The sequence below is a fragment of the Paracoccus sediminis genome, from assembly GCF_900188295.1.
Classification (GTDB): Bacteria; Pseudomonadota; Alphaproteobacteria; order Rhodobacterales; family Rhodobacteraceae; genus Paracoccus; species Paracoccus sediminis.
Genome location: NZ_FZNM01000014.1, coordinates 1 through 56395, shown reverse-complemented (window position 1 = coordinate 56395; position 56395 = coordinate 1). Strand labels below are relative to the sequence as shown.

Annotated in this window: 52 protein-coding genes, 1 tRNA gene and 1 other RNA gene (1 of these 54 cut by a window edge); 22 read left to right on the top strand and 32 right to left on the bottom strand. The window is 67.1% G+C overall.

Features of this window, described 5'->3' with window-relative positions; all coding sequences use genetic code 11:
- From CHB77_RS15375 to CHB77_RS15335, 9 genes are all read left to right on the top strand, one after another.
- On the top strand, window positions 1-722 hold the final stretch of the coding sequence (locus tag CHB77_RS15375) for a monovalent cation/H+ antiporter subunit A (protein ID WP_089389090.1). The gene continues 2170 nt to the left of window position 1, outside the view; only the last 722 of its 2892 coding nucleotides appear in the window; its start codon lies beyond the left edge, outside the window; it ends in the stop codon at window positions 720-722.
- Window positions 722-1066, top strand: coding sequence for a Na+/H+ antiporter subunit C (locus CHB77_RS15370; RefSeq protein ID WP_089389059.1), 345 nt, complete (start codon window positions 722-724; stop codon window positions 1064-1066). Before CHB77_RS15375 ends, CHB77_RS15370 begins: the two co-directional genes overlap by 1 nt.
- Window positions 1063-2706 carry a monovalent cation/H+ antiporter subunit D gene (locus tag CHB77_RS15365; RefSeq protein WP_089389058.1) on the top strand — a complete coding sequence of 548 codons (1644 nt, stop codon included), beginning with the start codon at window positions 1063-1065 and terminating at the stop codon, window positions 2704-2706. Before CHB77_RS15370 ends, CHB77_RS15365 begins: the two co-directional genes overlap by 4 nt.
- Entirely contained in the window at window positions 2703-3188 is a 486-nt protein-coding gene (locus tag CHB77_RS15360) for a Na+/H+ antiporter subunit E (protein WP_089389057.1), read from the top strand. The genes CHB77_RS15365 and CHB77_RS15360 overlap by 4 nt, the downstream gene beginning before the upstream one ends.
- On the top strand, window positions 3185-3466 hold the full coding sequence (locus CHB77_RS15355; protein WP_089389056.1) for a K+/H+ antiporter subunit F: 282 nt from the start codon (window positions 3185-3187) through the stop codon (window positions 3464-3466). Before CHB77_RS15360 ends, CHB77_RS15355 begins: the two co-directional genes overlap by 4 nt.
- Window positions 3463-3843 (top strand): monovalent cation/H(+) antiporter subunit G, encoded by a 381-nt coding sequence (gene mnhG / locus CHB77_RS15350; RefSeq protein ID WP_089389055.1) that lies wholly within the window; start codon window positions 3463-3465, stop codon window positions 3841-3843. The genes CHB77_RS15355 and mnhG overlap by 4 nt, the downstream gene beginning before the upstream one ends.
- Window positions 3844-3845: 2 nt before the next feature.
- Window positions 3846-4310: a hypothetical protein gene (locus CHB77_RS15345; protein WP_089389054.1), complete on the top strand. Its 465-nt coding sequence runs from the start codon at window positions 3846-3848 to the stop codon at window positions 4308-4310.
- A gap of 76 nt (window positions 4311-4386) precedes the next feature.
- Window positions 4387-5292, top strand: a complete 906-nt coding sequence (gene ppk2, locus CHB77_RS15340; RefSeq protein WP_089389053.1) for a polyphosphate kinase 2 — start codon at window positions 4387-4389, stop codon at window positions 5290-5292.
- Window positions 5293-5385: 93 nt separating this feature from the next.
- Window positions 5386-5841, top strand: coding sequence for a tellurite resistance TerB family protein (locus CHB77_RS15335; protein WP_341273565.1), 456 nt, complete (start codon window positions 5386-5388; stop codon window positions 5839-5841).
- Here CHB77_RS15335 and CHB77_RS15330 read toward each other — a convergent pair.
- From CHB77_RS15330 to CHB77_RS15320, 3 genes are read right to left on the bottom strand one after another with little or no spacing between them, the layout of a single operon-like run.
- The gene (locus CHB77_RS15330) at window positions 5838-7145 is read right to left on the bottom strand and encodes an NAD(P)/FAD-dependent oxidoreductase (protein WP_089389052.1); all 1308 of its coding nucleotides are present in this window, start codon (window positions 7143-7145) and stop codon (window positions 5838-5840) included. The genes CHB77_RS15335 and CHB77_RS15330 overlap by 4 nt on opposite strands.
- A complete protein-coding gene (locus tag CHB77_RS15325) occupies window positions 7142-8506 on the bottom strand; it encodes a glutamine synthetase family protein (RefSeq protein WP_089389051.1) in 1365 nt (454 codons plus the stop codon). Before CHB77_RS15325 ends, CHB77_RS15330 begins: the two co-directional genes overlap by 4 nt.
- The gene (locus tag CHB77_RS15320) at window positions 8506-9204 is read right to left on the bottom strand and encodes a type 1 glutamine amidotransferase (RefSeq protein WP_089389050.1); all 699 of its coding nucleotides are present in this window, start codon (window positions 9202-9204) and stop codon (window positions 8506-8508) included. The genes CHB77_RS15325 and CHB77_RS15320 overlap by 1 nt, the downstream gene beginning before the upstream one ends.
- A 145-nt stretch (window positions 9205-9349) precedes the next feature.
- Here CHB77_RS15320 and CHB77_RS15315 point away from each other — a divergent pair, with 145 nt between their 5' ends.
- Entirely contained in the window at window positions 9350-10480 is a 1131-nt protein-coding gene (locus CHB77_RS15315) for an aminotransferase class V-fold PLP-dependent enzyme (RefSeq protein WP_089389049.1), read from the top strand.
- 7 nt (window positions 10481-10487) lie between these two features.
- On the opposite strand, the gene recN is transcribed toward CHB77_RS15315, so the two are convergent.
- The 16 genes from recN to CHB77_RS15235 form a co-directional block, all read right to left on the bottom strand.
- On the bottom strand, window positions 10488-12134 hold the full coding sequence (gene recN, locus CHB77_RS15310) for a DNA repair protein RecN (RefSeq protein WP_089389048.1): 1647 nt from the start codon (window positions 12132-12134) through the stop codon (window positions 10488-10490).
- A 34-nt stretch (window positions 12135-12168) separates the two neighbouring features.
- On the bottom strand, window positions 12169-13017 hold the full coding sequence (locus CHB77_RS15305; RefSeq protein WP_089389047.1) for an outer membrane protein assembly factor BamD: 849 nt from the start codon (window positions 13015-13017) through the stop codon (window positions 12169-12171).
- A 154-nt stretch (window positions 13018-13171) separates the two neighbouring features.
- Complete coding sequence (gene lpxC / locus CHB77_RS15300; RefSeq protein ID WP_089389046.1) at window positions 13172-14101, bottom strand: UDP-3-O-acyl-N-acetylglucosamine deacetylase; 930 nt, start codon at window positions 14099-14101, stop codon at window positions 13172-13174.
- 211 nt (window positions 14102-14312) lie between these two features.
- The gene (gene ftsZ / locus CHB77_RS15295; RefSeq protein ID WP_089389045.1) at window positions 14313-15932 is read right to left on the bottom strand and encodes a cell division protein FtsZ; all 1620 of its coding nucleotides are present in this window, start codon (window positions 15930-15932) and stop codon (window positions 14313-14315) included.
- A gap of 224 nt (window positions 15933-16156) precedes the next feature.
- Window positions 16157-17515, bottom strand: a complete 1359-nt coding sequence (gene ftsA, locus CHB77_RS15290) for a cell division protein FtsA (RefSeq protein ID WP_089389044.1) — start codon at window positions 17513-17515, stop codon at window positions 16157-16159.
- A gap of 4 nt (window positions 17516-17519) precedes the next feature.
- Entirely contained in the window at window positions 17520-18467 is a 948-nt protein-coding gene (locus CHB77_RS15285) for a cell division protein FtsQ/DivIB (RefSeq protein WP_242626675.1), read from the bottom strand.
- Window positions 18455-19345 (bottom strand): D-alanine--D-alanine ligase, encoded by an 891-nt coding sequence (locus tag CHB77_RS15280; RefSeq protein ID WP_242626676.1) that lies wholly within the window; start codon window positions 19343-19345, stop codon window positions 18455-18457. The genes CHB77_RS15285 and CHB77_RS15280 overlap by 13 nt, the downstream gene beginning before the upstream one ends.
- Window positions 19346-19547: 202 nt before the next feature.
- A complete protein-coding gene (gene murB / locus CHB77_RS15275; protein WP_089389042.1) occupies window positions 19548-20489 on the bottom strand; it encodes a UDP-N-acetylmuramate dehydrogenase in 942 nt (313 codons plus the stop codon).
- Window positions 20490-20535: 46 nt separating this feature from the next.
- Window positions 20536-20904: a hypothetical protein gene (locus CHB77_RS15270; RefSeq protein WP_089389041.1), complete on the bottom strand. Its 369-nt coding sequence runs from the start codon at window positions 20902-20904 to the stop codon at window positions 20536-20538.
- A complete protein-coding gene (locus CHB77_RS15265; RefSeq protein ID WP_165456301.1) occupies window positions 20901-21146 on the bottom strand; it encodes a DUF2484 family protein in 246 nt (81 codons plus the stop codon). Before CHB77_RS15265 ends, CHB77_RS15270 begins: the two co-directional genes overlap by 4 nt.
- Window positions 21143-22570 carry a UDP-N-acetylmuramate--L-alanine ligase gene (gene murC, locus CHB77_RS15260; protein ID WP_089389040.1) on the bottom strand — a complete coding sequence of 476 codons (1428 nt, stop codon included), beginning with the start codon at window positions 22568-22570 and terminating at the stop codon, window positions 21143-21145. The genes CHB77_RS15265 and murC overlap by 4 nt, the downstream gene beginning before the upstream one ends.
- Window positions 22567-23652, bottom strand: a complete 1086-nt coding sequence (locus CHB77_RS15255; protein WP_089389039.1) for a UDP-N-acetylglucosamine--N-acetylmuramyl-(pentapeptide) pyrophosphoryl-undecaprenol N-acetylglucosamine transferase — start codon at window positions 23650-23652, stop codon at window positions 22567-22569. The genes murC and CHB77_RS15255 overlap by 4 nt, the downstream gene beginning before the upstream one ends.
- The gene (gene ftsW, locus CHB77_RS15250; protein ID WP_089389038.1) at window positions 23652-24815 is read right to left on the bottom strand and encodes a putative lipid II flippase FtsW; all 1164 of its coding nucleotides are present in this window, start codon (window positions 24813-24815) and stop codon (window positions 23652-23654) included. Before ftsW ends, CHB77_RS15255 begins: the two co-directional genes overlap by 1 nt.
- An 82-nt stretch (window positions 24816-24897) precedes the next feature.
- Complete coding sequence (locus CHB77_RS15245; protein ID WP_089389037.1) at window positions 24898-25773, bottom strand: urea carboxylase-associated family protein; 876 nt, start codon at window positions 25771-25773, stop codon at window positions 24898-24900.
- An 18-nt stretch (window positions 25774-25791) separates the two neighbouring features.
- Window positions 25792-26535, bottom strand: a complete 744-nt coding sequence (locus CHB77_RS15240; RefSeq protein WP_089389036.1) for a cytochrome c biogenesis CcdA family protein — start codon at window positions 26533-26535, stop codon at window positions 25792-25794.
- A gap of 96 nt (window positions 26536-26631) precedes the next feature.
- A complete protein-coding gene (locus CHB77_RS15235; RefSeq protein WP_089389035.1) occupies window positions 26632-29232 on the bottom strand; it encodes a ribonuclease E/G in 2601 nt (866 codons plus the stop codon).
- 545 nt (window positions 29233-29777) lie between these two features.
- Here CHB77_RS15235 and CHB77_RS15225 point away from each other — a divergent pair.
- Window positions 29778-30674: an alpha/beta hydrolase family protein gene (locus CHB77_RS15225; protein ID WP_089389033.1), complete on the top strand. Its 897-nt coding sequence runs from the start codon at window positions 29778-29780 to the stop codon at window positions 30672-30674.
- Window positions 30675-30676: 2 nt separating this feature from the next.
- Here CHB77_RS15225 and CHB77_RS15220 read toward each other — a convergent pair whose 3' ends face one another.
- Entirely contained in the window at window positions 30677-31285 is a 609-nt protein-coding gene (locus CHB77_RS15220; RefSeq protein WP_089389086.1) for an inner membrane-spanning protein YciB, read from the bottom strand.
- 75 nt (window positions 31286-31360) lie between these two features.
- Entirely contained in the window at window positions 31361-32341 is a 981-nt protein-coding gene (locus CHB77_RS15215) for a DUF1223 domain-containing protein (protein WP_089389032.1), read from the bottom strand.
- A 242-nt stretch (window positions 32342-32583) separates the two neighbouring features.
- Here CHB77_RS15215 and acnA point away from each other — a divergent pair, with 242 nt between their 5' ends.
- From acnA to rpmG, 3 genes are all read left to right on the top strand, one after another.
- Window positions 32584-35340, top strand: coding sequence for an aconitate hydratase AcnA (gene acnA, locus CHB77_RS15210; protein WP_089389031.1), 2757 nt, complete (start codon window positions 32584-32586; stop codon window positions 35338-35340).
- A gap of 89 nt (window positions 35341-35429) precedes the next feature.
- Window positions 35430-35805: RNase P RNA component class A (gene rnpB, locus CHB77_RS15205), an RNA gene on the top strand.
- 117 nt (window positions 35806-35922) lie between these two features.
- Entirely contained in the window at window positions 35923-36090 is a 168-nt protein-coding gene (gene rpmG, locus CHB77_RS15200; protein ID WP_089389030.1) for a 50S ribosomal protein L33, read from the top strand.
- Between the two features lie 221 nt (window positions 36091-36311).
- On the opposite strand, the gene CHB77_RS15195 is transcribed toward rpmG, so the two are convergent.
- The gene (locus CHB77_RS15195) at window positions 36312-37187 is read right to left on the bottom strand and encodes a hypothetical protein (protein ID WP_089389029.1); all 876 of its coding nucleotides are present in this window, start codon (window positions 37185-37187) and stop codon (window positions 36312-36314) included.
- Window positions 37188-37325: 138 nt separating this feature from the next.
- Here CHB77_RS15195 and CHB77_RS15190 point away from each other — a divergent pair.
- The 6 genes from CHB77_RS15190 (at window position 37326) to CHB77_RS15165 (ending at window position 41297) form a co-directional block, all read left to right on the top strand.
- Window positions 37326-37400, top strand: a tRNA-Thr gene (locus tag CHB77_RS15190).
- An 81-nt stretch (window positions 37401-37481) separates the two neighbouring features.
- Window positions 37482-38399 (top strand): manganese-dependent inorganic pyrophosphatase, encoded by a 918-nt coding sequence (locus CHB77_RS15185; protein WP_089389028.1) that lies wholly within the window; start codon window positions 37482-37484, stop codon window positions 38397-38399.
- Window positions 38399-39268, top strand: a complete 870-nt coding sequence (locus CHB77_RS15180) for a TIGR01459 family HAD-type hydrolase (RefSeq protein ID WP_089389027.1) — start codon at window positions 38399-38401, stop codon at window positions 39266-39268. Before CHB77_RS15185 ends, CHB77_RS15180 begins: the two co-directional genes overlap by 1 nt.
- A 181-nt stretch (window positions 39269-39449) precedes the next feature.
- The gene (locus CHB77_RS15175; RefSeq protein ID WP_089389085.1) at window positions 39450-39893 is read left to right on the top strand and encodes a MaoC family dehydratase; all 444 of its coding nucleotides are present in this window, start codon (window positions 39450-39452) and stop codon (window positions 39891-39893) included.
- 34 nt (window positions 39894-39927) lie between these two features.
- On the top strand, window positions 39928-40857 hold the full coding sequence (locus CHB77_RS15170; protein WP_089389026.1) for a bifunctional riboflavin kinase/FAD synthetase: 930 nt from the start codon (window positions 39928-39930) through the stop codon (window positions 40855-40857).
- A complete protein-coding gene (locus CHB77_RS15165) occupies window positions 40857-41297 on the top strand; it encodes a YcgN family cysteine cluster protein (RefSeq protein ID WP_089389025.1) in 441 nt (146 codons plus the stop codon). Before CHB77_RS15170 ends, CHB77_RS15165 begins: the two co-directional genes overlap by 1 nt.
- Window positions 41298-41330: 33 nt before the next feature.
- On the opposite strand, the gene uvrB is transcribed toward CHB77_RS15165, so the two are convergent.
- From uvrB to coaBC, 10 genes are all read right to left on the bottom strand, one after another.
- Window positions 41331-43517 carry an excinuclease ABC subunit UvrB gene (gene uvrB / locus CHB77_RS15160; protein WP_089389024.1) on the bottom strand — a complete coding sequence of 729 codons (2187 nt, stop codon included), beginning with the start codon at window positions 43515-43517 and terminating at the stop codon, window positions 41331-41333.
- An 81-nt stretch (window positions 43518-43598) separates the two neighbouring features.
- On the bottom strand, window positions 43599-44813 hold the full coding sequence (locus tag CHB77_RS15155) for an NAD(P)/FAD-dependent oxidoreductase (RefSeq protein WP_089389023.1): 1215 nt from the start codon (window positions 44811-44813) through the stop codon (window positions 43599-43601).
- 102 nt (window positions 44814-44915) lie between these two features.
- A complete protein-coding gene (locus tag CHB77_RS15150) occupies window positions 44916-46127 on the bottom strand; it encodes a cysteine desulfurase (RefSeq protein ID WP_089389022.1) in 1212 nt (403 codons plus the stop codon).
- Window positions 46124-46714: a YIP1 family protein gene (locus CHB77_RS15145; protein WP_165456300.1), complete on the bottom strand. Its 591-nt coding sequence runs from the start codon at window positions 46712-46714 to the stop codon at window positions 46124-46126. Before CHB77_RS15145 ends, CHB77_RS15150 begins: the two co-directional genes overlap by 4 nt.
- On the bottom strand, window positions 46711-47229 hold the full coding sequence (locus CHB77_RS15140) for a hypothetical protein (protein ID WP_242626674.1): 519 nt from the start codon (window positions 47227-47229) through the stop codon (window positions 46711-46713). Before CHB77_RS15140 ends, CHB77_RS15145 begins: the two co-directional genes overlap by 4 nt.
- Entirely contained in the window at window positions 47202-48533 is a 1332-nt protein-coding gene (locus CHB77_RS15135) for a SufB/SufD family protein (protein WP_089389020.1), read from the bottom strand. The genes CHB77_RS15140 and CHB77_RS15135 overlap by 28 nt, the downstream gene beginning before the upstream one ends.
- Window positions 48533-49288 carry a Fe-S cluster assembly ATPase SufC gene (gene sufC / locus CHB77_RS15130; protein ID WP_089389019.1) on the bottom strand — a complete coding sequence of 252 codons (756 nt, stop codon included), beginning with the start codon at window positions 49286-49288 and terminating at the stop codon, window positions 48533-48535. The genes CHB77_RS15135 and sufC overlap by 1 nt, the downstream gene beginning before the upstream one ends.
- A gap of 67 nt (window positions 49289-49355) precedes the next feature.
- A complete protein-coding gene (gene sufB / locus CHB77_RS15125) occupies window positions 49356-50876 on the bottom strand; it encodes a Fe-S cluster assembly protein SufB (protein WP_089389018.1) in 1521 nt (506 codons plus the stop codon).
- A 30-nt stretch (window positions 50877-50906) separates the two neighbouring features.
- Window positions 50907-51947, bottom strand: coding sequence for a cysteine desulfurase family protein (locus CHB77_RS15120; RefSeq protein WP_089389017.1), 1041 nt, complete (start codon window positions 51945-51947; stop codon window positions 50907-50909).
- Window positions 51944-53182: a bifunctional phosphopantothenoylcysteine decarboxylase/phosphopantothenate--cysteine ligase CoaBC gene (coaBC, locus tag CHB77_RS15115; RefSeq protein ID WP_089389083.1), complete on the bottom strand. Its 1239-nt coding sequence runs from the start codon at window positions 53180-53182 to the stop codon at window positions 51944-51946. The genes CHB77_RS15120 and coaBC overlap by 4 nt, the downstream gene beginning before the upstream one ends.
- Window positions 53183-53305: 123 nt before the next feature.
- On the opposite strand from coaBC, the gene CHB77_RS15110 reads away from it, so the two are divergent.
- Together CHB77_RS15110 and CHB77_RS15105 are read left to right on the top strand one after the other, a co-directional pair.
- Entirely contained in the window at window positions 53306-54820 is a 1515-nt protein-coding gene (locus CHB77_RS15110) for a YifB family Mg chelatase-like AAA ATPase (RefSeq protein WP_089389016.1), read from the top strand.
- Between the two features lie 61 nt (window positions 54821-54881).
- On the top strand, window positions 54882-56279 hold the full coding sequence (locus CHB77_RS15105; protein WP_089389015.1) for a hypothetical protein: 1398 nt from the start codon (window positions 54882-54884) through the stop codon (window positions 56277-56279).
- The last annotated feature ends 116 nt before the right edge of the window (window positions 56280-56395 follow it).

The following is a 56395-nucleotide window of genomic DNA, read 5'->3' as shown; positions in this document are numbered from 1 at the left end:
CCCGGCCGCTTATCAGCAATGTCGGCGACTGGTTTCTGGGCAACGCCTATTACGAAGGCGGCGGCACCAATGTCGTGAACGTGATCCTGGTCGATTTCCGCGCCTTCGACACCTTTGGCGAAATCGCCGTTCTGGCCATCGTCGGTCTGACCATCTTTGCCCTGCTGCGCCGGTTCCGCCCCGCCCCCGAAAGCATCGAGGCGCCCTATCAGCAGACCCAGGACAACTCGCCCACGCTGGACGATTACCTGTATGTGCCGTCGGTCATCATGGTGTGGATGTTCCCGCTGCTGATCGTGGTTTCGGGCTATTTCTTCTTTCGCGGCCACGATCTTCCGGGCGGTGGATTTGCGGCGGGCGTGACCCTGGCGATTGCCTTTCTGGTCCAGTATCTTGCCACGAACGTCCGCTGGGTCGAATCGCGCATCACCGTGCTGCCGATCCGCTGGATGGGGATCGGCCTGCTGATCGCGGCGGCGACCGGGATGGGGGCGTGGCTGTTCGGCTATCCTTTTCTCACGGCCTATGCCCGCTATGTCCGCATCCCCCTGGTCGGAGAGGTTCCGGCGGCCACCGCGATGCTGTTTGACGTGGGCGTCTTTGCCACGGTCATGGGTGCCGTCGTGCTGATGCTGGTCGCCATCGCGCACCAGTCGCTGCGCGCCAGCCGCCGCCGGGAAATGGACGGCATCGCCGCCGCCCGGACCGAGGAGCCAGCCTGATGGAAATCATCCTGTCTGCCGCCATCGGCATCCTGTCGGCATCCGGCATCTGGCTGGTGCTGCGTCCGCGCAGCTTTCAGGTCATCGTCGGGCTGTGCCTTCTGTCCTATGCGGTCAACCTGTTCATCTTTGCGATGGGGCGGCTGACGCCGGGCGCGCCCCCGATCATGCCCAAGGGCGGCTTTGTCGATCCGACGCTGTATGCCGACCCCTTGCCGCAGGCCCTGGTGCTGACCGCCATCGTCATCAGCTTTGCCACCACGGCGCTGTTCCTGGTCGTCATGATCGCGTCGCGCGGCCTGACCGGCACCGACCACGTCGACGGAAAGGAACGCAGCCAGTGATCGGTGAACACCTGATAATCGCCCCGATCCTGATCCCCTTCGTCACGGGCGCCCTGATGCTGCTGTATGATGACCGGCGGCGCGCAGCGAAATTCTGGCTGAGCATCGTTTCGGCCGCGGCGCAGTTGCTGATCGCCGTGCAGCTGGTGATCCGCGCCAAGACCGGCGGCGACGTCAGCGACTGGGAAGGCATCAGCTTTTACCTGCTGGGCGACTGGGCCGCGCCTTACGGCATCGTGCTGGTGCTGGACCGACTGGCCGCGATGATGCTGGTGCTGACCGGGCTGCTGGCGATTCCGTCGCTGGTCTATGCCCATGCGGGCTGGAACCGGCAGGGTCCGCATTACTATTCGCTGTTCCAATTCCTGCTGATGGGTCTGAACGGCGCGTTCCTGACCGGCGATCTGTTCAACCTGTTCGTGTTCTTCGAAATCCTGCTGGCCGCGTCCTATGGCCTGCTGCTGCACGGGTCGGGCCAGCTGCGGGTGCGCGCGGGAATGCACTATATCGCCATCAACCTGGCGGCGTCGCTGCTGTTCCTGATCGGGGTCAGCCTGATCTATGGCGTGACCGGCACGCTGAACATGGCGCATCTGGCCAACCTGATCGCGGCCATGCCGGGCGAAAACCGGCCTCTGCTGCACGCCGCCGTGGCCGTGCTGGCGGTGGCGTTCCTGGTCAAGGCCGGCAGCTGGCCGCTGTCCTTCTGGCTGCCCACCGCCTATATGGCCGCCGCGGCCCCTGTGGGCGCGATGTTCGCGATCATGACCAAGGTCGGCATCTATGCGATCGTGCGGCTGTCGATGCTGCTGTTCGGGGACACCGGCGGCGCCTCGGCCGGGTTCGGGGCCGGCATCCTCATCATCCTGGGGATGGCCACGGTGCTGTTCGGGCTGCTGGGCGTACTGTCGTCCCAGGGACTGGGGCGGATGGCCGCGCATTCGGTGCTGATCTCGTCGGGAACGGTGCTGGGCATCACCGGCTTTGCGCTGGCGGGCGGGGGGCCGGGAATGCTGGCGGGGGCGCTGTATTACCTGGTCGCCTCGACGCTTGCCACAAGCGCGCTGTTCCTGCTGATCGAGCCGATGAGCCGCGAGGACGGTGGCATCGCCGCGATGCTGGCGCTGACCGCCGATGCCTATGGCCTGGACGGTGCCGACCTGGACGAGGTGCCGGACGCGGGCCTTGCGATCCCGGCCACGATGACCGTGCTGGGCATCTGTTTCGCGCTGTGCGTGCTGATGCTGGCAGGGCTGCCGCCGCTGCCGGGCTTCATCGGCAAGATCGCGATGGTCCAGGCGCTGATGGCACAGACCGCCCTGCCCGCCGGGCTGGCCTGGTCGTTCATCGCGCTGCTGATCCTGTCGGGATTCGCGACGCTGATTGGCATGGCCCGGATCGGCATCCAGACCTTCTGGTCCGGCGATCTTGTCCTGCCGCGCGTGCTGGCGCTGGAAATCGCGCCGGTCATCGCGCTGCTGGCCGTGCTGGCCATGACCACCGTCAAGGCCGAGGCGATGCTGCGTTACACCGCGGGCACCGCCCAGGCGCTGCACGACACCGCCGCCTATGCCTTTGGCGTCTTTGCCACGCCGCGCGCCGCCGACCGCGCCCCCGACGACCAGGGTGACGATCCATGACCCGACTTGTTCCCTATCCCTTCCTGTCGCTGTCGCTGATTGTGCTGTGGCTGATGCTGACCCGCTTTTCGCTGGGCTATCTGCTTCTGGGCACGGCCCTGTCGCTGGTCGCGGGCCAGGCCTATTCGGCGCTGCATCCCGCCAAGCCCCGCGTCAGGCGGTGGCGGGTCTTGCCGCGTCTGGTCGCCACGCTGTTCTGGGACATCATGCGGTCCAACATCGCCATCGCGCGCCTGCTGCTGACCGAGGGGCGGAACGGGCGCAGGTCCGCCCTGGCCCGGATCCCCCTGAGCATCCGGGACGAGAACGCCTTGGCGCTGCTGGCGATCATCCTGACCGCCACCCCCGGCACGGCCTGGCTGGAATACGAAACCGCTACGGGGGTTCTGACGCTGCACGTCTTCGACGCCTCCGAGGTCGATCATTATCACGACGTGATCGGCAAGACCTATGAACCGATGCTGATGGAGATCTTCGAATGAGCGAGACGATCCTGACGATCGCCCTGGGTTATGCGCAGATCGTCCTGGCGCTGGCCGGATGCCTTGCGGGGACGCGGATGCTGCGCGGGCCGCGCGCCCAGGACCGGGTGCTGGCGCTTGACGCGCTGTATGTGGCGATCATGCTGTTCCTGCTGGTCACGGGCATGCAGCTTGGCACGGCCTTTTTCTTCGAGGCGGCGACCGTGATCGCGATCATGGGGTTCGTCTCGACCGTCGCCCTGGCCAAGTTCCTGTTCCGGGGCGAGGTGATCGAATGACCCCCCTTCAGGCGATTCCCCTGGCCGTGGCCATTCCCGTCGCGATCCTGGTCGTCCTGGGATCGACCCTGACGCTGATCGGTGCGCTTGGCCTGGCGCGGCTGGCCACATTCTATGACCGGCTGCACGCGCCGACGCTGGCGACAAGCTGGGGGACGGGCGGAATCATCATCGCATCCGCCCTGATGTTCAGCTTTATCGACGGGCGGCCGGTGGTCCATGAATTCGTCATCGGCTTCTGCATCGTGCTGACCACGCCCGTCACGCTGATGATGCTGGGCCGCGCCGCGCTGCAACGCGACCGGGCCGAAGGGCGCGATCCCTTCCGTGACGGCCCGTCCGGCGACGCCGACGGCAATCCGTCCGCCGGATCCTGACGATGCGCATGTCCGTCCTTGCCGGGCTGGCGTGCTGCCTGGCGACCGCTGCGGCAGCCGACGCGCCGCTGATTGTCCTGGACCAGACGCGGCTGCCTTTTGACCTGGGGCCGGGGCATCCGGCGAACAATCCCGCCAGTCCCGCCAATTCGCCCAATGCCGCGTGGAATTCGTCGGGCAACACCGCCAACGCCGGCACGGCCTGGCCGAATCGGCCATCGAACCCCGCCAACGAACAACGCCTTATCATCACCGCCGACGGGGGCGTGCTGGGCTATTACGCGCCCAATCCCGGCGGCGTGCTGAACCTGTTCGACGTGACCGGCCGCCGCGTCGCCTATCGCCCTGCGCGCGGCACCCGCAGCCTGTTCACCGTCACCGGCCAGTGGTGCGGGACCGTGGACGGGACGCGCGGCCGTTTCGTTCTGGCCGTGACCCCCGCCTGCGCGGCGCGTTTCGGACGCTGATGGCCCGGAACGCCGGGCCACGGCAAAGTCGTTACATTGCGGCCCTATACCGACCGCCGCACTCCCGGAGAATCCCATGACCGACGCACCCAAGGACTGGCTGGAAGCCGAACTTCAGGAAACCCTGGACGAAGACTACGAGATGGAGCTGGAAGACGCGGTCCTGTCCGAGGAAATCCGCCGCATCTATCGTGACCAGCGGCCCGAACAGATGAACCGCACGCTGTATTTCCGCGAATTGCTGCGGTTGCAGACCGAGCTTATCAAGTTGCAGGACTGGGTCGGCCACCACAAGGAAAAGGTCGTTGTCATCTTCGAAGGCCGTGATTCCGCCGGAAAGGGCGGCGCGATCAAGCGCATCACCCAGCGTCTGAACCCGCGCGTGGTGCGCACCGTGGCCCTGCCCGCGCCGTCCGACCGCGAAAAGACCCAGTGGTATTTCCAGCGATACGTCCCGCATCTGCCCGCCGGGGGCGAGATCGTGCTGTTCGACCGCAGCTGGTACAACCGGGCGGGCGTCGAACGGGTGATGGGTTTCGCGACCGAGGATCAGGTGGAACAGTTCTTTCAGGACGTTCCCGAATTCGAACGGATGCTGGTCCGGTCGGGCATCCGGCTGGTGAAATACTGGTTCTCGATCACCGACGAGGAACAGCAGATGCGGTTCCTGATGCGGATCCACGATCCGCTGAAGCAATGGAAGCTGTCGCCCATGGACCTGGAATCCCGCATCCGTTGGGAAGCCTATACCAAGGCCAAGGAAGACATGCTGGAACGCACCAACATCCCCGAAGCGCCCTGGTACGTCGTGCCCGCGAACGACAAGAAGCGTGCCCGCCTGAACTGCATGAGCCACCTGCTGAGCCAGATCCCCTATGCCGAGGTGGATCACGAGGAGGTGTCGTTGCCGGAACGCGTCTTCAACCCCGACTACGAACGCGACGTTCTGCCGCGCGATCTGTACGTGCCGCAGGTATATTAGGATCCGGGGCAGTCTGGCTGGAATCGGCCGGTCCGTCTTAATAAAAGTATAAGCATTTGCTTGGTTCTTGAATGACCTCCGCAAAGGGCTAGTATGGCCACCATGTTCCGCAATCTTCTGAACCGCTTGTTCACGGAAGAACCCGCTCTGACGCCTTTGGCAACAGAGGATGCGGAAATTGCGATCGCCGCCCTGCTGGTCCGCCTTGCGCGCGCGGACGATCATTACAGTGCGGCGGAACGGCGGCGGATCGACCAGGTTCTGGCCCGGCTGCACGACCTGGATCCCGCCGAGGCGTCCGAACGCCGTTCCGTGGCCGAGATGATCGAGGCCGAGGCGCCCGACACGGTCCGCTTTACACGCCTGATAAAGGATCGTGTCCTGCTGGAAGACCGGGTCGCCATTATCCGCGCGCTGTGGGACATCGCCTATGCCGACGAACGGCGCAATGCCCATGAGGAGACGATGATCCGTCTCATGTCCGGGCTGCTGGGCGTGACCGACCGCGATTCCGCCTTCCAACGCCAGCGGGCGGCCGCCGCGCGCTAGATCCCCAGCCGGTCGCGCAGCCCGTACCACGCCATCCCCGCGACCAGCAGCGGACCGCGCAGCATCGAGCCGCCCGGAAAGGGCCGCTTGGGGATCGCCGCCATCGCGTCGAAGCCGTCGGACTGCCCCGCCACCGCGTCGGCCATCAGCCTGCCCGCAATCGCCGCCATCGCCACCCCGTGCCCGGAATAGCCGCCCGCCGACAGGCAGTTCGGTGCGGGCCGGGCGAAATGCGGCATCCGGTTCATGGTGATCGCCAGCGTGCCCCCCCAGGCATGGGTGATCGCCACGTCGCGCAGTTGCGGATAGACCGACAGCAGGTGCGGGCGCACCAGGGCCGCAATGTCCCGTGGGAACCGATAGCTGACGGTTTCGCCCCCGCCGAAGATCAGGCGGCGGTCGTCGTCCAGGCGCCAATAGTTCACCACGAACTTGGTATCCGCTGCCGCCGTGCGCTGCGGAAGGATTTCGGGAAAGCGGTCCCCCAGCGGTTCGGTCGCGACGATATAGTTGTTGATCGGCATGACCCGCGCCGCGACGCGCGCATCCAGCCGACCCTGATAGCCGTTCCCGGCCAGGATCGCATGATCGCAGACGATCCTGCCGGTATCGCACAGCACGCAGGTCTTGCCGGTGGCTGTGCCGTGTTCGATCCGGTGGACATGCGTGCCCTCGTGAATGCGCACCCCCGCCAGTATTGCCAGCCGCGCCATGCCGATCGCCAGGGCCAGCGGCTGCACATGCCCCGCCCCCCGGTCCACGTCGCCGCCCGCATAGGCGTCGCTGCCCAGAAGGCCGGCCATGGCCGCGCGGTCCAGGGGCTGCACCTTGTCGTAATCGTAATGCGCCGCCAGATGCGCGGCCATCGTTGCGCTGTGCCGGACCTCGGCGGAACTGCGCGCCGCATGGGCCACACCGTCGCGGATCGGCACCCCGGATTCGGCGGCAAGGGCGCGGACCAGGGCCTTGGCATCCTCGGCCAGATCCCACAGGCGGCGGGCGGTGCCGCGGCCATACTGGCGTTCCAGCCAGTCCACCTCTTGCCGCTGGCCCGATCCGATCTGCCCGCCGTTGCGTCCCGACGCGCCGAACCCCACCCGCTGCGCATCGACCAGCACCACGTCCCGCCCCGCCCGCGCCAGATGCAGCGCGGCGGACAGGCCGGTATAGCCCGCCCCCACCACCGCCACGTCGGCGCGCGTTTCCCCTTTCAGCGGCGGAAAGGGATCCAGGGTGGTGCAGGTGTCGGCATAGACGCTGGGCGGATATTCCCCGCGCTGGTCGTTGGCATACAGAAGCGTCATACGTTCAGCAGCAGGTGTTCGCGTTCCCAGGGGCTGATGACCTGCAAGAACTCCTTGTACTCGTTGCGCTTGACCGATTCATAGACGGCGGTGAAATCCTCGCCCAGCACGCCGCGCATGGGGGCGCTGTCGGCCATGATGTCCAGCGCGTCGCCCAGATTGTAGGGCAGTTCGTCCTCGCTCATATAGGCATCGCCCAGGCATTCCGCGCGAGGATTTTCCGCTTCGACCAGGCCCAGGTAGCCGCAGGCAAGGCTGGCCGCGATGCCCAGATAGGGGTTGCAGTCCATCCCCGCCAGCCGGTTTTCGACCCGCCGCGCATCGGGGCTGGAAATCGGCACCCGCAGGCCGGTCGTGCGGTTGTCGCGGCCCCATTCCAGGTTGATGGGCGCCGCGAAGTCCGGGACATAGCGGCGATAGCTGTTCACATAGGGCGCCAGCAGCGCCACGGCGGCGGGCAGGTGCTTCTGCATCCCGGCGATGAAATGCAGGAACTGGGGCGTCTCGGCCCCCTTGGCGTCGGAAAACAGGTTCTGCCCCGTCGCCACGTCGATGATCGAATGGTGCAGGTGCATGGCGCTGCCCGGCTCGCCCTCGATGGGCTTGGCCATGAAGGTCGCGAAACAGTCGTGGCGCAGTGCGGCCTCGCGGATCAGGCGCTTGAAATAGAAAATCTCGTCGGCCAAGGCCACGGGATCGCCGTGGTTCAGGTTGATTTCCACCTGTCCCGCGCCACCTTCTTGCAGGATGCCGTCGATCTCGAACCCCTGGGCCTCGGCGAAATCGTAGATGTCGTCGATGACCTTGCCGTATTCATCGACCGCCGACATGGAATAGGCCTGCTTGGCGGCGGCCCGCCGCCCGGTGCGGCCCATCGGCGGGATGATCGGCTGGTTCGGGTCGATGTTGCGCGCGACCAGAAAGAATTCCATCTCGGGCGCCACGACCGGCTTCCAGCCTTTCTGGCGATACAGATCGACCACCCGTTTCAGCACGTTGCGAGGGGCGACGGGGACCGGATTGCCGCCTTGGTCATAAGCGTCGTGGATGACCTGCAAGGTCCAGTCGGCGGTCCAGGGCGCGGCGGTCGCGGTGCTGAAATCCGGGGTCAGGATCATGTCGGGTTCGGTGAACGCACCCGCCGGATTGTCCGCCCATTCCCCGGTGATGGTTTGCAGAAAGATCGAGTTCGGCAGATAGAACTTGTCCTGGCGCGCAAATTTCGACGCGGGCATGGCCTTGCCACGCGCGACGCCCGCGATGTCGGCCAGGATGCATTCGACCTCGTCCAGCCGGCGGCCGGCCACGAAGTCGCGGGCCGCCTGGGGCAGCCTGTCGATCCAGTCGCTTGACTTCTCCATTAGGCTACACCCCGGCTGATGGCGCGGGGCTGCTTGAAAAAGGCCTCGATCCGGTCGGCCACCGCGCCCGATCCTGTCGCGTCGCCCATCCGCGCGGCCGCCTGATCCAGCAGCGGCTGCGGCACGACGCCCGGCGCCCGCGTGTCCATCAATCCCTGGATAAAGCCGTCGGAAAATTCCGGATGCGCCTGCACGCTATAGGCCCGGTCGCCATAGATCAGCGCGGCGTTTTCGCAGAAATCGCTGCGACCCGCCACCTGCGCATCCTTGGGCAGCGTCACGACCTGATCCTGGTGCCATGCGTTCAGCCGCACCGTTTCGCCGTCGAAATCGTAATCCTGCGTGCCCACGGACCAACCGCCCGGATGCTTGACCACCGTGCCGCCCAGCGCCTGGGCGATGATCTGGTGGCCGAAACAGACGCCGACCATCGGCACCGCCGCGTCATAGGCATCGCGGATGAAGCGTTCCAGGACCGGAATGAAGCCGTGATCCTCATACGCGCCATGGCGCGATCCGGTCAGCAGCCAGCCGTCGGCATCCTGCACGCTGTCGGGAAACTCCATCGACTCGACATGAAAGGTGCGGAAATCGAAGCCGCGCCCGTCCAGAAGCCGGACAAACATGTCGGGATAATCGCCCATGTCCTGCTTCAATTCGGCGGGCGCCTGGCCGCATTGAAGGATGCCGATGCGCATGAAAAACCTGCGATGTTGCTGTCCGCACGAAGGTAGTCGCCCGGACGGGGGGCCTGCAAGGGGGCGCGGGCGATTGCGCCCTTTGGCGGTCTGGCCGCGCGGCGCCGGGGCGGTTAGGCTGGCGCCGACCAGACAGGAGACTGCGATGCCCCACCGTCACCCCCACATCGACCCGAACGGGCTTGAGGAATTCTCGGTCGTCTTCACCGACCGGTCGCTGAACCACATGTCGCAGCGGTTCGGGCAGGTGATGCGCGACCTGTCGGCCACGCTGCGCGAGGTTTATGGTGCATCGCAGGTCGCGATCGTGCCGGGCGGCGGCACCTATGCGATGGAATCGGTCGCCCGCCAGTTCGGCACCGGACACGCGCTGATCGTGCGCAACGGCTGGTTCAGCTATCGCTGGAGCCAGATCTTCGACATGGGGGGGTTCGCGCGCGAGACGACCGTGGCGATGGCCCGGCCGGCCGGCAACGAACCGCAGCCCGCCTATGCGCCCCCGCCCATCGACGAGGTGGTGGCGAAGATCCATGAAGTCCGGCCCGATGCGGTCTTCGCGCCGCATGTCGAAACCTCGGCCGGGCTGATCCTGCCGGACGATTACATCCGGGCGCTGTCGGATGCCGCGCATGGGGTCGGCGCGCTGATGGTGCTGGAGTGCATCGCCTCGGGCGCGGTCTGGGTGGACATGGCGGCGACGGGCGTGGACGTGCTGATCTCGGCCCCGCAAAAGGGATGGTCGGCCTCGCCCGCCGCCGGGCTGGTGATGCTGTCGGACCGCGCCGCCGAACGGCTGGCCGCGACGGACAGCAACAGCTTTGCCCTGGACCTGAAGAAATGGCGCGCGATCATGGCGGCGTATGAAGACGGCGGCCACGCCTATCATGCGACCATGCCGACCGACGCCCTGCTGGGCCTGCGCGACGCGATGGAGGAAACGCGCGCGATGGGTTTCGACGCCGCGCGCGATGCGCAATGGCGCCTGGGCAACGCGGTGCGCGATCTGCTGGCCGAACGCGGCGTCCGGTCGGTCGCGGCGCCCGGTTTCGCCGCGCCAGGGGTCGTCGTCAGCTATACCGACGATCCCGACATCAAGACCGGCAGGAAGTTCGCGGCCCAGGGAATGCAGATCGCTGCCGGCGTGCCGTTGGCCGTGAACGAAGGCGACGCCTTTTCGACCTTTCGGCTGGGCCTGTTCGGTCTGGACAAGCTCGGTGACGTGGACGGCACGGTGGCGCGGCTGCGGGCGGTGCTGGACAAGGTGATCCCGGCGTAAGGCCGTTTCACCCCCCCAGAAGGGCGCGCGCGGCGCCGGTCGCGGCCTGGGTGATGCGGTCGCCCGACAGCATCCGGGCGATTTCGTCCACGCGTTCGGGCGGCGACAGCGCGGCCACGGTCGAGGTCGTCATATCGTCATGCACCGACTTCGACACCCGGAAATGGTTGGCGCCCAGCGCCGCCACCTGCGGCGAGTGCGTGACGACCAGAACCTGCGCATCGTCCGACAGCCGCTTGAGCCTGCGGCCCACCGCATCCGCCGTGGCGCCGCCGACGCCCCGATCAATTTCGTCGAAGATCAGCACAAGCGCATCGTTGCCGCGCGCAAGACAGACCTTCAGCGCCAGCAGGAACCGCGACAGTTCCCCGCCCGAGGCGATCTTGTCCAAGGCGCCCGCAGGCGCGCCGGGATTGGTGGCGACGGTAAAGGCCACATCGTCGCGCCCGTCGGGACCCGGCTCGCCGCGCGTCACGATGGTCTGGAATACGGCCCGTTCCATCTTCAACGGCGCCAGTTCGCCGGTCACGGCGCGATCAAGGGCGGCGGCGGCGTCCATGCGCGTGCGCGTCACCTCGTCGGCCTCGGCATCATAGCGGGCTTCGGCGTCGTCCACCTGCCTGCGCAGGGCGGCGATCTGCGCCTCGCCCGCGTCGATCCGCCCCAGCCTGTCGCGCAGGTCGTCGGCCAGCCCGGCCAGATCGTCGGCCAGGACGTTGTGCTTGCGGGCCAGGGCGCGCAGGGCGAAAAGCCGTTCCTCGGTCGCCTCGAGCCGGGTTGGATCGACGTCAAGGGCCGACAGCGCATCCTGGACGCCGCCATGCGCCTCGCCCAGTTCGACCAGGGCGCGGGACAGGGCAGCGATGGGTTCGTCCAGCCGCCCCTCGGCCCGGTCGGCGGCGCCTTCCAGCCAGCGGGTCGCGTCCAGCATCGCGCCCTCGGCCCCCTCGGCGCCCAGCATCCTGAGCGCGCGGGCCACATCCTCGCGGATGCGGATGGCGCCCTGCATGGCGCGGCGGCGGGTGTCCAGCGTCGCTTCCTCGCCCGCCTCGGGGGACAGGTCATCCAGTTCCTTGACGGCGTGGCGCAGGAAATCCTCCTCGGCGCGCGCGGCGGCCAGGCGGGCCTCGGCCTCGTCCAGATCGCGGCGGACGGTGCGGCGGGCGGACCAGGCGGCGCGCACCGGAACCAGGTCGATGGCGCCGAACGCATCCAGCAGCGCGCGATGCCCGCGCGGGTTCAGCAGGCCCCGGTCGTCGTGCTGGCCGTGCAGTTCGACCAGCGTGTCCGACACCTGCCGCAGCACCTCGCCCGACACCCGGCGGTCGTTGACAAAGCCGGTCTTGCGCCCGTCGCCGCCATTCACACGGCGCAGGATCAGGTCGTCGTCCTCAAGCTCGATCCCGGCATCGGCCAGCACGGCGCGGGCCGGATGGGCGGCGGGCAGGTCGAACACCGCCGTCACCTCGCCCTGCTGGGCGCCCTGGCGGACCAGATCGGCCCGGCCCCGCCAGCCCAGCACGAAGCCCAGGCAATCCAGCAGGATCGACTTGCCCGCGCCGGTTTCGCCGGTCAGCACGTTCAGGCCGGGACCGAAGGACAGGTCCAGCCGGTCAATCAGCAGCATGTTCCGAATGTCCAGCGATCGCAGCATAGGCAATCCTTCGTTGGGCGGTTCGCACCCTAACTCAAAGCCACCGTCCCTGGATCATCTGGCGATAGACATTATTCAGCCAGTTGTCGCCCCGCGCCTCGGGCGCCAGTCCGCGTCCGCGCAGCTGGCTGTAGGCGTCGGCGTAAAAAGGCGAGGACTGGAAGTTATAGCCCAGGATCGCGCCAGCCGTCTGCGCCTCGTCCGTCAGGCCCAGGGCCAGATAGGCCTCGACCAGCCGCAGCAGCGCCTCGGGCGTCTGGGTGGTGGTCTGGAATTCCTCGACCACCACGCGGAACCGGCTGATCGCCGCGGCATGATGGCCGCGCTTCAGATAATAGCGCCCGATCTCCATTTCCTTGCCCGCCAGATGGTCGAAGGCCAGGTCGAATTTCAGGATCGAGCTGCGGGCATATTCGCTGTCGGGATATTGTTCGATGACGGTGCGCAGCGATTGCAGCGCCTGAAAGGTCAGGCCCTGGTCGCGCCCGACCTCGTCGATCTGGTCGTAATAGGACAAGGCCAGCAGATACTGGGCATAGGCGGCGTCCTCGTCACCCGGATAGGTGTCGATAAACCTCTGCGCGGCGGCGCGCGCTTCCTCGTAATTTTGGCCTCGATGGTTTGAATAGGCCTGCATGATTAGCGCGCGCTTGGCCCATTCGGAATAGGGATACAGCCGCTCGACCTCGGCAAAATAGAACACCGCGTCTTCGGGCTTGCGGCTGTTTTCCAGTTCGAATTCGCCGCGCTTGTAGATTTCCTCGGCCGTGAATCGGTCCAGGTTGCGCTTGTCGGAATCCAATGATCCCCCGCCGCAGCCCGTCAGCACCAGACCCGCAAGAACCGCCGCCATCGTGGAAGCCCAGAATTTCGAGCGCGCCATCTTCACCCTGCCTACGAATTCGTCCGTGCAGCCAACCGGTCCGGGCTGTGCTGCCCGGACCGTCTAGCACAGAACATCAGGGGGCGCAAAATGGCAATCCGTTGATTTCCGCGCGCGTCACCGCCATCGGCCGCACATGGACAGGGGCGTGAATTTACGCGGCCACCCAATCGGTTGCAGCCAGATCGTAAGACGCGACCCCTGCGCCGGGCAGGCGGTCTTCCAAGGCGGACGAACAGGTTTCCCAAGTCCATGCCGCCGGATCGGCGAAAAGCGCGCGCAACAGCCTGTTGGTCATCGCATGGCCCGCGCGGTGCCCGGTATAGCGCGCCAGCAGGGGCGCCCCGGCCAGGGCCAGATCACCCATCGCGTCCAGCATCTTGTGGCGCACGGCCTCGTCCCGGTGGCGCAGGCCGCCGGGCGACAGGACGCGCGCGCCGTCCACCACGACCGCGTTCAGATAGGTGCCGCCCAAGGCCAGACCGTTCCGGCGCATCGCGTCCACATCGGCCTGGCGGCAAAAGGTCCGGCTGTCGGCCAGCTCGCGCAGGAACGCGCCGTTGGCCATGTCCAGACGCTTTTCCTGATGCCCGATGGCGGCGTCGGAAAAGTCGATCTGGAAATCGATTTCCAGATGGTCGGCGGGCGACAGGCGGGCGAACGCCGCGCCGTCGCGGACCTCGACCGGGCGCAGCACGCGGATGGCGCGCAGGGGCGCGGCCTGCAACGCAATGCCCGCGCGCAGGATGGCGCGCACGAACGGGGCGGCCGAACCGTCCAGGATCGGAACCTCGGGACCATCGACCGTCACCAATGCGTTGTGGATACCCGTGCCGGCAAGCGCGGCCATCACATGTTCCACGGTGGACAGCGTGACGCCGTTGCCGTCGTCCATCAGGGTGCACAGTTTCGACAGCGTGACGCGATCCCACCGGGCCGGAATGTCAACGGCGGGCTTCAGGTCGGCGCGGCGAAACACGATGCCATGGCCTGCGGGGGCGGAATGAATCTCCAGCCGGGCGGGGGCGCCGGAATGCAGCCCGACGCCCGCGAACGTCACCGTCTTTTTCACTGTCGCCTGCATGGGCCACCTGTCTTGCCTCGACGCCTCGCACGGGCGTCTGTCGATGTTAGGACCGACCTAGGCTCACGGCGCCAGGCCTTCAATTAACGATTTGTAACGGTATGAAACAATCATGGCCGCCCCGATCCCGCGACGGCGCATCGGGCTGTTGCAGCATGGAAAAAAGGCCGCCCCAAGGCGGCCTTTTCCCGGTCTGTCAGATGTGATCGGCTCAGTTCGCCTGACGGCGCAGGAAGGCCGGGATTTCGGTGTTGTCCTGGGCGGCATCCGGGCTGGCCAGATCATCGAAATCGGTTTCCTGCTGACGGGCGCGGACGGCCACGCGCTCGTTCACCCGTTCCGAGATCGAGGACGCGGGCGGCTTGGGCGCGGCCGTGTCGGAATGGCCCGCCATGCGTTCCAGCATCCGGCCAAGTCCGGCCATGCGGCTTTGGTTGCGAACGGGTTCCGCCGGCTGCGACGCAGACTGCTGGCGTTCGCCCTTGTGCTCGACCGCGCGGCGCAGGCGTTCCAGGGTTTCGGGCGAAGCCTGGCCGCGCGGCGCGCCTGCCTGGGTCGGACGGGGGGCGATGAAGCCCGCATCTTCCTTGACATTCAGCATCATCGGCTGCGCGGGTTCGCGCCGCTGATAGGCGGGGGCAGGCATCTCGTCCTCAATGCGTGCCGCATGGGCAGGCGCGGCGGGGGCAGGCGCGGCGGGGGCAGGCGCGGCGGGGCGGGCATCGGTCGCCATCGGCGCAGCGACGCGGCGCGGCGGCAGGTCGTCCTGCCGAGGCGCGGTTTCGACCTTTTGCGACACGGACGGGTTTTGGGTCAGCGGCTCGGCCATGGACCGGCGGGGGGCCGGGACGTCCGCCAGGGCGGCGCTGGCGTCGATGCCGGTCGCCACGACCGACACGCGGATCGATCCGTCCATGTTGGGATCCAGCGTCGAACCCACGATGATGTTGGCGTCGCTGTCCACCTTGTCGCGGATGACGTTCGCGGCCTCGTCCAGTTCGAACAGCGTCATGTCATAGCCGCCGGTGATGTTGATGAGCACACCGCGCGCGCCGTTCAGGCTGATTTCGTCCAGAAGCGGATTGGCGATGGCGCGTTCGGCGGCTTCCTGGGCGCGGTTGTCGCCCGAAGCCTCGCCGGTGCCCATCATCGCCTTGCCCATCTCGTCCATGACGGCGCGGACGTCGGCGAAGTCCAGATTGATGAGGCCGGGGCGGACCATCAGGTCAGTCACGCCCTTGACGCCTTGGTACAGCACGTCGTCGGCCATGGCGAAGGCGTCGGTGAAGGTGGTCTTTTCATTGGCCAGGCGGAACAGGTTCTGGTTCGGGATGATAATCAGCGTGTCCACGACCTTTTGCAAGGCCTCGACGCCCTCCTCGGCCTGGCGCATCCGCTTGGTTCCCTCGAACTGGAAGGGCTTGGTGACGACGCCAACGGTCAGGATCCCCATCTCGCGCGCGGCCTGGGCGATAATCGGGGCGGCGCCGGTGCCGGTGCCGCCGCCCATCCCGGCGGTGATAAAGCACATGTGCGCGCCCATCAGATGATCGACGATGTCCTCGATGGTCTCCTCGGCCGCCTTGGCGCCGATGGCGGGCTTGGCGCCGGCGCCCAGACCCTCGGTCACTTTCGGACCCATCTGGATGCGGCTGGTCGAACGCGACCCGGCCAGGGCCTGCGCGTCGGTGTTGGCCACCACGAAATCGACCCCGTCGAGCTTTTTCTCGATCATGTTGTTGACCGCGTTGCCGCCCGCCCCGCCCACGCCGAACACGGTGATCCGGGGCTTGAGTTCGTCTTCGTCGTTCATCATCAGATTGAGGTTCATGATTCCGCCTGTTTTTGCTATGTCGACCGGGTCATGACCTGCCGCCCGTCGAATCCCTCGTAAATCGTCGTTAATCCTAGCGGTCAGGCCGCTTTGCGTCACCCGAAAAACACGAAATATCCGCAAAATCTGGCGGTATCTGAATGTGTTTTCGGCGGTATCTTGCCAATGCCCGCTGCATGTGGTGGTGGCCCGTCCCTTTCAGCTTGTGGATAGTCAATGGCTTACCAGTTGTTCTTGAACCAGCGATAGGCGCGGCGCAGGCTGCGCGTCGGATAGCTGTCCGCGGGCATTTCGAAATCCCACCATTCGTCCTGCGGGTGCGCCGCGAACAACGCCAGGCCCACCGCGCTGGAAAAGCCGGGATCGGTGAACTGATGGGCCAGACCGTCGATCCGCAGCGGCCGACCGCAGCGGATGCTGGGTCCGAGGATGCGCGCGGCCAGGCCGTCCAGGCCGGGAATCTGGCTGCCCCCGCCGGTCAGCACGATCTGCTGGCTGGGCATCGAATCGAACCCCGCGGCATCAAGAACCTCGCGCACGCCTTCCAGGATTTCCTCGACCCGCGGACGCATGATGCCGATCAGGTCGGCGCGGCTGACCGACCGGCGGTCGCCCTCCCAGCCGGCCGCGTCCCCGGTCCCCGTCCCCGACCCTGCCCCGGTCAGGTCGATCATGTCGCGGTCGTCCCGGCCCGTCGCCTCGACCCCGCCGTTCAGGGTCTTCAACCGTTCGGCCACCGGCAGCGGCACCCGCAGCCCTTGGGCGATGTCCTGGGTAATCAACTGGCCGCCGATCTTAACATTGTCGCCGAAGATCATGTGTTTCTTTGCAAAAATAGAAACACCCGTCCCGCCGCCGCCCATATCGATGCAGGCCGCGCCCAGTTCCTGCTCGTCCTCGACCAGTGCCGCACGGGCCGAAGCGTAGGAGGCAGAGGCCACCCCCGCCAGTTCCAGATCGCAGCGGCGGATGCATTGGACCAGATTGCCGATCACGTCGCCATCGACGGTCAGCACATGCATGTCGCAGGCCAGCCGGTTGCCGACGTGATCGCGCGGATCGCCCAGGCCGCTGCGGTTGTCGACGGCAAAGTTCACCGGCTGGGCATGCAGCACCTCTCGGCCCCGGCCGAAATCGGGCGCGTCGCAGGCGGCCATGACGCGGGCCACGTCGTGATCCTGGACGCGGCCCGTTTCAAGGGCGACCTCGCCCGCCAGCCCATAGGATGCCGGACGCCCGCCCGACAGGCAGGCGATGACATGGTCCACCCTCACGCCCGCGACCTTTTGCGCGGCGGCGACGACCGTGCGGATCGCGCGTTCGGTTTCGGCCATCGTGTCGATCTCGCCGCGGCGCATCCCGCGCGACCGGGTCGAGGCCGCGCCGATCACCCGGAAATTCACCTGCCCCGCCATCGGCCCCACGCCGTCGGTTTCGCGGAACGTGCCGGTTCCGTCAAAGCGCAGCACCAGACAGGCGATCTTTGCGGTGCCGATGTCCAGAATGCCGATCACGCCCCGTTGCAGGGCGGCCAGGCGGATGTTCCGCATCGCCCGCTGCGTCTGATAAAGTTCCGCCACCCGTTCAGCCCCCCGTCTTTTCTTCTTGTTGGATGATGACCTTGCCATCCGGTCCCAGCAGAGCCAGGCCGCGCGCTTCTCGGATGGTGTTGCGCGCATCCACGCCCAGCCGCAGCACGGGGCGGGACGGGTTGCGCAAATCGACGGTGGTGATGTCGCGCCCCAGCATGTCCTGGGACCGGTCCAGGGCGATGGCGGCTTGCAGCGCGATCACGGATCCCTCGGGGGGCAGCATGATCTTTTGCCCGTGATCCAGAACCAGATCCCAGCGGCGTTCGCCCCGCCGCACCAGCCCGCGCACGCGCGGCAGGATCGGACCGGCGGCGTCGATCAGCGACAGCGCCTCGGGGACGGACAGATCGGCCCCCTCGCCCGCGATCAGCGGCAGGTCGGGGCGCACGTCGCGGGCCGTGACCGAGGCGACGCGGCGGCCGGTCCTGTCCAGAATTTCGATCCCGCGCGAATGGCGCCACAGGACGGCGGGTTCGCGTTCCTTGACCACGGCGGACAGGATCCCGCCCGGCTTGATGCGCAGGTCGATGGATTCGATCGCGTCAAGCTGCATCACTTGCAGCCGCAGCGCGGCCAGATCGATGTCAAAGCTGGAGGCCGGCAGTTCCACCGGCAGCATGGCCCGCAGCGCCTTGTCCACGACCGGGGATGCGCCCTCGACCGTCATGGTGTGGATCTGGAATTCCTCGCGGCTTTGCACCTTGTCGATGACCTGCTGGACGCCGCCGGTCAGCCGGGCGCGGCGATCGTCGTCGGCCAGCCACAAACCGGCCGTCAGCGCGATCAGAAACGACGGCACCCCCACCCGGACGGTGCGGCGCCAGAGCGGGCGCAGCCACATGCGTTCCAGCCGGTATTGCAGCCGGGTCGGCGCCGGGTCGCGCTTGATGCGTTCGGGCTGCTGCGCCCGATCCGGGCGATGGTCGATCACGTCCGGCACAGCGCGTCCTTTACCATCCAGGCCATCAGGGCGGGAAAGTCGATCCCGGCATGGGCCGCCTGTTCCGGCGCCAGAGAAGTGGGCGTCATGCCGGGCTGGGTGTTCACCTCGAGCAGGATCAGCCCGTCCAGGCCGCGCGCATCGTCCCAGCGGAAATCGGTGCGCGACAGGCCCCGGCAGCCCAGCGCGTCATGGGCACGCACCGCGTAATCCAGGCAGGCCGCCGTGATGTCCGCCGGAATCTGGGCCGGAATGATGTGGCGCGATCCGCCGACCGAATATTTCGCGGCATAATCGTACCAGCCCTGGGTCACGATCTCGGTCACGCCCAGGGCGCGGTCGCCCATCACGGCGGTGGTCAGCTCGCGCCCCGGCGCATAGGTTTCGACCATCACCCGCGCGGGCATGGTCGGGGCCAGCTGCGGCGGCTGGTTGGCGCCGTCATGGACGATATAGACGCCCACGGACGACCCTTCGTCATTCGGCTTGACCACATAGGGCGGCGGCAGGACATGGCGCGCCCGCACCTCGGCCGCGCAGGCGATGACGCTGTCCACGACCGGCAGGCCGGCGGCGCGCAGCGCGTCCTTGGCGCGGGTCTTGTCCATCGCCAGGGCCGACGTCAGCACGCCGGAATGGGTATAGGGCAGGTCCAGCCATTCCAGGATGCCCTGAACGCAGCCATCCTCGCCGAATCGGCCGTGCAGGGCGTTGAAGACGACATCGGCGCGCAGTCCCGCCAGCCGCGCGACCAGTTCGCTGCCGCGTGCGCGCCCCAATTCGACCTCGATCACCTCGAAGCCCGCCACCCGCAGCGCGTTCGCGCATTCGCGCCCCGACGACAACGACACCTCGCGTTCGGCCGAGGGTCCGCCCATCAGAACGGCTACGGTATGGGCTGTCCTGCTCGACCTGCCCGCCACTTGATTGCCTTTCGCACCCGGTTGGTCCGGGATTTTCCTGTCCCGCGCGGCCGGGTTGACCCCGATCCTGCGCCTGCCAGACAAGGATAGCTGATGCGCGAAAATCACAAAAGGGTAATTTTGGCTATCTGCCAAAGATTGTTGAGTGAATCGTTAGTCAGCCTTCGGTTGAAACAGGCAGCGGATCGCCCACGCGGATCACCTCCCATTGCAGGTCGTGGCCGCTGTCCTCCAGCACGCGGCGCCGGACCAGTTCGCCCAAGGCCTCAAGCTCTGCCGCCGTGGCGCCGCCGGTGTTGAGAAGGAAATTGGGATGCTTTTCGGACATCTGCGCCCCGCCCCAGCTGTGACCGCGCAAGCCCGCCTGGTCGATCAGCGACCAGGCCTTGAGGTCGTGGACGTCGTCCTCCTGCCCCGTCGAACTGAACCCCGCGGGGTTGCGGAAGGTCGATCCGGCGCTGCGTTCCCGGGTGGGCTGCGTCTCGTCGCGCCGGGCAAGCTGCACCGCCATCTTGGCGTGCAGCGCATCGGGATCGCCGGGAACCGCGCGGAACGTCGCCTCGGTCACGACGCAGCCCGCGGGCAGGTCGGCGTGGCGATAGGCAAAGCGCAGGTCGTCGGGGGTCAGCACGATCCGCTGGCCGTCGCGGGTGACGGCGCGCGCCTCGACCAGATGGTCGGCGACATAGCTGCCATAGCAGCCCGCGTTCATGCAGACCGCCCCGCCGATGCTGCCGGGGATCGTGCGCAGAAAGGTCAGGTCCAGCCCCGCATCGGCGGCGCGCCGGGCGACATGGGCATCCAGGGCGGCGGCCCCCGCGGTCACGCGGTCGCCCTCGATCGCGATGGCGTTGAAGCCCCGGCCCAGACGGATCACCACACCCCGGATACCGCCATCCCGCACGATCAGGTTGCTGCCGACCCCGATCGGAAAAATCGGAACCGATGGATCCAGATCGCGCAGGAAATCGGCCAGGTCATCGTCGTCCGCGGGCTGGAACAGCCAGTCGGCGGGGCCGCCCACGCGCAGCCAGGTCAGGCTGTCCAGCGGTCGGTCGGGGGTCAGGGCGCCACGGGTGGGGGGAAGGACGGTCATCATGACGGCCGTGGTAGCCAGCCAGGGTGGCAGGGTCAACCGGGCGGACCTAGGCCAGCAGGCTGGCGATCACGGCGAGGGCCGACAGCCCGCACAGGCCCCAGATGTCCCATGGCCGCGTCAAGGGCCATTCGGGGTCCGATGGGATGCGGCGGCGCGTTGCGTCATGGATCCATCGCAGGGCGGCCCCGAACGCGACCGAACCCGCCGTCAGAATCAGCAGAAAGGCCAGCAGCGTTCCGGCCAACCCGGAATAATCGGTCTTTCGCAGGCCGATCAGCCAGCAGGCCAGCGCCCCGCCCAATAGCGCGGCGAATGCCGCCAGCAGCGGGCGCAGGGACCGGGCGGCCAGGCGCGTGGCGCCCGTCCAGACGCCCCACAGGACCACAAGCCCGATGACGGCCTGGAAGAGAATCAAGAATTCAGCCCGGCCCGCCTGCGCAGCGGCAGCCGGACCAGGACCAGCACGCCCAGCGTCAGGAAACCGACCCCGGCCAAGGGACCGCATGTGTAGGTCAGCCAGCCCAGGATCGGCACGCCCGTTGCGATCAAGCCCCACAGGGCGCGTTGCCGCTGGCGCCTGCGCAGGCTGCGGGCCAGGCGCGCCATCAGCAGCCACCCCGCCATGATCGCCAGCGCCAGGATCGCCGACTGCATCATGCAGCCCGCCCTTGCAACCGCGCGGGCAGGCCGTTGGCCCAGGTCGAGATCGTGCCCGCGCCCAGGCAGACCACCATGTCGCCGGGCCGGGCCTGTTCGCGGACCAGCCGTTCCAGGTCGTTTTCGTCCAGGATCGCGCGGGCGTGGCGGTGGCCGTGGGCGATCAGGCCCGCCACCAGGTCGTCGCGGGTGGCGCCGGGGATCGGATCCTCGCCCGCGGCATAGACCTCGGCAATGGCGACCACATCGGCCTCGTTGAAGCAGGTGCAGAAATCGTCGAACAGGTTGGACAGGCGGGAATAGCGGTGCGGCTGGTGGACGGCGATCACGCGGCCCTTGGTCGCCTGGCGCGCGGCTTTCAGCACGGCGGCGATTTCCACCGGATGATGGCCGTAATCGTCGATGATGGTGACGCCGCCCACTTCGCCCACGCGGGTAAAGCGTCGGCCGACGCCGCCGAATTTGGCCAGCGCCTCGCGGATCTCGGCCTTCTTGATCCCCAGATGGCGGGCGACGGCGACGGCGGCCAGCGCGTTCGACACGTTGTGATCGCCCGGCATCGGCAGGCTGCACCCCTCGATCATCTCGAGGTCGCCCATTTCCGTCGGGCCTTCGCCTTGCAACGCGATGTCGAAATGGGCGATGCCGTTTTCGTAACGCAGGTTCATCGCGCGCACGTCGGCCTGAGCGTTGAAACCGAAGGTCACGACGCGGCGGTCGGTCAGCTTGCCCACCAGGGCCTGAACTTCGGGGTGGTCGGTGCAGCAGACGGCAAGGCCGTAGAACGGGATGCCGGACGCGAAGTTGTAGAACCCCTGCCGAAGCGCGTCGAAGCTGCCCCAATGCTCCATATGCTCGGGGTCGATGTTGGTGACGATGGCGATGTCGGCGGGCAGGCGGTTGAAGCTGCCGTCGCTCTCGTCGGCCTCGACCACGACCCATTCGCCCGCCCCGGCGCGGGCGTTCGATCCATAGGCATGAATCACGCCGCCGTTGATGACCGTCGGATCCAGCCCGCCCGCGTCCAGCAGGGTCGCCACCATGGTGGTGGTGGTGGTCTTGCCATGGGTGCCCGCGATGGCGATGTTGGATTTCATCCGCATCAGTTCGGCCAGCATCTCGGCCCGGCGGACCACGGGCAGGCCGCGCCGCCGCGCCTCCTCCAGTTCCGGGTTGCCCTTCTTGATCGCGGTGGAAACAACCACGACGCCCGCCTGGCCGATATTGTCGGCCCGCTGTCCTTCGAAGACGCGGGCGCCCAGGGTTTCCAGCCGGTCGGTGATCCTGGATTTCTTTGCGTCGCTGCCCTGCACGTCATAGCCCAGGGTCAGCAGCACCTCGGCGATGCCCGACATGCCGATGCCGCCGATGCCGATGAAGTGAATCGGCCCCAGCTCGTGCGGCAGTTTGGTGGCGGCATTCATCGGGCAATCTCCGTGACAAGGTCGTACAGGCGGCGCGCCGCATCCGGGCGGGCAAGGAAAAGCGCGGCGCCGGCCATCTGGCTGGCACGCGCGGGGTCGTTCAGGATCGCGCGGATGTCGCGCGTCAGGCCAGGCGCGTCAAGCACCGATTCGGGATGGATCAGCGCGGCCCCGGCCTCGGCCAGGGATTGCGCGTTGGCGGTCTGGTGATCGCCTGCAGCCGCGGCATAGGGAATCAGGATGGCCGGTCGCCCGATCACCGTGATGTCGGCCAGGGACGAGGCGCCGGACCGGCTGACGACCAGTTGCGCCTGGGCCAGGCGTTCGGGAACATCGGTAAAAAAGGTCCGCACCTCGGCCGCGACGCCCGCATCGGCATAGGCCGCGGTCACGCGGTCGGCATCCTCGGTCCGGGCCTGGTGACTGACGCGCAGCCGGGCGCGCATCTCGTCGGGCAAGGCGGCGATGGCGGCGGGAACCACATCGGACAGGATGCGCGCGCCCTGGCTGCCGCCGATCACCAGCAGGTGCAGCGGACCGTCGCCCGGCGGGGCATAGGGGGCGGCGGCATGGTCCAGGACGGACTGGCGCACCGGATTGCCGGTATGGACGCCGTTGACGGCAGCAGGCAGATCCGTGGGCCAGGTGCCGCAGGCCACCCGATCCACGCGGGACGCAAAGACGCGGTTCACGCGGCCCATGACGCCGTTCTGTTCATGGATCATGCGCGGCACGCCCAGCGACAGCGCCGCCGACATGGCCGGGATGGTCGGATAGCCGCCGAACCCGATCACCACGGCGGGCCGGTGGCGCCGGAATGCCGCCCGCGCGGTCAACACGCCCAAGCCGATCTTCAGGGGCGCGGTCAGCTTGCCGGCCAGCCCGCCCCGCGCCGTGGTCGCCGACCGCACGACGCTGCGTTCCACCGTGTCGGGAAAGCCGTCCGCATAGCGCGCGCCCCGGTCGTCGGTGGACAGATTGACGCGCCAGCCCTCGGACAGCAGCAGTTCCGCCAAGGCCTGCGCGGGAAACATGTGCCCGCCGGTCCCCCCGGCGGCAATCAGGGCCAACGGGGCGGCCATCAGCGGCCCCGCCGCAGGATTTCGGCCAGCTCGCCCTGGGGCCGGGTGCGGGTCAGGGCCAGAAGCATCCCGGCGGCGATGCCCGACGCGATGACCGACGACCCGCCATAGCTGACAAACGGCAGCGTCATTCCCTTGGCGGGCAGCAGCCGCACCGCCACGCCCATGTTGATAAGCGCCTGCACGCCAAAGGCGCAGGCCAGCCCCGCGCCGGCGATGCGCGTGAACGGATCGCGTTCGCGCAAAAGCCGCAGCAGCGACCGCACGACGATGGTGCAATACAGCGCGATCACCAGCAGCACCATGACGGTGCCGTATTCCTCGGCGGCCACGGCGATGATGAAATCGGTATGGGCATCGGGCAGCGACCATTTCACCGACCCCTCGCCCACGCCGACGCCAAAGAAGCCGCCGTCCTGAATGGCCTTGGTGGCATAGCCGATCTGGGTGCGCGGATCGATTTCAGGGTTCAGGAAGCCGTTGATCCGCCGGGCAAAATGTTCGGACGCGCCATAGGCGAAGACGCCGCCCATGACCGCCAGCCCCGCCACGCCCATCAGCAGCAGCATGGGCGCGCCGGCGACGAAATACATCACCAGCCAGGAAAACAGCACCAGCGATGCCTGTCCGAAGTCCGGCTGCAAGGCCAGCAGGACCACCACCGCCATCGCGGTCACAAAAGAATACAACCGGCCGGGCGGGCCGCCCGCCATTTGCGCGGCGGCCAGGAACCAGGCGCAGATGGCGACAAAGCCGGGCTTGAGGAATTCGGACGGCTGCATGGAAATGCCCGCCACCGACAGCCAGCGGGTCGCGCCCTTGCCATAATCCTCTCCGATGAAGGGCAGCAGCAGGATCAGCACGAAGGCCGCGGCAAAGCCCAGCACGCCGATGCGCCGGATCTGGCGCAGCGGCAGCATGGAGATGACCAGCATCGTCACCAGTGCCATGACGCCAAAGAACGCCTGCCTCTGGACATAATAGAATCGCGGCAGGTGGTTCTTTTCCGCCAGCGGAACCGAAGCCGCAAGGCCCAGCAGGATGCCGATGGAAAACAGCCCCAGCACGCAGCCCAGGGACCATTTGTCCAAGGTCCGCCACCAGCGTGGAAGAATCGGGTCGCCCGCCCGTACGGGTGCCGTGCCAAAGACCATCTCGGTCATGGGAATACCGCCGTCACTGCCTCTGATCCTGCCCGGTTTTTCCGGGTCTGCCGAACAGCATAGCGCGAAATTCGGGGCCGCGCTACTGGGGATTGTCGGGGCGGGCGCCATGGCTGCGATCATAGCCGCTGACCTCGGGCGCGAGCCATCCCCGCGGCGGCGCGGCGGGACGAAACACCTCGACCAGCAGGGGATGGCATGATGCCCTGTCGGACGAATGCTCTGCCGAACAATCCCCGCCGGGACAGGCCGACAGGGCGCCCAGCAGGTCGATTTCGGCCAGAAACTCCAGATAATCGCCGGGGCGTACGGGACTGGCCTTCATCAGGTATTGGCCGGTTCGGCGCGAAAATCCGGTGCACATGAAGACATTGAGGACATCGTGGACATGCGTTTCGGCCTGTTCGAGCGTCAGCCCGCGATGCGCGGCCAGGGCGCGCGTCAGGTTCGAATGGCAGCAGTGGTGATATTGTCCGCCCGTCAGCAGGTTGTGCGTATAGGGATCGCAGCGGGTGCCGATCACGTCGTGGACCGACAGCCCGTCCGCGTCGAAGCCGTACCAGTCCAGCGTGTCGGCCGTGATCGTGGCCATCGGCCTCAGCGCCGGAAAGGATGACCACAGCCGGTCGCCGGTGGACACATGGGTGCCATGCAGCGCGCGGGTCTTGCCGGAATAGAACCGTTCGGAAAGATCCGCCGACCACAGGTTGAGATCGCCCACCTGAGGGCCGCCGATGCTGGAGATGCGAAAGAAGTGACCGGCCGGAACCTCGAAGCAGCCGGCATCGCGGGGCGGGACGGTGACGGCGGCGATGCGTTGCCAGCCGTCGCGGGCAGCGCCAAGGGCGGCCAGGTCCACGGCCGGCAAGCAATCGGCCGGATAGCAGGTTACGGGGGACATGGCGCGCCGCGCGGCCGCGTCGTCGGGTTCCGGGAACGTGGGGTGCTGCGGTTTCATGGGACGCCTTTGCTGGGATCACCCCAGCATCGCCAGTCCCGGAAAGGTTTCAAGAAGCCAGTACGAAAAGGCCGAAAACGCCCCGGTAATCAGCATGACGCCCACGATCAGCAGCAGCACCCCCATCGCGCGTTCGATCACATGCAGCCAAGGCCTGATGCGGTTCATCAACCCGATTGCCTGGTTGATGAAGATCGCGGCCAGCAGGAAGGGGATGCCCAGGCCCAGGGCATAGATCGCCAGCAGGGCCGTACCGCGCGACAGCTCGGCCCCCGTGGCGGCCAGCGACAGGATCATGCCCAGTTGCGGGCCGATGCAGGGCGTCCAGCCAAAGGCGAAGGCCAGACCCAGCAGATAGGCGCCGAACGCCCCGCCGCCCTCGGCGCCCGCCTCGATCCGCGCCTCTTGATCCAGGAACGGGATGCGGATCACGCGCAGGAAATGCAGGCCCATCACGATGACCACGCCGCCGGCGAACTTGGCCAGAACGTCCTGATATTGCAGGAAGGCCCGGCCGAACGCGGACGCGGCAAAGCCCATGATGAGAAACACCGTGGACAGGCCCATGACAAAGAACAGCGCCGGCAGCACGGCGCTGCGTTCCTGCGCGCGCAGCCCGTTCACGCCGACACCGGTCATATAGGCCAGATAGGGCGGCACGATCGGCAGCACGCAGGGCGACAGAAAGGACAGGATGCCCGCCAGCAGCGCCACAAGGGCGGCGGGCAGGAACGCGGCGGTGGCAAGTTCGATTCCCAGCATGGCGCGCACCTTAGCGCATGGGCCGGGGCAGACCATGGGTCATCGGGTCACGGTTTTGAGAAAAGGGCGCGGTCTGCACCGCGCCCCTGTTCACGATCAGCGGTGTCCCGACCACCAGCCCCGGCGCTTGGGGCGGCCGTCATCCGCCTCGGCCATTTCCGGCTCGCGTCCGGCGGCGCCCGCGTCAGGCCCGGCTTCGGGGGCAGGCAGGGCTTCGGCCGGATCGACCGCATCCGCGCGGGCCGGCTCGGCCCTATCGGTCCCGGTCGCGCCGATTTCGGCCGCGGCGGCCCCGGTTTGCGGTTCGGCCATCAGGACGGCGCCGGCCTCGGGTTCCGGGTCGGCGGCCTGCGGTTCGACGGCGATCTCGGACAACGCGACGATGTCGCCGTCCTCCTCGATCCTGTCGTCGGCAAGGCTTTCGGGCGCTGCGCCGCGTTCGGGACGGGCGTTCAGGCCGGGCAGCGACGGAGCGGGCTCGTCGGCATTGTCGCGCAGATCGACGACCTCTGGCAGGCCCTCGTGCTGGGGCTGATCGCCGCCCCGGCGGCGATTGCGCGACCGCGACCGGCGGCGGCGGCTGTTCTGTTCGCCGTCCGCAGCCTCGGGTTCGTCGGCGATGTCGCCCGCTTGCGCCGTTTCGGCGCCATCTTCGGAATCCTCGTCGGTTTCGGCCGTCTCGCCTTCGGGGCGGTCGTCGGATTTCCGGCGGCGGCGCCGACGGCGGCGGCGGCCGCGCCCCTCGCCATCCTCATCCGCGGCCAAGACGGTCGTATCCTCGCTATCGGTCTCGCCATCCCCGGCCTCGGCGTCATCGGCCTCGGCGTCATCGGCCAGATCCTCGTCCTCGTCGTCGATCTGGGCCATCAGATCGGCATCGACGGACAGGACCGAAGCCGCCGCATCGGGCACGCTGCGGGTCGCGGTCTTGAACTTCTCGATGGCGAAATCGGGCGAGATCAGCGACGGATCGGCTTCGAGCCGGACCGACAGGCCATAGCGCGCCTCGATCCCGGCGATATGCTCGCGCTTCTGGTTGATGAGAAAGTTGGCGACCGCGACCGGCGCCTTGACCAACACCTCGCGGGACCGCTTGCGGGTGCCTTCTTCCTCGATGGCGCGCAGGATCGTCAATGCCAGGCTGTCTTCGGACCGGATCAGGCCGGTTCCATGGCAATGGGCGCAGGGCTGGGTGGTCGATTCCAGCATCCCCGGACGCAGCCGCTGGCGCGACATCTCCATCAGGCCGAAACCGGATATGCGGCCCATCTGGATCCGCGCGCGGTCCGATTTCAGCTTGTCCTTCATCCGCTTCTCGACGGCGGCGTTGTTGCGCCGCTCCTCCATGTCGATGAAGTCGATGACGATCAGCCCGGCCAGGTCGCGCAGGCGCAACTGGCGCGCCACCTCGTCGGCGGCCTCCAGGTTGGTTTTCAGCGCGGTATCCTCGATCGAGCCTTCCTTGGTCGCCCGGCCCGAGTTCACGTCGATGGCCACCAGCGCCTCGGTCACGCCGATGACGATATAGCCGCCCGATTTCAGCTGCACGACCGGGTTGAACATGCCCGCCAGATAGCTTTCCACCTGATAACGGGCGAACAGCGGCATCTGGTCGGTGTATTGCTGCACGGCCCGGCTGTGGGTCGGCATAATCATCTTCATGAAGTCCTTGGCGGTGCGAAAGCCGCGCTCGCCCTCGACCAGAACCTCGTCGATCTCGGAATTGTACAGGTCGCGGATGGTCCGCTTGATAAGATCCCCCTCCTCATAGATCGGAGCGGGGGCGATGGACTTGAACGTCAGGTCGCGGATCTGTTCCCACAGGCGCAGCAGGTATTCATAATCGCGCCGAATCTCCGTGCGGGTCCGCTGGCTGCCCGCCGTGCGGATAATAAGCCCCGCGCCGCGCGGAACGTCCAGTTCGGACGCGATGTCCTTGAGCTTCTTGCGGTCCACCGCGTTGGTGATCTTGCGGCTGATCCCGCCGCCGCGCGCGGTGTTGGGCATCAGCACGCAATACCGGCCCGGCAGCGACAGATAGGTGGTCAGCGCGGCGCCCTTGTTGCCGCGTTCTTCCTTGACGACCTGGACCAGCATGATCTGCCGGACCTTCACGACCTCCTGGATCTTGTAGCGGCGGGCGCGCGGCTTTTTCGGGGCGTGGATCTCCTCGGCCACGTCCTCGTCGGCGACCGATTCGATGTCCTCATCCTTGTCGGAAGCGGCCGTTGCCGTGTCGTCGCCATCGCCATGATCGGCGTCCGGCGATTCCCCGGTCGTCTCGTCAGACCGTTCGCCATCGGCGGCCTCAGCCTCGGCCTGCTCGATCTCGTCGCCGGATTCCGTCTTCGCGGACCGCGCCTGACGGCGCTTGGCGCGGGCGGCATCCTCGGCCTCCTGCGCCTCGGCATAGGCGCGTTCTTCGGCGATCAGGGCGTCGCGGTCGGCGGCGGGAATCTGGTAATAATCCGGGTGGATTTCCGCGAATGCCAGGAAACCGTGGCGGTTTCCGCCGTAATCCACGAAAGCGGCCTGCAACGAGGGTTCGACCCGCGTGATCTTGGCCAGATAGATGTTGCCCGAGATCTGGCGCTTGTTTACGGTCTCGAAATCAAATTCTTCGACCTTGGTTCCGTCCACCACGACCACCCGAGTTTCCTCGGCATGGGTGGCGTCGATCAGCATTTTCTTTGCCATTGTTGTGTCTTTCGCGCAGGCGCGCCCCAGGTGGTGCCAGTGGCACCCCGGAATGCAGGCCGCGATATGATGGGAACGCGGGCGCGGCACCGGCAACGGCAACCGGACGGGAACGGCCAGCAGCCCCCCCGTTCCGATCCTGTCCGTCCCATGCGCGCGTCATCGCGTCTGTTCCTTGTGATCGACGCGCAGGCCAGGCCTGACGCGCCGCTGTCGGTTCTTTCGCCCGATCGCGCGACAATGCGCAGTCCGGGCGGGTTTTTCCGCGTGACACATGCCGCCAAGGGTTGAATCCGGGGCAGAGGTGCCGCGCTGCGAAACTGGAAGCGCCCACAACCCGCGATTGAAGGTCGATGACGCATAGCCGCAACATAGAGGCGAAGGGGTAGAAAATTCAATGGCGAAAACGGTCCGAGGCGGAATACGCCGGTTCCCGCCCGCACAAAGGGCATGCGCAACACGCGTCACGCAGCCTTAACGGTTCTTTCACGTCGATGTTGCACCTTGTGCCTTATGCCCGGTCGGGCAGGGAAAGGGGATGCATCATGCCGGTGGTCAGGATCGATGGCGAAGGCGCGCTTTCCGGGGAACTGGCGGGGATCGTCCGCGCCCTTCCCGCCCATGCGCCCGTCATTGTGATGATCCACGGCTATCGCTATTCGCCCGCCGCGCCCCATTGCGACCCGCACCGCCACATCCTGTCCCTGGACCCCGACCGGTCGCAGCGCCGCGCCCTGTCCTGGCCGCGCGCCCTCGGCTTCGGAACGGGCCGGGACGACGAAGGGCTTGCCGTCGCCTTCGGATGGGAAGCGCGGGGCACGCTGGGCGGCGCCTATGCGCGGGCCGGCGATGTCGGCCGCGGGGCGGCGCGGCTGATCGGCCAACTGGCCGACAAGGCCGGGCGGCCCGTGGCGCTGATTGGTCATTCGCTGGGGGCCCGCGTGGCCTTGCAGGCCTTGCATCATGCCGATCCGGGCAGCATCGGGCGCATCGTCCTGCTGGCGGGCGCCGAGTTCCGCGATACCGCCGCCCTGGCGCTGGACAGTCTCGCGGGCCGCCGGGCCGAGGTTCTGAATGTCACGTCTCGCGAAAACGACCTGTTCGATCTTGCGATGGAGCTGTGGCTGGATCTGGGGCGCAGGCAGGCGCTCGGCTTCGGGCTGGCCCGTCCGGCGGGAAACTGGCTGGATGTGCAGATCGACGACGGCGCCACCTTGGCGACGCTGGAAGGCCTGGGCTTCGCGGTCGAACGGCGTCCGTTGCGCCTGTCGCACTGGACGCCTTATCTGCGCGGCGGCCTGTTCGACTTCTATCGCACCGCCCTGACGCAGCCCTGGGCCTTGTCCCTGCCGATGCTGCGCGCCCGCCTGCCAGGCCGGATCCAGCCGCGATGGTCCCGCCTGCTGGCGCCGCCCGCGCAATTCGGAGGCCTTCGGGCCTGAGGCTATTTGGTCGCGTCGTCGGTCGGCACCTGGATCGAATGGGCGCGGAACAGCCCGGCGTTGGCCATCAGAAAGACGAAAATCACCACCGGCATTCCGAACGTCTTGAAATATACCCAGGTCGTTTCCGACATCGCCCGCCAGACGATCTCGTTCGCGGCGGCAAGTGCCAGAAACAGCAGCGCCATGCGCGCCGTCAGCTTGCGCCAGCCCTGCGCGTCCATCGGCAACGCCTCGGACAGGATGGCGCCCAGCCAGTTCCGGCGGGTCATCAGGCTGAACCCCAGCAGGCTTGCGAACAGCAGATAGATGATCGTCGGCTTGATCTTGAAGAAACGCGGATCGTTCAGCCAGACCGACAGCCCGCCGAACACCACGACCAGCACCAGCGTCGCCAGCTGCATCGGCGCCAGCTTTCCGGTCAGCCGCCAGCGGATCAGCGTGGCCAGCGCAAGCGCCGGGATAAAGACCAGCGTCGCAAAGACCAGGGGCGTATAGTTCTGCCCCCACAGGCTGACGTCGCCGCCGCGATTCAGCATGAACACCGCAAAGAACAGCAGCAGCGGCCCCCATTCCAATGATTGCAGCACCCAGGGTTTCGGTTCGTTCATCGCGGCATCGTCCTCGTGTGGTCCGTCATCGCTGTTTCCCGCATTGCGCGCCGCCAAGCAAGGCCGGCCTGCCCGTCAATCCAGACGGATGGCCGCCAGGATCGGTCCGGGCATTCCCTTGCGTTCCTGTTTCTGGACCAGCAGCGCATGGCGGGTGTCGGGCGGAAAGCGGTCGTCGGCGGCGCCGGCGGCGCTGACCTTCATGCGCAGGGGGGCCATGCTGTCCCATTCGGCCAGCCGGTCCAGCGACAGGACGACGTTGGTATAGGTGATGGTCTTGCCGCGATTTTCGCCCGCCGTCACCTCGACCGACCGTTCGGGGGCATAGCGGACCATCAGGATGTCCACCCGCCCGCCCAGGTCCGACAGGGGCATCAGCTCGATCGACTGGCCATCGGCGGCGGTATCGCGCTGGACGCTGACCATGGCCGGGGCGACCCGGCTGGCGTCGATCAGCCCCATCAACTGCGCCGGTCCCAAGGTCACGGCCGTGTCGATGCCGTCCACGATCATCTGCGGCGTATAGACCGACCGTTCCCCCGCCGCCTGGGCATAGCGTTCCTGGCGCCGGGTGAATTCGGGCCGGGCAAAGCTGTCGGTCCAGCCCAGATAATCCCAGTAATCCACATGAAAGGACAGCGGCAGGACATCGGGCTGGTCGGACAGCCCCGACAGCATCGCATCCGCCGCCGGACAGGACGAGCACCCTTGCGAGGTGAACAGTTCGACCACCACCGGCACCGCATCGTCAAAGGCGAACGGTTCCATCGGCGGCGATCCGTCGGTGGCGGCAAAGCTGTTGAAGCCGCCGGTTTCGGACGGGGCATAGGCCGATGACGGCGCGGACCGGCTGGGGTCGCTGGGCGCGGCGATGACCGGCGCGGCCTCGCCGCCTGGCCGCGATCCCTCGGCGCCACGAGGTCCGCCGTTCAGGGCGGCGCCTATCCCGCCACCCTCCGGTCCCTGGGCCGCGGCCATGCCCCCGAACGTCAGGGCCAGCCCGCACAGCGCGGCGGCAAGAGGGTTTCTGCACAAGGCTGCCGATAGGGCCAGCATCCGGGGTCCGGTTCTTGGAACGATTGCCGTCCTGCATAGACCCCGGCCCCGGCCAGAGACAAATCAAGGCTTTGTTAGTCCGCCACGGCCCCGCCTGGCCGTGCCTCTTGAGCAACGCCCGGCAACGTGGTATGCAATTGCATACAATTTGCCGTGCGATGCCCTTGCGCTGCCCCGCAGCATCGGGCAAAGCAGAAGCCACGCAAGCCCGACCCATCCACGTCGCAGACAGGGAGGCCTCGATGCCCATCCAGATCGGAACCGATACCGCCAGCACCCGCCGCAGCCTGACGGCGGGCGGGCGCGAATACGCCTATTACTCCATCGACGCCGCGACCGAGGCCGGGCTTGGCGACTTTTCCCGGCTGCCTGCCGCGCTGAAGGTGGTGCTGGAAAACCTGCTGCGCTTCGAGGATGGCGGATTCTCGGTGTCGGTGGACGACATCAAGGCGTTCGGCGAATGGGCGGCCCTGGGCGGCAAGAACCCGCGCGAGATCAACTATCGTCCCGCCCGCGTGCTGATGCAGGATTTCACCGGCGTTCCGGCGGTCGTGGACCTGGCGGCGATGCGCGACGGCATCCTGGGCCTGGGCGGCGATGCGCAAAAGATCAACCCGCTGAACCCGGTCGATCTGGTCATCGACCATTCGGTGATGATCGACGAATTCGGCAATCCGCGCGCCTTTCAGAAGAACGTCGATCTTGAATACGAACGCAATATCGAGCGTTACCAGTTCCTGAAATGGGGCCAGAACGCATTCCAGAACTTTCGCGTGGTGCCGCCCGGAACCGGCATCTGCCACCAGGTGAACCTGGAATACCTGGCCCAGACCGTCTGGACCGACACCGACCAGAACGGCGATCTGGTCGCCTATCCCGACACGCTGGTGGGCACCGACAGCCACACCACCATGGTCAACGGCCTGGCCGTGCTGGGCTGGGGCGTCGGCGGCATCGAGGCCGAGGCCGCGATGCTGGGCCAGCCCGTATCCATGCTGATCCCCGAGGTGGTGGGCTTCAAGCTGACCGGCCGCATGGTCGAGGGCACCACCGCCACCGATCTGGTGCTGAAGGTCGTGGCCATGCTGCGCAAGCACGGCGTGGTGGGCAAGTTCGTCGAATTCTATGGCGAGGGCCTGGACAACCTGCCGCTGGCCGACCGCGCCACCATCGCCAACATGGCCCCCGAATACGGCGCCACCTGCGGCTTTTTCCCCATCGACGACGAGACCCTGCGTTATCTGCGCAATACCGGACGGGACGAGGATCGGATCAGTCTGGTCGAGGCCTATGCCAAGCAGAACGGCTTCTGGCGCGGGGCGGACTATGCGCCGGTCTATACCTCGACGCTGGACCTGGACATGGGCAGCATCGTGCCCGCGATTTCCGGTCCCAAGCGGCCGCAGGACTATCTGCCGCTGACCGAATCGGCGCGCAGCTTCTACAAGGTCGTGGCCGACTATCGTGGCATCGACCAGTCCAATGGCGCCCAGGACATGGTCGAGGAAGGCGGCGGCGTGATCGCGGCCCCGGCCGATGTGCGCCGCACCGCTGCGGTGGAAGGCACCGATTACACGATCCGCGACGGGTCGGTGGTGATCGCGGCGATCACCTCCTGCACCAACACCTCGAACCCTTACGTCATGATCGGCGCCGGTCTGGTCGCCCGCAAGGCGCGCCAATTGGGCCTGAACCGCAAGCCCTGGGTGAAAACCTCGCTGGCGCCGGGATCGCAGGTGGTGGGCGAATACCTGGAAGCCGCCGGGCTGCAAGAGGATCTGGACGCCCTGGGCTTCAATCTGGTGGGTTACGGCTGCACCACCTGCATCGGCAATTCGGGCCCGTTGGGCGATCCGGCGATCAGCAAGGCGATCCACGACAACGACCTGGTGGCGACCGCCGTTCTGTCGGGCAACCGCAACTTCGAGGGGCGCATCAGCCCCGATGTGCGCGCGAACTTCCTGGCCTCGCCGCCGCTGGTGGTGGCCTATGCCATCGCGGGCGATCTGAACGTCGATCTGACCCGCGACCCCATCGGCCGGACGCCCGAGGGCCGCGACGTCTATCTGAAGGACATCTGGCCCACCAACCAGGAGATCGCCGATCTGGTCCATGCCACCGTCACGCGGCAGGCGTTCCAGTCGAAATACGCCGACGTGTTCAAGGGCGACGAACGCTGGCAGGCGGTCGAGGTCACGGACAGCGAGACCTATGACTGGCCGCCCACCTCGACCTATATCCAGAACCCGCCCTATTTCCGCGGCATGTCCAAGGAGGCCGGCGTCATCAGCGACATCGACGGCGCCCGGGTGCTGGCGATCCTGGGCGACATGATCACCACCGACCACATCAGCCCGGCCGGTTCCTTCAAGCCGACCACGCCCGCGGGCCAGTATCTGACCGAACGCCAGGTCGCGCCCAAGGATTTCAACAGCTACGGCTCGCGCCGCGGCAACCACGAGATCATGATGCGCGGCACCTTCGCCAACATCCGCATCCGAAACGAGATGCTGGACGGGGTCGAGGGCGGCTATACCAAAGGCCCGGACGGCCGGCAGACGACGATCTTCGACGCCTCGATGGCCTATCAGCAGGCCGGAACACCCCTGGTGATCTTCGGCGGCATCGAATACGGCGCCGGATCGTCGCGCGACTGGGCGGCCAAAGGCACGAACCTGCTGGGCGTCAAGGCAGTCGTCGCGGAATCCTTCGAGCGCATCCACCGGTCGAACCTGGTCGGCATGGGCGTCGTCCCGTTCGAGTTCCTGCCGGGCGAGAACCGCAAGACGCTGGGCCTGAAAGGCGACGAGGTCGTCTCGATCCACGGGCTGGCGGGCGATTTCAAGCCGCTGTCGCTGGTGCCCTGCACCATCCGCTATGCCGACGGCAGGGTGAAGGAGATCCAGATCAAGGCCCGGGTCGATACCGAGGTGGAAATCGAATACCTCAAGAACGGTGGCGTGCTGCATTATGTGCTGCGGAACCTGGCCCGCGCCTGATCCGATCGGATAGGAAATCGACCCCCCCGCTGTCCGCAGCGGGGGTTTTTCATTGACGCGCGCGCCCGTCCCCGCCATAGCGGCTGCGCGCGGAGGGTTGGATGACCGCGGCGGCAAGCCGTCGAGGAAAGTCCGGACTCCATGAGGCAGCGGTGCCGGGTAACGCCCGGCGGGGGCAACCCCAGGGAAAGCGCCACAGAGAACAGACCGCCTGCATCCGTGCAGGCAAGGGTGAAACGGCGGGGTAAGAGCCCACCGGGGGCCTGGCAACAGGCCCCGCATGGCAAGCCCCACCGGGAGCAATGCCGAATAGGGACCGCGCGCGGGGGCAACCCCGCAGGGCCGCCTTGCCCCAGCAGGTCCGGGTAGGCAGCTTGATCCGGCGGGCAACCGCCGGGCCAGAGGAATGGTCATCCAGCCGCATCACGCGGTGGACAGAATCCGGCTTACAGGCCCTCCGCGCAATCGGTCGTTTTCCCGGCGATTCGGGTTGACTTCGCCGCATGCCTCGGTAAAAGCCGGGCTTCACACGAATTCCACGGGGTCTGCGCCGCGCGATTGCCCCGAAGCAGGAGCAATGACATGGCCAAGCCGACCACCATCAAGATCCGGCTGAACTCGACCGCCGGCACGGGCCACTTCTACGTGACCAAGAAGAATGCCCGCACCATGACCGAAAAGATGACCGTCCGCAAATTCGACCCGGTCGTGCGCCAGCATGTCGAATACAAGGAAGGCAAGATCAAGTAAGGATCGTGCCGACAAGGCCGGGCGTTCGGGTCCGGCCGGGTTGAAGGGGCGCCGATGGGCGCCCTTTTTGGTTTCCGGAAGATCGAGGGGGCGGCACGGCCGTTCTTGCGCGACGACGGTTCCCGGCGTTCGGAAACCGCCCCAAATCCGGCTGCCTCGGGATCGAACCAAAGGCCGCGGTCCTGGAAGCGGGCCAGGAAGGGACCGCTAGGGTTTCGACCTTACACCAGCACGAACTCTACCCCCGGCAGCACCGCGATTTCGGAAACGTCGGCGTGGTACTGGTCGGTCATCCGGTCCACCATTTCCTGTGTCCAGCCGGGCAGGTCCACGGACTGGTCCAAGGCGTCGGGCACGGCATGATCGCGGATCGCGTGGGACGACAGCGCGCGGCGCTGCGCGACGGTAAGGCGGTCCTGCATCGACAGGGATTCCTTCAACTGCGCCATGCCGGTGTCGGTCAGGATCTCCTCCAGATACATCATCCCGCCGTGCAGGGGCGCATCAGGGGGAATATTGCCGGCCAGGCGCACGATCTCGGGCCAGATCAGGGGCACGTCCTCGTGACACCAGATCACCACGCGGCGTCCGGGAACCGCGCGCAGCAACGCCTGGATCGGGTCGCGCCAGCGCAGATCCAGCGGATGACGCCCCTGCATCAGGACGTGATAGCCCCCGCCGGTAAAGATCGGCAGCACCTCGGCGATCAGGCTGGCGGGGTTGCGGATCGCCAGAAAGAATTCGGCCGTATGATCGGGGAACAGATTGGCCAGCGCCGCCGCCCGCGCGCCCATCTGGGGATACAGCCCCGCCTGCCCCACCGCCCGGCCCGGCGCGCCCATGAAGGTCGGCGTGGAAAACACCGCGCGGTTCGGGGCATCGCCATGCAGCACCGCGTCCAGCATGATCTGCTGCATTTCGGGCGTGGCCTGGCCGCCCTTGAGCGCCATCAGCGCCTCTTCGAACAAGCCGCGATGGCGGTTCGGGGTGATGATGTCGGTGCCCTGCCGCATCAGCACGTCGCGATTGTTCAGCAACGTCTTCAGCAACCGGTCGCCGTCCGTGCCGTGGACCCCCAGGTGAAACACCATCTGCATCGCGAACCCGTACCCCTTGAAACCATGCCATCCGCACAACCTAGCCGGGCAATCGGGCCAGTCAAACCGCTTTCGCCCGATGCCACGGCTTGCAGAAATCGCGTCGGGCCGCTATCTGGTCCAGACAAGGTGCGGCGCGCCGGTTTAGCTCAGCGGTAGAGCAGCGGTTTTGTAAACCGAAGGTCGGGGGTTCAATCCCCTCAACCGGCACCATTCCCCCTCCGCCCTGTTGGACATCCGCCCGGCCCCGGCCTATAAGGCGCGCAAATCCAGACGCTTCATAGGTGCATCAGCATGATTAAGGTCTTTGGCCACACCGCCCCCGACACGGATTCCACCGGATCGCCCATCATCTGGGCCTGGTATCTGTCCGAGGTGCGCAAGACCCCCGCCCAGGCCGTTCTGCTGGGCGAACCGAACAACGAAGCCCTGTGGATGCTGAAACGCTGGAACCTGGACAAGCCGCAGATCATCGCGGACGTGGCGCCGGGCGATCAATGCGTGATCGTGGACACCAACAACCCCGCCGAACTGCCCGCCAGCCTGGACCGGGCCGAGGTGATCGAGATCATCGACCATCACCGGCTGGCGGGCGGCATCACGACGCTGGTGCCCATCAACATCACCGTGCGCCCGCTGGCCTGCACCGCCACCATCATGCACGACCTGATCGCCGACGACATGGACCGCGCCCCCGAAGGGATCCGGGGCGCGATGCTGACCTGCATCCTTTCGGACACGCTGGAATTCCGCAGCCCGACCACCACCGCCCATGACCGCGCCGTGGCCGAACGCCTGGCCGCCGGGCTGGGCATCGACATCACCGACTATGCAACGGAAATGTTCGCGGCCAAGTCCGATGTCAGCGCCTTCACCGACGAGGCGCTGTTGCGGCTGGACAGCAAGGAATACGAGCTGAACGGCAAGCAGTTGCGCATCACGGTGCTGGAAACGACCTCTCCGCAACTGATCCTGGCGCGCAAGGCCGCGCTGCTGGATGCGATGCCCCGCGTCGCGGCCGAAGACGGCGCGGACGCGGTGCTGTGCTTTGTGGTGGACATCCTGCGCAAGGAAGCCACCCTTCTGATCCCCAACGATGACGTGCGCCGCATCGCCGAACGCAGCTTCGGCGTGACGGCGACCGGCGACAGCGTGGTCCTGCCCGGCGTGATGAGCCGCAAGAAGCAGATCATCCCGGTGCTTGCCGTCTGATGAGCCGAATCATCCAGTCGCTGTCGCAGATCGGCGCCGATTACGACGTGCTGTTCTGCGACCTGTGGGGCTGCCTGCACAACGGCAAGCGGCCCTATCCCGCCGCCGTCGCGGCCTTGCAGGCGTTCCGCGCGCAGGGCGGGCGGGTCGTCCTGATGACCAATGCGCCCCGGCCGAACCCCTATGTCATCGCCCAGCTTGACCGCATGGGCGTGCCGCGCGACGCCTGGGACGCCGTGGTCAGTTCGGGCGACGCCGCGCAAGAGGCGATGTTTTCCGGGGCCGTCGGGCGCAAGGTCTGGCATATCGGCACCGACAAGGACGACGGCTTTTTCGACGACATCCCCGCCGAATTCCGGGACGCCCCCGCGATCCGGCGCGTCCCCCTGGATCAGGCCGAGGGGATCGTCGCCACCGGTCCCTTTGACGAACTCACCGAAGCGCCCGCCGATTATCACGATCGGCTGATGGTGGCGCGGGACCGGGGCCTGCCCCTGCTATGCGCCAACCCCGACGTGATCGTGGACATGGGCGAGACGCGCATCTATTGCGCAGGCGCCCTGGCCGAATACTACGAAGGGCTGGGCGGCAGGTCGCTGTATTTCGGCAAGCCGCATCCGCCGATCTATGACCGCGCGCGGCGCCTGCTGGACCTGGGACCGGACGCGCGGATTCTGGCGGTCGGCGACGGCATCTTCACCGACGTGAAGGGCGGGCTGGACCAAGGCATCGACGCGCTGTTCGTGACCGGCGGCCTTGCGGCCGACTCGCTGGGGCCGGATGTCGAAAACCCGGACAATGCCCTGCTGCTGGACTGGTTGGGCGGGCACGCGCTGGCGCCGCAGTTCAGCATCGGCCGGCTGCGCTGACCACCCCTGATCGCAACGGCCCGCGTCCGTCAAACGGCGCGGGCCTTGCCATGTCTGCCGATCCTATCTGCAACAATCTTCTATCTTGATGCGCAGTTTGCGCATTATTATTGCGGATACGCGCTTTCGCTGCTATGCAGCATAAGGCATCCTTGCCGGTCTGGCCCCTGGAATGGAACGCATGTTGGACAACCTGCCCCGCGGAACCATCGTCATCGAGGATCTGGAGGTCGGGATGACCCGGCATCTGCAAAAGATCGTCACCGACCGCGATATCGAACTGTTCGCCCAGGTGTCGACCGACCGCAATCCGGTGCATCTGGACGACGATTACGCCCGCGATACGATCTTCGAAGGCCGCATCGCGCATGGGATGCTGTCGGCGGGGCTGATTTCGGCGGTGATCGGGGAACAGCTTCCCGGCCACGGCACCGTCTATCTGGGCCAGACGCTGAAATTCGTGGCCCCGGTGCGCCCCGGCGACCTGGTTCGGGCCGAGGTGACGGTGGATGCCATCGACCACGCGAAACGGCGGGTCACGCTTGCAACCTGCTGCCTCGTGGGTGATACGGTCGTCCTGAAAGGCGAGGCGGTCGTTCTGGCGCCAAGCCGCAAGTTCGACTGACGGGGCGCGCCGCTGGCCCCAGTGGGGGCACCCTTTGCAGATCCACCGCGACTGGACAGGTCTTCCGGCAAGCGCCCGCGGCGCAACTGTTGCCATGGGCAATTTCGACGGCGTCCACCTGGGCCACCGCACGGTGATCGAGGCGGCGCGCCAGGCGGGCGGCGCGCCGCTGGGCATCGTTACCTTTGAACCCCATCCCCGCCAGTTCTTTGCCCCCGACGCCCCGCCGTTCCGCCTGATGAATTCGGAATCCCGCGCCAATCGCCTGGCCCGCCTGGGGGTTGACCACCTGTATGAACTGCCCTTCGGTCCCGTCCTGGCGGGCCTGTCGCCCGAGGCCTTTGCCCGCGACGTGCTGATGGCCGGGCTTGGCGTCGCCCATGTGACGGTCGGCGCCGATTTCGTCTTTGGCAAGGACCGGGCGGGCCATGTCGCCACCTTGCAGGATCTGGGCCGGGGGTTCGGTTTCGGCGTGACGGCGGTGCCGCTGCTGGGGGATGGCGGGCAGGATTACAGTTCGACCGCGATCCGCCGGTCCTTGACCGAGGGCCGCCCCCGCGACGCCGGACGCATCCTGGGCCACCTGCATCGGATCGAGGGCGAGGTGGTCCACGGCGACAAGCGCGGCCGCGAATTCGGCTGGCCCACCGCCAACATGCGCATGGACGACCTGCACCTGCCCCGCCTTGGCGTCTATGCCGTCGTGGTCGAGGTGCTGACCGGCCCGGATCGTCTGTCCTGCAACGGCGTGGCCAGCCTGGGCGTGCGCCCGATGTTCGGCCGCAACGCCCCCAACCTCGAGGTGCATCTGTTCGACTTCGACGGCGACCTGTACGGCCAGCACCTGTCCGTGGGCCTGGTCGAATTCCTGCGCGACGAGGCCAGGTTCGACAGCGTTCAGACCCTGATCGACCAGATCGCCGCCGATGCCCAACAGGCCCGCGCGGTGCTGGCGGGGGCCTGATGCGCGACCGTTTCTGGGAACTGCCCCTGCCCCAGTTGCAGCCCGACGAATGGGAGGCGCTGTGCGACGGCTGCGGCAAGTGCTGCCTGAACAAGATCGAATACGAGGATACCGGCGATCTGGCCTTTACCCGCGTCGCCTGCAAGCTGCTGGATGGCGACAAATGCCGGTGCAGCAGCTATGCCAACCGCCACGACTATGTTCCCGACTGCGTGGTCCTGACCCCCAGGAAGCTGGCCGAGATCGCCTGGTGGCTGCCCGCCACCTGCGCCTATCGCCTGCGGCACGAAGGGCGGCCCCTGCATGATTGGCACCACCTGATTTCGGGCGACCGCGACACCGTCCACCGCGCCGGGGCCAGCGTCCAGGGCTGGACCGTCAACGAGCTGTCGGTCAACGAGGACGACTGGGAGGATTACATCATCGAAGACCTGTCCTGAACCGCGTCGGCGCCGGAACGTCCGCGGATACCGCTATCGGCGCCGTTTCGACCGCTTGTTGCCGCCGCGCTGCCCGGCGCGGCCCGCCGTGGACCGGCCCGAGGCCTTGACGGCCTCATCGGCCGCGTCCTCGATCACGGACTGGCGTGCCAGGGGATCGTCCGCGACCGCCAGTTCGACGGCTTCCAGCCGTTTCACCTCGTCGCGGATGCGGGCGGCTTCCTCGAATTCCAGATTTTCGGCAGCCTTGCGCATCTGGCCCCGCAGGGCGTCCAGATGGGCAGCCAGGTTTGCGCCCACCATCGGGCGGTCCACCTTGGCCGTGACGCGCGACTGGTCGGTATCGCCCTGCCACAGGCCCGCCAGGACATCCTCGACATTCTTGCGCACGGTCTGGGGGGTGATGCCGTGGGCCTCGTTATAGGCCATCTGCTTCTGGCGCCGACGCTCGGTTTCCGCCATGGCGCGTTCCATGCTGCCGGTGATGCGGTCGCCGTACAGGATGACCCGCCCATCGACGTTCCGCGCCGCGCGCCCGATGGTCTGGATCAGCGACGTTTCGGACCGCAGGAACCCTTCCTTGTCGGCGTCCAGGATCGCCACCAGCCCGCATTCCGGGATGTCCAGCCCCTCGCGCAGCAGGTTGATGCCCACCAGCACGTCAAAGGCACCCAGCCGCAGGTCGCGCAGGATCTCGATCCGCTCGATCGTGTCGATGTCGCTATGCATATAGCGGATGCGGATGCCCTGTTCGTGGAAATATTCGGTCAGATCCTCGGCCATGCGCTTGGTCAGCGTCGTGACCAGCGTGCGCAGGCCCGCCTTGCTGACGCGGCGGATCTCGTCCAGCAGGTCGTCCACCTGCATCTCGACCGGGCGGATCTCGATCTGCGGATCCAGCAACCCGGTGGGACGGATGATCTGTTCGGTGAAAACGCCGCCGGTCTGGTCCATTTCCCATTGCGCGGGGGTCGCCGACACAAAGACCGATTGCGGGCGCATGGCGTCCCATTCCTCGAACTTGAGCGGGCGGTTGTCCATGCAGCTGGGCAGGCGGAACCCGTGTTCGGCCAGCGTGAACTTGCGCCGGAAATCGCCCCGGTACATGCCGCCGATCTGCGGCACGCTGACATGGGATTCGTCGGCAAAGACGATGGCGTTGTCGGGGATGAATTCGAACAGCGTGGGCGGCGGTTCGCCCGGCGCGCGGCCGGTCAGATAGCGGGAATAGTTTTCGATCCCGTTGCAGACGCCGGTGGCCTCCAGCATCTCGATATCGAAAATGGTGCGCTGTTCCAGCCGCTGCGCCTCCAGCAGCTTGCCTTCGTCCACCAGTTGCTTCAGCCGACCCTGCAATTCGGCCTTGATGCCCTTGATCGCCTGCTGAAGCGTCGGCCGCGGCGTGACGTAGTGGCTGTTGGCATAGATGCGGATCTGGCGGAAAGTGTCGGTCTTGGCGCCGGTCAGCGGGTCGAATTCGGTGATCGCCTCCAACTCGTTGCCAAAGAAATCGAACCGCCAGGCGCGGTCGTCCAGGTGGGCGGGCCAGACCTCGACCACGTCGCCGCGCACGCGAAAGCCGCCGCGCTGAAAGGCCGCGTCCAGGCGGCGGTACTGCTGGGCCACCAGCTGGGCCAGGAATTCCCGCTGGTCATAGCTGTCGCCGACCACCATGTCCTGCGTCATCGCCGAATAGGTCTCGACCGAGCCGATGCCATAAATGCAGCTGACCGAGGCCACGATAATCACGTCGTCGCGTTCCAGCAGCGCGCGGGTGGCCGAATGGCGCATCCGGTCGATGGCCTCGTTGATCTGGGATTCCTTTTCGATATAGGTATCCGATCGGGGCACATAGGCCTCGGGCTGGTAATAGTCGTAATAGCTGACGAAGTATTCGACCGCGTTGTCGGGAAAGAAGCCCTTGAATTCGCCGTAAAGCTGGGCGGCCAGCGTCTTGTTGGGCGCCAGGATGATGGCCGGGCGCTGCGTGTCCTCGATCACCTTGGCCATGGTGAAGGTCTTGCCGGTGCCGGTCGCGCCCAGCAGCACCTGATCGCGTTCGCCCGCCCGGACCCCCTGGGCCAGTTCGGCAATGGCCGTCGGCTGGTCGCCCGCCGGTTCGAATTCGGTCTTCAGGACGAAGCGCCGCCCGCCTTCCAGCTTGGGGCGGGTGACTTCGATCGGGCGCGCGACCGGCGCGTTGGTGTTGTTGTGGCCCATCAGGCACCCTTCTGTCGGCAGAGCCTGTAAGGTGTGTCCTGCCGCGCGAAAGTCAACCTTTACCCGGTGAAACGGGGGGCCTTACCGCTTGAACCGCCCCGGCTGCAATTCCGCCCAGCCTTGCCGGCCGTCCATCTCCTCGGCCAGGATTTCCGCCGTGACGGGGCCAAGGGTAAAGCCCTGGTGGCCGTGGCCGAAATGCGCCCAGAGGTTCGGCTGATCGGGCACGCGGCCGATCACCGGCAGCATGTCGGGGATACAGGGGCGGCGGCCGGTCCAGGGTTCGGCCTCGACCGGCTGGCCGATGTCGAACAGCTCGCGCGCGGCCTTTTCGCCGTGCTTCAGTTGCGGCGGCGTCAGGCGCGGGTGGCTGGTCAGTTCGGCCGCCGTGGCGATCCGCAATCCGCGCCGCATCGGCGACAGCACGACCGAGTTGCCGAAATCGGCTATGGGGTGATTGGGCGGCGTGTCCATGCGGTAATGCCGGTGATAACCGCGCTTGAACACCATCGGCACGGTCAGGCCGAACCGTTGCAGCAGCATCGGCGACCAGGGGCCAAGCGCCACGACGGCGTGTTCGCCCGTTTCCTCGCCGACCTTCCAGCCCTTGCCCGCGCGGTGCAGGTCGCCCGCGTCGCCGTTGACGATCCGCCCGCCCTGGCGTTCGAACAGCGCCGCATAGGCCGCCACCAGCCCGCCGGGGTCGGAACAGGCCCAGGCGTCGGCCCAGTGGGTGGCGCCCTCGACCTCGATCTTGATGGCTGGTTCCAGGGCGCGCAGTTCCTTGCCGTCCATCAGCCGCGCTTCGACCCCAAAGTCGTCCAGAAACCGCTTGGCGGCCTTGCGCGCCTTGTCCATGCGAGCGGGGGTGCGATGCACCTCGATATAGCCGTCGCGGCGGATGATGTTGTCGGCGCCCGCAGCGTCGATCAGCGGCGCATGGCGGTCGGTCGATTGGCGGATCAGCTTGCCCCAGACCAGCGTGGCCCGGCGGTGGCCTGCGGGCAGCGAATTCAGGGCATAGGTCCACACCGCGTTCAGTTGCGACAACAGGCCCCCGACGTTCCATTTCACGTCATAGCCCCGGCCAAGCGCGATCTGGATCAGCGCGCCCGGCGCCAGCGGCATGGCATAGGGTTCCACGGCCTCGGTCTGGATCAGACCCGCGTTGCCATAGCTGGTTTCGCGTCCCGGCACGCCGCGTTCGACGATGGTGACGTCATGCCCGCGCGCCTGCAAGGCCAGCCCGGTCGTGACGCCGACCATGCCCGCACCCAGAACCAGAACCTGTGCCATCGCCTTCCCCTGACCGTTGTTCGGTCAGGGATGCCGCATAACCCCGAAATCCGGCAAGACTTATCGCACGATCTTCGGCGACCGTTCGAATCTTTGCACGATTCAGGCGAAAAGGTCGCGGCAGAAGGTCAATCCTTCGACCAATGCATCCACTTCCGCCGTGGTATTGTACATCGCGAATGACGCCCGCGCGCTGGCGGTGATTCCAAAGAACTCCATCAGCGGCATGGCGCAATGGCTGCCTGCGCGCACGGCGATGCCGCGCTTGTCCAGGATGGTGGACAGGTCATGGGCATGGGCGCCCTGCATGGTCATGGAAAAGATCGCGCCCTTGCCGGGCGCGTCGCCCTGGACCTGCAACCAGTTCAGGCTGCGCAGCCGGTCGCGGGCATAGTCGCGCAGGCCGCGTTCATGCGCGGCAATGTTGTCCATCCCCAGATCCATCAGGTATTCCAGGGCCGCGCCAAGGCCGATCTGGTTGACGATGCCGGGCGTTCCCGCCTCGAACCGCAGGGGCGGGTCGGTATAGTCGACACTGTCGCGCGTCACCGTGCGGATCATGTCGCCGCCGCCCAGAAAGGGGCGCATCTCGGCCTGCCGGTCGCGGCGGATCCACATCGCCCCGGACCCCGAGGGGCCGTAGAGCTTGTGCCCGGTGATGCAGTAGAAATCGACGCCGAGCGCGGCCAGATCCACGGGCATATGCACCGCCGCCTGCGATCCGTCCGCCAGCACCGGGACATGGGTGCCGCGCGCGATGGCCCCCACATCGACGATGGTGCCGGTGACGTTCGACATATGGGTGACGGCGACCAGCCTGGTCTTTGGCCCCACGGCGGCCAGAACCTTTTCCGGCGGCAGCGATCCGTCGGGTTCGGGTTCGACCCATTTCAGCACCACTCCCTGCCGTTCGCGCAGGAAATGCCAGGGCACGATGTTGGCGTGGTGTTCCAGCACCGACAGCACGATCTCGTCCCCCGCCCCCATCCGGGGCGCGGCCCAGCCATAGCTGACCAGGTTGATCCCCTCGGTCGAGCCGCTGGTGAAGATCACCTCGTCCTCGTGCGGGGCGTTCAGGAAGCGCGCGATGATCGCGCGGACGCGTTCGTAATTCTCGGTCGCGAGGTTCGACAGGAAATGCAGGCCCCGGTGGACATTGGCGTATTCGCCTTCATAGGCGCGGGCGACCGCGTCGATCACCTGGCGCGGTTTTTGCGCGCTGGCGCCGCTGTCCAGATAGACCAGCGGGCGGTTGTTGACCTGCCGCGACAGGATCGGGAAATCGGCGCGGACGGTGGCGATGTCAAAGCTCATTGCGGCATCTCCGGCAGGATCCCCAGGGCGGCGGCGACGATGGACAGGACGAAGCCTGCCGCGATGGCGGTGCCGATCAGGCCCAGGGCGACCTTGGGCGTGCTGGTGAACCCGTGCAAGGTCTTGGTAAACTGCACGGTCAGCCACAGAAACAGGCCCATCGCCGCGATGCCCAGCATCCCCGCAACGGACGGCAAAACCAGCGACAGCACCAACTGGACGACCTGGACCACCAGCAGCAGAACCTCGATCCAGACGGTCAGCAGCAAGGCATCCTCGAACCGGCCCTGGCCACCGAACATCCGGCCGACCCCGGACATCAGGCCCGCCGCCAGAACGATGGCCGCCATCTGCATTCCCGCCAGAACGATGGGTTGCTGGCTAAGCATGACCACCTGGGTGCCATCCCGAGGCGCGGCGAACAGCGCGGCCGCAAGCCAGGCCAGCAGGGCCGAGACCGACACGGCCGCCAGCAGCGCCATCCAGCGGGCCTGGACCGGCCAGCCCTGCCCCAGCAGCGCACGCGCCGCGCCCTGCGGATCGCGGAACGACAGGCCGATCAGGGCCTTGAAGTCGTCGAAACTCATGCTCGCCTCGCCAGCGCCGCCATTCCGGCGCCCCATATTACAAGAAAACCGGCCCCCGATACCGCCTGCGCGACGGTCAGCGCCGGTCCCGGCCCGATCAGCCCCGCGACCAGTCCCGCCAGCAGCATCGCGGGCGCGACCGCCAGCAAGGACCAGAAAAGCGCCAGCCGCGAATCCCCCGGCGACAGCCGCCAGGGGGACAATCGCGACAGCCCCGAAACCAGGGCCGCCACGGCATAGGCCAGGATCGGCATCATGAACATCACCGCCAACAGCGCCCCGCCCATCCGCGCCTGGAACGGGATGGACGGATCAAGCTGCGCCATCCGCGCATGGGCCGGGGCCTGGGCGATCAGGAAAATCAGCATCGCCGCCATCAGCACCGCCAGCTTCGCGCCTTCCGGCATGGCGGAAAGGCCCCGCACCACCCGGCGCGGCGCCCACCAACTGTGCAGCACGCGGGGCACGATGCCCCCCGGCAGCGACTTTATTGCACCGCGTTCAGCGTCAGCCACACGTCAAGCCGTTCATAGATGCGGTCGCGGATACCGTCGTCCTCGACCTCGGCCAGAGCATCGGCGAGAAAGGACAAGACCAGGAACACGATGGCCCGTTCCCGCGGCACCCCCCGAGAGCGGAGATAGAACAGCGCCTCGTCATCGATGGCGCCGGTGGTCGAGCCGTGCGAGCATTTCACGTCGTCGGCATAGATTTCCAGTTCCGGCTTGGCCAGGAACTGGCTGCGTTCGTCCAGCAGCAGGGCCTGGCTGATCTGATAGCCGTCGGTCTTCTGCGCGCCGGGCCTGACCAGGATCTTGCCCTGGAATACGCCGGTCGCGCCGTTCTTCAGCACCTTCTTGAACACCTGGCGGCTTTCGCAGCGTTCGGCCCCGTGGGTGATGAAGACCGTATCGTCGTGATGGAACGGCGCCCGTTCCCCATCGCCCAAGACGGCGGCGGCGACATGGGCCACGGCATCGTCGCCCGCGATGTCGATGACGGTTTCGTTGCGCATCGTCGTGCCGTTGACCGACAGGGCAAAGGACTTGAACTGCGCCTGCGCCGCGACACGGGCGAAGATGTGGCCGATGCCGACCCTGGGATCGGCCGCGCGCTTCGAGGCGACATGGTGGAACGTGCCGCCTTCGGCCACATCCACCTCGATCACGCTGTTCGAGCGGGCGCCCGACATGCCGGTTTCCAGCAAGGTCAGCTCGGCGCCCCGCTCTATGCGGATGACATGATGCCACATCGCGTCCGCATCGGTCGTGCCGCGGCGGTGAACCACATGGATCGGCTTGGCAGGGGTGGCGGTCACGCGAATCAGCAGGCCGTCGCGCGCATAGGCCGTATTCAGCGCCGCAAAGGGCCGCTTGACGGGCTTCTGGCCCCTGGCCTCCAGCACGCCATACAGATCGCCGGCCCAGCCCTTGCCCGCGTCGGCCTGGGCCAGGGTCGCGATCTCGACGCCCTGCAACGCCAGATCGTCCGAGGCGGCCTTGTCAAAAGCGCCGTCCACGAACACCAGGGTCAGCTTGTCCAAGCCGTCGAACAGCGGCGTTTCGTCCGCCTGCGGGATCGGCAGGGCCGCGGGGGCCGGCGCGTTGAAGCGGCGCGGGTCGGTATAGCGCCAGTATTCGTCGCGCGGACCGGGCAGACCCATCTCGCGCAACCGCGCCGCCGCGTCCTGACGCGCCGCCGCAAAGCCGCCCTGCGGCAGGTTCAGCGCCGCCAGCCGCGCATCAAGCGCGCCGGCAGGCTTCGGCGCCCCTTCGATCGAGGGCGTCTGGTCCTTGGTCCTGACTGCAAGATCCGCCATCAGCGGGCCTCCGACAGCAGATCGCCATAGCCTTCCTGTTCGACCTGCAAGGCCAGTTCCGGCCCGCCGGACTTGACGATGCGGCCGTCGGCCATGATGTGCACCACGTCCGGCTGGATGTGGTTCAGCAGCCGCTGGTAATGGGTGATGACCAGGAAACTGCGGTCCGGGCTGCGCAGCGCGTTCACGCCGTCGGACACCAGCCGCATCGCGTCCACGTCCAGGCCCGAATCCGTTTCGTCCATGATGCACATGCGCGGTTCCAGCATGGCCATTTGCAGGATCTCGTTGCGCTTTTTCTCGCCGCCCGAAAAGCCCACGTTGACCGGGCGCTTCAGCATGTCGGGGCTGATCTGCAATTCCGCCGCCTTGGCGCGCACCAGTTTCAGGAAATCGCCCGAGGACAGCTCGTCCTGCCCGCGCGCCTTGCGCTGCGCGTTCACCGCCGTCCGCAGAAAGGTCATGTTGCCCACGCCGGGGATCTCGACCGGATACTGGAAGGCCAGGAACAGGCCCGCAGCGGCGCGTTCCTCGGGTTCCATGTCCAGCAGGCTTTCGCCGTCCAGGCTGGCCGATCCTTCGGTGACGTCATAGCCGTCGCGGCCCGACAGGACATAGGACAGCGTGGATTTGCCCGACCCGTTCGGACCCATGATGGCATGGACCTGACCGGCCGGAACCTCCAGCGACAGACCCTTCAGGATCTGCTTGTCCTCTTCCTCGAGCTTGACGTGCAAGTTGTCGATTTTCAGCATCTTTTCCTCATTAGATGGTGGCGGCGGTGCCAGCCGTCCGGCACCATCATCAAATTGTTTTCCGCGGTCAGCCGACCGAGCCTTCCAGCGAAATGGCGACCAGCGACTGCGCCTCCATGGCGAATTCCATGGGCAGCGCCTGCAAGACCTCGCGGCAGAAACCGTTGACGACCAGGGCCACGGCCTCCTCCTCGTCCATGCCGCGGCTGCGGCAATAGAACAGCTGGTCGTCATCGACCTTGCTGGTCGTGGCCTCGTGTTCCACGCGGCTGGAGGTGTTCTTGACCTCGATATAGGGCACGGTATGCGCGCCGCACTTGTCGCCGATCAGCAGGCTGTCGCACTGGGTATAGTTGCGGCTGTTGGCCGCGCGCGGGTGCATCGACACCAGCCCGCGATAGGTGTTCTGCGCGCGGCCCGCAGAAATTCCTTTGGAAACAATGCGCGACCGGGTATTCCTGCCAAGATGGATCATCTTGGTTCCGGTATCGGCCTGCTGCATGTTGTTGGCGATGGCGATGGAATAGAACTCGCCCTGGGATTCGTCGCCGCGCAGGATGCAGGACGGATATTTCCAGGTGATCGCCGATCCCGTTTCCACCTGCGTCCACATCACCTTGGCCCGCGCCTCGCGGCAGTCGGCGCGCTTGGTGACGAAGTTATAGATGCCGCCGCGGCCTTCCTCGTCGCCGGGAAACCAGTTCTGGACGGTCGAGTATTTCACCTCGGCATCTTGCAGGATGACGATTTCCACGACCGCCGCGTGAAGCTGGTTCGTGTCGCGCTTGGGCGCCGTGCAGCCTTCCAGATAGCTGACATAAGACCCTTGATCGGCAATGATAAGCGTGCGTTCGAACTGACCGGTGTTTTCCGCGTTGATGCGGAAATAGGTGGACAGTTCCATCGGGCATGTCACCCCCTTGGGAACATAGACGAATGACCCGTCCGAAAACACCGCGCTGTTCAGCGTGGCGAAGAAGTTGTCCGATTGCGGCACCACGCTGCCCAGATACTTCTTTACCAGTTCGGGATGCTCGCGGATCGCCTCGCTGATCGAACAGAAGATCACGCCCGCCTTGGCCAGCTCGTCCTTGAAGGTCGTGCCCACCGACACGGAATCGAACACCGCATCGACGGCCACCCGGCGCCCCTCTGCGGGCGCATCCTCGGCGCCCTCTACCCCGGCCAGGATCATCTGCTCCTTCAGCGGGATACCCAGCTTTTCATAGGTGGCCAGCAGCTTGGGGTCCACCTCGTCCAGCGACTTGGGCTTGACCTCCATGCTTTTGGGGCGGGCATAGTAATACTGGTCCTGATAGTCGATGACCGGATAGTTCAGCATCGCCCATTTCGGCTCGGTCATGGTCTGCCAGCGGCGGAACGCCTCCAGCCGCCATTCCAGCATCCACTGGGGTTCTTCGTTCTTTTGCGAAATCAGGCGGACGATGTCCTCGTTTAGCCCCTTGGGGGCATAGTCCATCTCGATCTCGGTATCCCAGCCGTACTTGTAGCTGCCCATGTTCTGCACGGTTTCGACCGTCTCGCGGTCAACGCCCTCGCGCACGTCAAGATCGATGGTTGCGGTCATTCCAAGTCCTTCCTCGGGCCGGGTGGTGGCCTAGCCGTTCCGTTCGCGCCAGCGTGAATACGCGCTTTCCCACGCATCCGCAAATCGGTTCACCTGATCGTCGCCCAAAGCCGGGCTTATGGAAATCCGAATTGCCGACTGCGCGGCCTTATCGTCGAAACCCATCGCTTGCAAAACGCCGCTGGCCCGGACCTTGCCCGAGGAACAGGCCGACCCTGCCGAGATCGCAAAGCCCGCCAGATCCATCTGCATGACCTGGGTTTCACCCTTCCAGACCGATGTAAGAAGGCAGGTGGTGTTCGGCAAGCGCCTGGCGCCCTTTCCGGCGATCATCGCACCCGGCGCTGCGGCCAGCAGCCGATCCTCCAACGCGTCGCGGCGCGCGGCCACCTGATCCCACAGGCCCTCGTCCAGTTCGCGCTGTGCGGCGGCGGCGGCGGCGGCAAAGCCGAGAATGCCGATCAGATTCTCGGTCCCGCCGCGCCGACCCTGTTCCTGGCCGCCGCCGCGAATTATCGCCTGGACATCGGTGCCGCGCTTGACGATCAGCGCGCCGACGCCCTTGGGACCGCCCAGCTTGTGCGCGCTGACAAAGCCCGCCGTGACGCCCAGCCAGTTGAAGGCAAAGGGCACCTTGCCGAACGCTTGGGTCAGGTCGCTGGACCCCAGCCCCTCCGGCAGCGTCTGGATGACGCCGGTTTCGTTGTTGGCCAGTTGCAGGCTGGCCTGTGCGGGATCGGTCACGGTGACGATGCCGTCGCGGTTCACCGCCAGATCCTGATCGCACCAGACCTTGATCGCGCTGTGTTCGACCGGCGCGCAATGGATGCCCCGGCCCGCCAGCACCATGGCCGCAGCCTCGGTCGTGCCCGAGGTGAAGATCACGTCCGCGCCCTCCGCCCCCAGGGCGGCCGCCAGTTCTTCGCGGGCGCGTTCCATCGCCATCTTGGCCGCCCGCCCTTCGGTATGGACGGACGACGGGTTGCCCACGATCTCCATTCCCTCGCGCATCGCGGCCTTGGCCTCGGGGCGCAGGGGGGTGGTGGCGTTCCAGTCCAGATAGGTTCTCATCCCAGGGCGTCCGCGATCTTTTGGGCCAGCTTGCGGGCCACGGCGTCCTTGGCCATCCGGGGCCAGTCCTCGGCCCCTTCCTCGGTGATGACGGTGACGGCGTTTTCCGTGCCGCCCATGATGGCGGTGCCTTCGCTGACATCGTTGGCGACAATCCAGTCGCAGCCCTTGCGCAGCCGCTTGTCGGTGGCATGGGCCACCACGTCGTTGGTTTCGGCGGCAAAGCCCACGACCAGCCGGGGGCGGCGGGCATCCGGCTGGCTGATCCAGGCCAGGATGTCGGGATTTTCGGTCATTTCCAGCGATGGCGGCTTGCCGGTCCCATCCTTCTTCAGCTTCCGGGCCGACGAATTGCGGATCCGCCAGTCCGCCACCGCCGCCGCCATCACCGCCGCATCGGCAGGCAGCGCCGATTCCACCGCATCGCGCATCTGCCGGGCGGTCTGGACGCGGATCACCTCGACTCCTTCCGGCGGCGGAACCTCGGCCGGGCCGGTGACGAAACTGACCCGTGCGCCCAGATCGCGCAGCGCGGCGGCGATCGCGGCCCCCTGCGCGCCCGAGGATCGGTTGGCGATGTAACGCACCGGATCGATGGGTTCATGCGTCGGACCGGATGTGACGATCACATGCCGTCCCGACAGCGCGCCCGGCCGGACCTGCGCTTCGGGCAGCAGCTTCAGCGGTGCCTGGGGGGCCAGTTCCGCGCGGATCGCGGCCAGGATCGCCTCGGGTTCCGACATCCGGCCCGTGCCGTATTCCCCGCAGGCCATGTCGCCGTCCTCGGGACCGACACACAGGATGCCGTCGTCGCGCAAGGTCCGCAGGTTGCGCTGGGTCGCGGGATGATGCCACATCCGCACGTTCATCGCGGGCGCGACCAGAACCCGCTTGTCGGTGGCCAGCAGCAGGGTGGACGCCAGATCGTCCGCCAGTCCCTGCGCCATCTTGGCCAGCAGATCGGCCGTGGCGGGGGCCACCACCACCAGGTCGGCGTTGCGCGACAGCTGGATATGGCCGATCTCGGCCTCGGCCGCGATGTCCCACAGGCCCTCGTGCGCGGCCTCTCCGGCCAGAACCGATACCGTCATCGCGGTGGTGAACTGTGCGCCCGCCTGCGTCAGGACCGGGGTCACGGCGGCGCCCTCGGCCCGGATCAGGCGGATCAGCCGGGGGATCTTCATGGCCGCGATGCCGCCGCCGACGATCAACAGGATGCGCTTGCCGTTCATCATGGTCCCTTGATAATACGCGCCGGACACATAGCCACCCCTTGTCGCTGCCGCAACCGATCCGGCCCGTTAACCATTCCTTAAATCCGGCGCGTTAACCATCCCCCAGAGATTGAAGGGGATGCCATGGTCGCGATCGCCTATTCGGTCGCGTTCGAGGGGATCGAGGCGCGTCTGGTCGAGGTTCAGTGTTCGGTCGCGGCGGGCCTGCCCGGCTTTGCCATCGTCGGCCTGCCCGACAAGGCCGTCACCGAGGCGCGCGAACGCGTCAAGGCGGCGTTCGGCGCGCTGTCCATCGCCATGCCGAACCGCCGCCTGACCGTGAACCTGTCGCCCGCCGACCTGCCCAAGGAGGGGTCGCATTTCGACCTTCCCATCGCCCTGGCGATCCTGGCCGCGTTGGAAATCATTCCGAACGACGAACTGTCGCGCTGCGTGGCGCTGGGCGAACTGGCGCTGGACGGGCGGCTGGTCGCGGTGACGGGCGCCCTGCCCGCCGCCATGGCCGCGGCCGAGGATGACCGGGCGCTGATCTGCCCGCGCGCCTGCGGGCCGGAAGCCGCCTGGGTCGATTCCGTCCCGGTGCTGGCCCCCGCCACCCTGCGCGAGGTGATCGACCACCTGACCGACCGCGCGCCCCTGTCCCGCTCGCAACCCGGCATGATCGACGGCGCGATCACCGGCGGCTGCCTGTCCGAGGTGAAGGGCCAGGAACGCGCCAAGCGCGCCCTGGAAATCGCCGCCGCCGGGCGTCACCACCTGCTGATGGTCGGGCCTCCGGGCGCGGGCAAGTCGATGCTGGCCGCCCGCCTGCCCGGCCTGATGCCGCCCCTGGGCGCGGCCGAGGCCCTGGAAACGTCGATGATCCATTCGCTGGCGGGCACGCTGGACGATGGCGGCATATCCCGCCGCGCGCCGTTCCGCGAACCGCACCACACCGCGTCCATGGCCGCCATCGTCGGCGGCGGGCGCGGCGCCAAGCCGGGAGAGATCAGCCTGGCCCATAACGGCGTCCTGTTCATGGACGAATTCCCCGAATTCCCCCGGCAGGTGCTGGAAACCCTGCGCCAGCCCATCGAGACCGGAGAGGTCGTGGTCGCCCGCGCCAACGCCCATATCCGATACCCGTGCCGCTTCCTGCTGATCGCCGCCGCCAACCCCTGCCGCTGCGGCTATCTGGCCGACGCCGCCCGCGCCTGTTCGCGCGCGCCGGTGTGCGGCGGCGATTACATGGGCAAGATTTCCGGCCCGCTGATGGACCGCTTCGACCTGCGGCTGGAGGTTCCGGCGGTCGGCTTCATGGACCTGGAACTGCCTTCGGGCGGGGACACGTCCGCGCAGGTCGCCGCGCGGGTGGCGGCGGCGCGCGACGTGCAGGCGGCGCGGTTCCGCGATCACCGCCAAGTGCGCGTCAATGCCGAGGCCGCGGGCGGCCTGCTGGACCGGATCGCCGCGCCGGACGACGAAGGCCGGGCGCTGATCCTGAGGGCGTCCGAACGGCTGGGCCTGACCGCGCGCGGCTATCACCGCATCCTGCGCACCGCCCGCACCATCGCCGACCTGGCCGGATCCGCCGCCGTGCGCGCGCCCCATCTGGCCGAGGCGATCAGCTATCGCCTGCCATTCGTCGCGGGCGGGTGACGAATTGCGCGTCCTGCAAGGCGGGGCTATGGCAGGCTGACCGGCCAAGGCAGGAGTCGCCATGCCCCCACGCAGCGCCCAGATCGGCGGCATTCTGACGGCCTGCGCGTTGCTGGCGACAATCCCGCATCAATACGGGGCGGGACAGGGCATGGCGATCATCGCGGCACTGCTGCTGATCGCGGCCCTGGCGTTGTTTTCGCTGACCCAGCCCCTATCCCGGCTGGCCTTTGTCGTCGTGGGCGTCGCCCTGATCGCCTGGGCGGCCGCGACCCGGCCCGACTGGGCGCAGGCCACGCTGACCGCCCTGACGCGCGGCGGCTTCATCATCGCGCTGTTCACGGCGCTGTCCGCCCTGCGCAGCGCGGCCATGGGGTCGCAGGCGATCCTGGAATGCGGGCGCTTTCTGGCCCGCCAGCCGCCGGGGCGCCGCTATCTGGCGCTGACGCTGGGCGGGCACCTGTTCGGGCTGATCCTGCTGTATGGCGCGATCTCTCTGCTGGGCGGGCTTGCCGCCGAAAGCACCGCGCGCGAGGGCAACGAGGAGTTGCGCCGCCACCGCCTGCGCCGGATGCTGGTGGCGGTTCAACGGGGCTTTGCCTCGACGCTGTGCTGGTCGCCCATGGCCTTGTCGATGGCCGTTACCCTGTCGGTGGTAAAGGGCGCCTCGTGGTCGGGGGCGGCCGCGTTCTGCATGGTCGGCACCGCGCTGATGATCGGCATCGGCTGGGGACTGGACACGATCTTCAAGCCGCGGCTTTCCGCCCCGCCTCCGATGCGCATGGCCGAAACCGACGGTTGGCTGCTGCGCCTGCGCCCGCTGCTGGTGCTGCTGGCCGTCGTGGTCGGCGGCGTCTTGGCGCTGCATCTGGCCACCGGCGTGGCCGTCACCGGCGCGGTCATGACAATGGTGCCGCTGGTCGCGATGGCCTGGGTGCTGGTCCAGCCCCCCGCCCCCGGCGGGCGCGTCGCCACCCTGGCCGCCCGCATCGGCCGGTTCGCCGCCCGCGACCTGGCGAATTACCGGGGCGAGATCGTTCTGTTGTTCATGGCGGGCTTTATCGGCAGCCTGGGATCCTGGCTGCTGGTGCCGATCATGCAGGCACATGGGCCGGACATGTCGGCGATCCCGCCCATGGTGATTCTGGCGGGTCTGATCTGGATCATCCCGCTGACCGGGCAGATCGGCATGAACCCGATTCTGGCCGTGTCGCTGCTGGTGCCGCTGTTGCCCGCGCCCGCCGTTCTGGGTGTCCACCCCACCGCCATGGTCATCGCCATCACCGGGGGATGGGCGATCAGCGGCAACACCTCGCCGTTCACGGCATCGGTGCTGCTGGTGGGCAAGCTGGGCGGGGTCGAGGCCCGCCATGCCGGAATGGCATGGAACGGACTTTACGCCTTGGCCACCGCCACGGCCCTGACTCTGTGGGTGCTGATCGCCGCGACCCTTCTGTAGGGGCCGCGGCGCTCCGTCTCACTCCACCTCGACCAACAAATCCTTTGCGTCGATCTGTTCTCCTGGTTTGACGTGGATGGCCTTGACGGTGCCGTCGCGGTCGGCGTGCAGGGCGG

Excerpts from the sequence above, each read along its gene's own strand:
- CHB77_RS15370 (WP_089389059.1), top strand. The coding sequence starts at position 722 with ATGGAAATCATCCTGTCTGCCGCCATCGGCATCCTGTCGGCATCCGGC.
- CHB77_RS15360 (WP_089389057.1), top strand. The coding sequence starts at position 2,703 with ATGACCCGACTTGTTCCCTATCCCTTCCTGTCGCTGTCGCTGATTGTG.
- CHB77_RS15355 (WP_089389056.1), top strand. The coding sequence starts at position 3,185 with ATGAGCGAGACGATCCTGACGATCGCCCTGGGTTATGCGCAGATCGTC.
- mnhG (WP_089389055.1), top strand. The coding sequence starts at position 3,463 with ATGACCCCCCTTCAGGCGATTCCCCTGGCCGTGGCCATTCCCGTCGCG.
- CHB77_RS15345 (WP_089389054.1), top strand. The coding sequence starts at position 3,846 with ATGCGCATGTCCGTCCTTGCCGGGCTGGCGTGCTGCCTGGCGACCGCT.
- ppk2 (WP_089389053.1), top strand. The coding sequence starts at position 4,387 with ATGACCGACGCACCCAAGGACTGGCTGGAAGCCGAACTTCAGGAAACC.
- CHB77_RS15335 (WP_341273565.1), top strand. The coding sequence starts at position 5,386 with ATGGCCACCATGTTCCGCAATCTTCTGAACCGCTTGTTCACGGAAGAA.
- CHB77_RS15330 (WP_089389052.1), bottom strand. The coding sequence starts at position 7,145 with ATGACGCTTCTGTATGCCAACGACCAGCGCGGGGAATATCCGCCCAGC.
- CHB77_RS15325 (WP_089389051.1), bottom strand. The coding sequence starts at position 8,506 with ATGGAGAAGTCAAGCGACTGGATCGACAGGCTGCCCCAGGCGGCCCGC.
- CHB77_RS15320 (WP_089389050.1), bottom strand. The coding sequence starts at position 9,204 with ATGCGCATCGGCATCCTTCAATGCGGCCAGGCGCCCGCCGAATTGAAG.
- CHB77_RS15315 (WP_089389049.1), top strand. The coding sequence starts at position 9,350 with ATGCCCCACCGTCACCCCCACATCGACCCGAACGGGCTTGAGGAATTC.
- recN (WP_089389048.1), bottom strand. The coding sequence starts at position 12,134 with ATGCTGCGATCGCTGGACATTCGGAACATGCTGCTGATTGACCGGCTG.
- CHB77_RS15305 (WP_089389047.1), bottom strand. The coding sequence starts at position 13,017 with ATGGCGCGCTCGAAATTCTGGGCTTCCACGATGGCGGCGGTTCTTGCG.
- lpxC (WP_089389046.1), bottom strand. The coding sequence starts at position 14,101 with ATGCAGGCGACAGTGAAAAAGACGGTGACGTTCGCGGGCGTCGGGCTG.
- ftsZ (WP_089389045.1), bottom strand. The coding sequence starts at position 15,932 with ATGAACCTCAATCTGATGATGAACGACGAAGACGAACTCAAGCCCCGG.
- CHB77_RS15280 (WP_242626676.1), bottom strand. The coding sequence starts at position 19,345 with ATGGGCGGACCCTCGGCCGAACGCGAGGTGTCGTTGTCGTCGGGGCGC.
- murB (WP_089389042.1), bottom strand. The coding sequence starts at position 20,489 with ATGATGACCGTCCTTCCCCCCACCCGTGGCGCCCTGACCCCCGACCGA.
- CHB77_RS15265 (WP_165456301.1), bottom strand. The coding sequence starts at position 21,146 with ATGATGCAGTCGGCGATCCTGGCGCTGGCGATCATGGCGGGGTGGCTG.
- murC (WP_089389040.1), bottom strand. The coding sequence starts at position 22,570 with ATGAATGCCGCCACCAAACTGCCGCACGAGCTGGGGCCGATTCACTTC.
- CHB77_RS15255 (WP_089389039.1), bottom strand. The coding sequence starts at position 23,652 with ATGGCCGCCCCGTTGGCCCTGATTGCCGCCGGGGGGACCGGCGGGCAC.
- ftsW (WP_089389038.1), bottom strand. The coding sequence starts at position 24,815 with ATGACCGAGATGGTCTTTGGCACGGCACCCGTACGGGCGGGCGACCCG.
- CHB77_RS15245 (WP_089389037.1), bottom strand. The coding sequence starts at position 25,773 with ATGAAACCGCAGCACCCCACGTTCCCGGAACCCGACGACGCGGCCGCG.
- CHB77_RS15240 (WP_089389036.1), bottom strand. The coding sequence starts at position 26,535 with ATGCTGGGAATCGAACTTGCCACCGCCGCGTTCCTGCCCGCCGCCCTT.
- CHB77_RS15235 (WP_089389035.1), bottom strand. The coding sequence starts at position 29,232 with ATGGCAAAGAAAATGCTGATCGACGCCACCCATGCCGAGGAAACTCGG.
- CHB77_RS15225 (WP_089389033.1), top strand. The coding sequence starts at position 29,778 with ATGCCGGTGGTCAGGATCGATGGCGAAGGCGCGCTTTCCGGGGAACTG.
- CHB77_RS15220 (WP_089389086.1), bottom strand. The coding sequence starts at position 31,285 with ATGAACGAACCGAAACCCTGGGTGCTGCAATCATTGGAATGGGGGCCG.
- CHB77_RS15215 (WP_089389032.1), bottom strand. The coding sequence starts at position 32,341 with ATGCTGGCCCTATCGGCAGCCTTGTGCAGAAACCCTCTTGCCGCCGCG.
- acnA (WP_089389031.1), top strand. The coding sequence starts at position 32,584 with ATGCCCATCCAGATCGGAACCGATACCGCCAGCACCCGCCGCAGCCTG.
- rpmG (WP_089389030.1), top strand. The coding sequence starts at position 35,923 with ATGGCCAAGCCGACCACCATCAAGATCCGGCTGAACTCGACCGCCGGC.
- CHB77_RS15195 (WP_089389029.1), bottom strand. The coding sequence starts at position 37,187 with ATGCAGATGGTGTTTCACCTGGGGGTCCACGGCACGGACGGCGACCGG.
- CHB77_RS15185 (WP_089389028.1), top strand. The coding sequence starts at position 37,482 with ATGATTAAGGTCTTTGGCCACACCGCCCCCGACACGGATTCCACCGGA.
- CHB77_RS15180 (WP_089389027.1), top strand. The coding sequence starts at position 38,399 with ATGAGCCGAATCATCCAGTCGCTGTCGCAGATCGGCGCCGATTACGAC.
- CHB77_RS15175 (WP_089389085.1), top strand. The coding sequence starts at position 39,450 with ATGTTGGACAACCTGCCCCGCGGAACCATCGTCATCGAGGATCTGGAG.
- CHB77_RS15165 (WP_089389025.1), top strand. The coding sequence starts at position 40,857 with ATGCGCGACCGTTTCTGGGAACTGCCCCTGCCCCAGTTGCAGCCCGAC.
- uvrB (WP_089389024.1), bottom strand. The coding sequence starts at position 43,517 with ATGGGCCACAACAACACCAACGCGCCGGTCGCGCGCCCGATCGAAGTC.
- CHB77_RS15155 (WP_089389023.1), bottom strand. The coding sequence starts at position 44,813 with ATGGCACAGGTTCTGGTTCTGGGTGCGGGCATGGTCGGCGTCACGACC.
- CHB77_RS15150 (WP_089389022.1), bottom strand. The coding sequence starts at position 46,127 with ATGAGCTTTGACATCGCCACCGTCCGCGCCGATTTCCCGATCCTGTCG.
- CHB77_RS15145 (WP_165456300.1), bottom strand. The coding sequence starts at position 46,714 with ATGAGTTTCGACGACTTCAAGGCCCTGATCGGCCTGTCGTTCCGCGAT.
- CHB77_RS15135 (WP_089389020.1), bottom strand. The coding sequence starts at position 48,533 with ATGGCGGATCTTGCAGTCAGGACCAAGGACCAGACGCCCTCGATCGAA.
- sufC (WP_089389019.1), bottom strand. The coding sequence starts at position 49,288 with ATGCTGAAAATCGACAACTTGCACGTCAAGCTCGAGGAAGAGGACAAG.
- sufB (WP_089389018.1), bottom strand. The coding sequence starts at position 50,876 with ATGACCGCAACCATCGATCTTGACGTGCGCGAGGGCGTTGACCGCGAG.
- CHB77_RS15120 (WP_089389017.1), bottom strand. The coding sequence starts at position 51,947 with ATGAGAACCTATCTGGACTGGAACGCCACCACCCCCCTGCGCCCCGAG.
- coaBC (WP_089389083.1), bottom strand. The coding sequence starts at position 53,182 with ATGATGAACGGCAAGCGCATCCTGTTGATCGTCGGCGGCGGCATCGCG.
- CHB77_RS15110 (WP_089389016.1), top strand. The coding sequence starts at position 53,306 with ATGGTCGCGATCGCCTATTCGGTCGCGTTCGAGGGGATCGAGGCGCGT.
- CHB77_RS15105 (WP_089389015.1), top strand. The coding sequence starts at position 54,882 with ATGCCCCCACGCAGCGCCCAGATCGGCGGCATTCTGACGGCCTGCGCG.